This is a genomic window from Arthrobacter sp. Alg241-R88 (assembly GCF_900537115.1).
In the GTDB taxonomy this organism is placed as follows: domain Bacteria; phylum Actinomycetota; class Actinomycetes; order Actinomycetales; family Micrococcaceae; genus Arthrobacter.
Genome location: NZ_UNRG01000001.1, coordinates 114235 through 170492, shown reverse-complemented (window position 1 = coordinate 170492; position 56258 = coordinate 114235). Strand labels below are relative to the sequence as shown.

The following is a 56258-nucleotide window of genomic DNA, read 5'->3' as shown; positions in this document are numbered from 1 at the left end:
TCGATGCGCTATACGGAAGGCTTGGGGTCCGGGGGCGGGTTGCACTGGCCCAGTTGCCCCTCACCATCACCGTTTGCCTCGTGGTGGCGGCTGCGGCAGCGTTCAGCCCGGCGAGCCTGGCAAGCGATATGTTCCGCGTGGCGCTGCTCGCCCACGCGGCGATCTTCGCCGCCTGCCTCGCCGTTCCGTGGGAGAGGCTGCCGGCAGGTGCGTCTGCAGCCATTCCCGTCCTGGACTGCATCGCCGTTGGATTTACCAGGGAGGCCGGTGGGCCGGCCTTCAACGTCCTCAGCCTGTTGCTGGTGTTTCCCGTCATTTGGCTGTCGGTGCGCCGCCGCCGGTACATGCTTTTCCTTGCCATCCTTGGGGTGGTGCTCAGCACCGTGGTCCCCACTGCCGTCGCCGTCTCGGCTCAGGCTCCGGGGGCAATGATCAGGACAATATTCCTGCCCCTGGTGATGTCAGCAATCGCCGTTACAGCGTATGCGGTTGCCGGCATCGTTTTGCGGCAACGCGAGAGGCTTCTGCACAGCGAACATGAACTGGCACAGACGCTCGCGGAGAACGTGCGCCGCCAGCGCCTTCTGGACGCAGTGCTGGCAGCAGTAGGAATAGGAGTCTGGGTGGTGGATGCTGAGGGCAGGACCGTCCTGACGAATAAGGCGATGCAGGCCGATCCCGCGCTGGCCGCCCTTACTGAAGCGGCCGGCCATGGCGGGCTTTTCCTGGCAGACCGGTCCTCTCCGGTGCCCCCGGACCTGTCGCCGGTATCGCGTGCCATCAGCGGCTCCACCATTTCCGATGAGCTGTATTGGACCGGCGACCCCGACGACCAGGCCCGGCAACGTGCCTATTCCGTGGGCGCCCACGGCATCCCTGCGAGCCAAGGGAAGGACGGCGGTTCGGTCCTGACATTCGTGGACGTGACGCGCTTGATCAGCGCGCTGGCAGCCAAGGACAACTTTGTTGCCACCGTTTCCCACGAGCTGCGGACACCGCTGACATCGATCCTCGGCTACCTTGAGCTGGTACTGGACGAGCCAGGCCACGAGGAGATCCAGCCTGAGCTCCTGGTGGTGCACCGGAATGCCCAACACCTGCTGGGCCTAGTCAACGACCTCATCGCCGTCGCGTCGGAGCGCGTGGAGCTGTCCCTGGAGGACACGGACCTGGCCAAGCTGGTGACGGAAGTGGTTGATGCGACCATTCCCAAGGCAGCCATGAACGGCCTCGAACTGGTCCTCGACGTCGAGCAGCCCCTGCCCGTCCGTGTTGACCCGGGCCGGATCCGCCAGGTGCTCGGCAACCTCCTCTCCAACGCCATCAAGTATTCGAAGGCGGCCGGACGGATCACTGTGCTGGCGCGGAGGAACGGGCAAGAGCTTGTCTGTTCGATTACGGATACCGGCGTGGGCATGAGCGCGGAAGAGCAGGAGCAGGCGTTCACGAAGTTCTTCCGATCGGCGCGGTCCCGTGAAACCGCCATCCCGGGCGCCGGCCTGGGCTTGCCGGTCAGCAAAACGATCATTGAAGCCCACGGCGGGTCAATCAGCCTTGCCAGCACCCCGGGCACGGGTACCACCGCAACCTTCATGATCCCGTGTGCTGAGGACTAAGCCATCAACCGGCTAGGCCCAGCCTGCCGGGTTCCCGGTGGCCAGCATCCTCGCGGCCGGCCTGCGCGGCCGGCCAGCCGGACCGAACTCCAGCAACGGATTAGCCGTGCTGCGACAACGAATCGGGATCTTCCTTGTGGGAATTGAAAAGCCAGCCGGAAACGTCGCTGCGCAGCACCAGGAGCGGGCCGCCGGTGGCGCTGACGTTTCCTGTGGGCACGTAATAGCCACGGCCGGATCCGGGTCCGCCCGCCGCACGGTCCAGGGCGTCAACCAGGTGCCGCGGCAGGTGGCCCTGCGGGCCAAGAATGCGGAGCTCATCAAGTTCTTCCGGCGTAAGCCGTCCCAAAACCTCAGCGATGTTGGCCATGACCGGTCCCTTCGAGCAGAGTGCCTGAAGGAATAACCTAAAGCAGCGCCGTGAACTGCAGGTTAACGTTGGACGGCAACTACCGTTCGTTCTGAAATGTCAGCAGGTGGAGGACAGATGCCGGTTTTCAGTGCAGGACTACTGCTGTACAGGAGGGCAAACCCCGGCGGCCTGGAGGTCTGGATAGCCCACATGGGCGGCCCGTTTTGGGCACGCAAGGACACACATGCCTGGTCAGTGCCGAAGGGCGAATACACCGTGGACGAAGATCCGCTGGCGGCCGCCCTGCGGGAGTTCGCCGAAGAAATGGGCTCGCCTGCCCCGGCCGCGGACTACCAGCAGCTCGGGCAGTTCCGGCAACCGTCCGGCAAGATCATCACGGTATTTACTGCAGAGCAGGACTTCCAGCCGGACCGGATTGTCAGCAACACTTTCCCGCTGGAGTGGCCCAAGGGTTCGGGCCGGATCCAGCACTACCCGGAAATCGACGACGCCCGCTGGTTTCCCGAGGAGGAAGCACGGCTCAAGCTGGTCAAGGGCCAACTGCCAGTCCTTGATGCCCTGGCGGAACACGTCCGCGGGCAGTCATAGGACCGGCGTCAAGCAGCCGCCTGTCCGCGCGGCGGTCCGACCCGCGCTTGGACTTGTGAAGGTGCGTACATCCCTGCAGATGCCCCGTCCTGCGCTACCTTGATGACCGTAACGCCGTCAAGGGAACAGAGCATGGTCCTCCCGGCGCCGTCGTTCCTGATCATCCAGAAAACGCTGCGATCTGCGGCGATCATGTCGATGGTTCCGGAGATCACGGCCCCACCCGCCGTACGCACCTCAACGTGATCGTTCCTGCACAGTTTGGACCAGTCAGGGATGGGCGCAGCTGCAGGCACCGGGCTGCGGCGGGCGGGATTGTGTTTGTACATGGAGCTTCCCGTCATCTGCCTTAGAAGTGCCCGCCGTCGGCTTTGACGGCCAGGACCGGGCGGTCCGCCTGCATCAGGATCTGCTGGGCGTGGCTGCCCAGGATGAACTTCCCTACCTGGGTGCGGTGCCGCAGGCCAATCACGATGAGCGAGGCATCAACTTCCCTGGCAACATCGAGGAACTCATCGGCCAGATCGTGCTGGTAGGGCGGCTGGATGACAGTTGCCTTTACTCCGACGTCGGCAGCGCGCTTGGCGGCCTGCGCCAAAACGTCTTCCGGGGCCACAGATTTGTCCACCAGGGCTCCCTGGCGCGCCGAATTGACGATCACCAGGTCCTCGTTGCGGAGCTTTGCTTCGGCGATGCCTGCTGCAAGTGCGGCCTGTCCTGCGGGCGTTGGGACGAATCCGACGATGATGCTCATACCTTCTCCTTGATGTCCGGTGTGACGGCTTGTGTGGTGGCAGCTGAACTGCCCTTGCGCTTGGCGATGGCTTTGCGGATGGCAGGAAGCGCGGCCACCAGGACGAAGACCACCAGCAGCGTGGCAGAGATGGGACGGCCAAAGAAGCCGAGGGGCTCGCCGCCGAACATCAGCAGTGAGCGGCGCATCGAGCTTTCCAGCAGTTCACCGAGCACAAAGGCCAGCACCAGGGGGCCCGGTTCGAAGCCGAACTTCTTCATGAGGTAGCCGATGATGCCGAAGACCACCACCAGGGTCACATCGAACATGCTGTTGTTGATGGTGTAGGCACCCAACAGCGTGATGAGTGCCGTGACGGGGGCCAGGATGGCGGCGCGGACGCGGAGGATCCTCACGAAGATCCCCACCAGCGGCAGGCTCATGATCAGCAGAAGGATGTTGCCGATGTACATGGAGTTCACCACTCCCCAGAAGAGCTCCGGGTTTTGTTCAACAAGCTGCGGACCGGGGGTGACGCCCTGGATCAGCAGCGCACCGAACATCAGCGCCATGGTGGCGTTGGCGGGGATGCCAAGCGTCAGCAGCGGGATGAAGGACGATGTGGCGGCAGCGTTGTTAGCGGTTTCCGGCCCGGCGACGCCCTCGGGTGCACCCTTGCCGAAGCGTTCCGGCTGCTTTGCCCGCTTTTTCTCCATGGCGTAGGAGGCCATGGAGGCGATGGTGGCGCCACCACCGGGCAGGATGCCCAGGAAAAAGCCCAGCACAGAACCGCGGCCGATGGCACCGGACGCCTGCTTGAGGTCTTTGCGGGACGGCCAGACATTGGCGACTTTCGACGGCGCCTTGGCGGCCCGGTGCCGTTCCTCAAGGTTGTAGAGGATTTCGCCGAGGCCGAAAATGCCCATGGCGATGGGCACGAAGTCGATGCCGTCAGCCAGTTGCAGACTGCCAAACGTAAACCGGCTTTCGCCGGTAAAAATGTCCCGGCCAACCGTTGCGAGGAGAAGTCCGAGCGCCGCGGCGATGAGCGCCTTGGCTTTTGACCCGCTGCTGATGGTTGCTACAAGGAGGATGCCGAGCATCGCCAGGGCGGTGTACTCCGGTGCACCAAAGTCCAGGGCGAAGCTGGCAACCAGGGGGGCGAGGAACGTCAAGCCGATAATGGCCGCGGTGCCGCCCACAAAGGAGCCGATGGAGGCCAGGCCCAGCGCCGTGCCGGCCCTGCCCTGCTTCGCCATCTGGTAGCCGTCGAACACGGTAACCACCGAGGAAGCTTCACCCGGCAGGCGCAGGAGCACGGAAGTGATGGTGCCGCCGTACTGTGCGCCGTAGAAGATTCCGGCGAGCATGATGATGGCGGTGACCGGCTCCACGTTGTAGGTGAGCGGAAGCAGGATGGCGATGGTTGCCGCGGGCCCCAGGCCGGGCAGCACACCGATCAGCATGCCGATCACGACGCCGATCAGGCAGTAAAGGAGGTTGGTGGGCTCCAGGACTACCGCGAATCCGTTGATAACGGGATTGAGAAAATCCACGGGAGGTCTCCTAGAAGAGGTGGGGAACGGAGGTGTTCAACGCGAGGACGAAGATGGCATAAAAAGCGATGACGACGCTCGCACTGATCACCAGCGTGGAGCGCCAGGTTTCGCCGCCCAGGAAGCGCATCCAGATGATGCAGAGCACCAGGGCAGGCAGTTCAAAGCCAATCAGCGGCATGAGGGCCACCATGGCAGCGAGGGTCACCAGGCCGGTGAGCGGCGAGGTGGACATGCGCGTGAACTTTTCCGCGTCCCGGTTGTGCCGGCCGGCAACCAGCTGGAACAGGCCCAGGGCCACCATGACGCAGCTGATGATGAACGGCCACAGGCCGGGCTGCGGTGCGGACGGGGTGCCCAGCCCCATTGCCATCGCGAGGATGGCCGCAGCAACACCGACACCAAGAACCACTAATGATGATGCAGCGTTGGCGAGGGCTCCGGCTGCGGGAGGTTTTTCTTCCTCCCACTGTGCTGCGAGTTGCTCTGGGGTCAGGTCATCCAGGACTTCATCGGGGAAGGTATGGGGGGCGTCCCCGCCGGAGGCAGCAGTAGCACTGCTGCCTCCGGCGGGTCCTGCGGGGGTTCCTTTCACAGAAATCACTTATTTCCGCTCAGGCTAATGTCGTGCTTCTCCACCAGTTCCTTGTACTTCGCTGCGTAGGCCTTCCATTCCGTCACGACTTCCTCGCCGGAAATCTCCTTCGGGGTCAGCATGTTCTTCTTGTTGAACTCCTTGTAGGCGTCCGACTTGAACGACTCCTGGAACGCGGCGAGCAGCTTGTCCTTGACTTCCTGGGGGGTGCCCTTCGGAGCGGCCACTGCACGGTACTGGGCAACCGGAACGTCATAACCGGCTTCCTTTGCCGTGGGCGTGTCAGGAAGGAAGCTGTTCCGCTCTTCCGAGAAGACCAGGAGCGGGCTCACCTTTCCGGCCTCGATCTGCGGCATGGCTTCGCCCAGCTGGATAGTGGCGAGCTCCACCTGGTTGCCGAGGACTGCGGTCAGGGCCGGCTTGCCGCTGTCGAAGGGGATGTCCGTGCCTTTGACGTCAGCCTGCTTGAACAGCACGGTCTGGGCAAGTTGGCTGCCCGTGCCGACGCCGGTGGTGCCGAAGGTGACGTTGCGTCCTGCTGCGGTTACATCCTGGAAGGTCTTGAATCCGGACTCGGCGCTGGCCACCAGCACGTAGTCGTCCTGGGACAAGCCCGTAATGATGTCCAGGTCATCAATGTTCACTGCTTCATCGGCGCTGACGGCCAGCGGGGTGATGGTGATCAGGGATGCGTTGAGCAGGACCAATTCCTGGCCATCGGCGGGCTTGCCGGCCACCTCCTTGGTGGCCAGGGCGCCGTTGGCGCCAGGCTTGTTGACCACTGGCATCGGCTGGCCGAGGGTCTTGGCGGCACCTTCGGCGAGGGCTCGGGCAATCAGGTCGGTGCTGCCACCGGCAGCCTGGCCCACGGAGAGGTTGACGGGGCCGGACGGGTATTTGGCCGAGTCGGCCGCGCCGCCGCCGGCGACATTGCCGCACGCCGTCAGCGCCAGCAGCGTAACGGCTGATGCCGCTCCGAGAATCGTGCGGCGTGTGGGGAAGTGCTTCATTGGAACTCCTAGTTGGCACGGCGGGCGTTGGGGCCCGGAACATCTGTGAAGCGGGTCACCCCGTTCGCTTTGTCGAGTGTAGGGAGTGGTTATGATGCATGTCTAAGCCCAAATCTGCATCATTTGATACCTGGAAGGCATCATGTTTACTTTTGACCAGCTTGCCGGCTTTATCGCCGTAGCGGAGGAGCTCCACTTTGGACGGGCAGCGGAACGGCTCAACATGACGCAGCCCCCGCTAAGCCGCCAGATCCAGAAGCTGGAGAAGATCGTGGGCGCGGAACTGCTTGAGCGGGATAACCGCAAGGTGGAGTTGACGCATGCTGGGCAGACGTTCCTGGAGGAGGCGCGCCGCCTCATGGCCCTTGCCGAACGCGCACCGGTAACGGCGCGGCGCATCGCTTCGGGGCGGTCGGGCATGCTCCGCATCGGGTTTACCGCGGCCAGCGGCTTCAGCATCCTGGGGCCGCTGCTGGAGGAGCTTTCACAAATCATTCCCGATGTGGATGTGGACCTGCAGGAGCTGGTGACAGGCGAGCAGCTCAACGGGTTGCTGACGGGCGAACTGGATCTCGGGCTGGCGCGTCCTCCGTTCGACAAAGAAACCTTCGACTCCCACCTCCTTTACCGCGAGTCCATGGTCCTGGCCGTGCCGTCCGGCCATCCGCTGACGCTGTTGGCGCGGGATATCTCGCCGGAGGACTTCAAAGAGGAGCCGCTGATTATGCATTCCGCCACCCAGGCCCGCTATTTCTACGACCTTGTGGTCCGGACGCTCCCCTTCAGCCATGCCAACGTTGTCCACACCGTGAGCCAGATCCTGACCATGGTGTCGCTGGTTGCAGCAAAGCGCGGGGTGGCCTTTGTGCCCCACTCCGCCACCCTGCTGGGCATCAAGGGCGTGGAGTTCCTCCCGCTCGCAGGCGGCGACGGGGAGCAGGTGGAGCTGCACGCCATCTGGAACCGCAGGATTACGAACCCTGCCCTTGAGCGCCTGCTGCGGGACCTTGAGTTCGCCATGGAATAGATGGGGACCATTTCCCGTAATGCCTGGAAGGTATCAATACATACAAAATTGCACTTAGACAGGCATCAGCGTCACTCCTAGTCTGGGAAGGAATCATCAGCCCGCCGCCCGCGGCGCACACACCGGAGGACCACACCGTGGCAAAGTACTCACCCCAGGAACTGGCGGACACCCTCAAGGAAGGCCTGCTGTCCTTCCCTGTCACCTCATTCGACGCCGAGCTGCAGTTCGATGAGGAGAACTACCGCAAGCACCTGGCGTGGCAGGCGAGCTTCCCGGTAGCAGGCCTTTTCGCGGCCGGCGGTACCGGCGAAGGCTTCTCACTGACCCCGGCCGAATCAGAGCGCGTAGTGCGCACCGCCGTCGATGAAGTGGGCGGCCAGGTTCCTGTCCTTGCCTCTGCCGGCGGTTCCACCGCGCAAGCGATCGAGAACGCGAAAGCTGCCGAAGCGGCCGGCGCGGACGGTCTCCTGCTCCTCCCCCCGTACCTGACTGAAGCGGACCAGGCCGGGCTGACCGAACACGTGAGCGCAGTATGTGCGGCCACTTCCCTTGGTGTCATCATCTACAACCGGGCCAACGCCATCTACAAGGACACCACGGTGGCAACCCTGGCTGACCGCCACGAAAACCTCATCGGATTCAAGGACGGCGTAGGCGACCTGGAGCACGATGCCCGGGTCTACGCCAAGCTCGGCGACCGGCTCTTCTACCTTGGCGGCCTGCCTACCGCCGAAACCTTCGCGCTGCCGCTGCTGCAGCTCGGCATGAGCACCTACTCCAGCGCCATGTACAACTTCGTTCCGCAGTTCGCCCTGGACTTCTACCAGGACGTGCGCAACAACGACCGGGTTGCCGTTAACAAGAAGCTCAACGACTTTGTTATCCCCTACCTGGACATCCGCGACCGTGTGAAAGGATATTCCGTGTCCATCGTCAAGGGTGGCCTGGACGCCATCGGCCGCTCCGCCGGGCCGGTCCGTCCGCCGCTGCAGGACCTCGCCGAGCAGGACCTCGCGGACCTCAAGGCCCTCATCGCGGCCGTCTCCTGATCAACCGTCTCCTGATCCACCCTTTACTAGGAGGAACCACTGTGACCCTTACCGGACACTCCCTGATCGCCGGACAGCCCACTGCCGGCGAAGGCAAAACCACGTTCGGCTTCGACCCGGCAACGAACCAGGCGCTGGAGCCCACATACACGCTGCTCACCGAGGAGCAGCTCAAGGCAGCAACGGCTGCCGCCTCCGAGGCCTTCGCATCCTTCAGCACCCTTGACCCGGAAGCGCACGCCACCTTCCTGGAAGCGATCGCGGACAACATCGACGCCATCGGCGAGGAACTAATCGTCCGCGCCGGCCAGGAAACCGGCCTGCCCTCCGCCCGGCTCCAAGGCGAACGCGCCCGTACCACCGGCCAGCTGCGCCTCTTCGCGGCGGTGGTCCGGCAGGGCGACTTCCGCGGCGTCCGCATCGACCCCGCGCTGCCCGAGCGTACTCCCCTCCCCCGCGCAGACATCCGCCAGCGACAGATCCCGCTCGGCCCCGTCGCCGTGTTCGGCGCCAGCAACTTCCCGCTGGCCTTCTCGACGGCGGGTGGAGACACCGCCTCGGCCCTCGCCGCCGGCTGCCCGGTCGTCTTCAAAGCCCATAACGCCCACCCGGGAACCAGCGAACTCGTCGGCCAGGCCATCGCCAAGGCCGTCAAGGACAACGGGCTGCACCCCGGCGTCTTCTCCCTGGTCTACGGCCCGGGCGCGAGCATCGGACAGGCCCTCGTGGCCGACCCCGCCATCAAGGCCGTCGGCTTCACCGGCTCCCAGTCCGCCGGCATCGCACTGATGCGCACCGCCGCCGCCCGCCCCGAGCCGATCCCGGTCTACGCGGAGATGTCGTCGCTGAACCCGGTCTTCGTCTTCGATGGCGCCCTCAAAGGTGACGTCGACGCGCTGGCCCAGCAGTATGTCACCTCTGTCACGGGCAGCTCCGGCCAGCTCTGCACCTCCCCGGGACTGCTGTTCGCCCCTGAAGGCGAGGCAGGGGCCAAACTCGCCGCCGCCGTCGGCCGTGCCGTTTCCGCCTGTGCCGGCCAGACCATGCTCACCGCGGGGATCGCCGACTCCTGGAACGCCGGTACCAAAGCCCTCGGCAGCGCCGGCGGCGTCCAGGTGATCGGCCAGGGCACTCCCGGCCCCACCGAAAACGCCCCCGCCCCCACGATCTTCGGCACCGGCGTCACGGAATTCACCAGCAACCACGTCCTGCACGAGGAAATTTTCGGCGCCGCATCCCTGGTGATCCGCTACGCCTCGGTGGAGGACCTCCTCCAGGCCGCGAACCGCATCGAAGGCCAGCTCACCGCTTCGCTGCAGCTGACGGAAGAGGACTACCCGACGGCGGCACGCCTCCTGCCGGTCCTGGAGCAGAAGGTGGGCCGCATCATCGTCAACGGCTGGCCCACGGGGGTCGAAGTCGGCCACGCCATGGTTCACGGCGGCCCCTTCCCCGCCACCTCCGACTCCCGCACCACGTCAGTCGGAACACTCGCCATCAACCGCTTCCTGCGCCCCGTCGCCTACCAGAACCTCCCCCAGGAACTCCTCCCGGAGGCGCTGCAGGATGCCAACCCCTGGCACCTGAACCGACGGATCGACGGCGAAGTGGTCCCCGCTGCAGAGAAAGCTGAGGTCGGCGCATGAGCAACCAGCCCACCATCACCCGGATGGAAGTAGTGCCTGTAGCCGGCCATGACAGCATGCTGATGAACCTCAGCGGAGCACACGGCCCCTTCTTCACCCGCAACGTCGTCATCATCACCGATTCCGAGGGCCGTACCGGCCTCGGCGAGGTTCCCGGCGGCGAGAAGATCCGCACCACCATCGAGGAAGCCGGCGCCCTCATCAACGGCAAGCCGGTGGCACGCTACCGCTCCCTCCTGCGCGAAGTGGCGGCCGAGTTTGCCGACCGCGACGCCGGCGGCCGCGGCCTGCAGACCTTCGACCTTCGCACCACCGTCCATGCAGTCACCGCCGTCGAGTCGGCCCTGCTGGACCTGCACGGCCAGTTCCTCGGCGTCCCGGTGGCGGAACTGCTCGGCGACGGCCAGCAGCGCTCCTCCGTCCCGATGCTCGGCTACCTCTTCTTCATCGGTGACCATTCCCGCACCGACCTGCCCTACCTGGTGGAGGACGCACCGGCGGACCGCTGGGAGAAGCTTCGGCGCCAGGAGGCAATGACTCCGGACGCCGTCGTCGCCCTGGCTGAAGCCGCCCAGGAACGGTACGGGTTCAGCGACTTCAAGCTCAAGGGCGGCGTGCTGTCCGGCGACGACGAAGTGGACGTGGTCACGGCCCTGGCCAAGCGCTTCCCGGACGCACGGGTGACGCTGGATCCCAACGGCGGCTGGCTGCTGGATGAAGCCATCCGGCTGGGCAAGCGGATGCAGGGCGTCGTTGCCTACGCCGAGGACCCCTGCGGGGCTGAGGGCCGCTTCTCCGGCCGCGAGGTCATGGCCGAGTTCCGCCGGGCCACCGGCCTGAAGACGGCCACCAACATGATTGCCACCGACTGGCGGGAAATGTCGCACGCCATCCGCAGCAACGCGGTTGACATCCCGCTGGCGGATCCGCACTTCTGGACCATGCACGGCTCGGTACGGGTGGCGCAGATGTGCCACGAGTTCGGCCTTACCTGGGGATCACACTCGAACAACCACTTCGACATCTCGCTTGCCATGTTCACCCACACCGGCGCCGCGGCGCCCGGCGAAATTACCGCACTGGACACACATTGGATCTGGCAGGACGGCCAGGGCCTCACCAAGGAACCGCTGCAGATCAAGGGCGGTGCCATCGAGGTTCCGGACGCCCCCGGCCTCGGCATCGAACTGGACCGCGAAGCCCTGGACAAGGCGCACCAGCTGTATCTGGCGCACGGCCTCGACGCCCGTGATGACAGCATCGGCATGCAGTACTACATCGATGGCTGGTCCTTCGATCCGAAGCGGCCCTGCCTGGTCCGGTAATGCCGTCCGGCAGCACCGTCCGGCAGCAGTGACGGGCAGCACTCTTCGGTAAAGTAGTGGGGTCGCCGTGGCGCGCCCCACTACTTTCCTGTGCCCCGCATTTTTGGGCCCCGCAGCCGGCCTGCTTCATCTAACCCAAAGGAAATACATTCAATGAAGTCTGTGGACAATGCTGTCTCGGACGTGGCGACAGCCACGAAAAAGTTCTTCAAGCGCGTGCTGCCCATCATGCTTGTCATGCTGGTCTGTAACCAGCTGAACCGGTCAAACATCGGGTACGCCCAGGACCACCTCCAGGCAGACGTTGGCATCGGTGCCGCCGCCTACGGGTTCGGGGCCGGGCTGTTCTTTATCGCGTATGCGATTTTCGAGCTTCCCAGCAACGTCATGATGGAGAAGTACGGCGCCAAGGTCTGGCTCACCAGGATCATGATCAGCTGGGGCACGGTTTCCTTCCTCATGGCGTTCGTACAGAGCGAGACCATGTTCTACGTCCTGCGGTTCCTGCTGGGTGCCGCAGAGGCCGGGTTCTTCCCCGCCGTCATCTTCTACTTCGCCCGCTGGGTCCCCGCCGGCGAGCGCGGCAAAGCCACGGCAATCTTCATCGCCGGCTCTTCCATCGCCGCAGCGCTGTCCGGCCCCATCGCCGGGATGCTCCTCAGCCTCCACGGTGCCCTGGGCCTGCGCGGCTGGCAGTGGCTGTTCGGCTTCGAAGGCGCCCTGTCCGTCGTCGTCGGCATCACCGTGTTCTTCCTCCTGGACGCCAAAATCAGGGACGCCAAGTGGCTTACCGCTTCTGAAAAGGACGCCCTGTCCCGCGCCATCGCCGATGAGGACGCGCAGCACGCCACGGCCGACGGCGGAAAGATCAACCGCTGGAAAATGCTCCTGAACCCGCAGATCCTGCTGCTGTGCGGCATCTACTTCTCCGTGCAGCTGTCCATCTACGCCAACACGTTCTGGCTCCCCAGCATCATCAAGCAGATCCCCGGCACCACGGACCTGACCGTCGGCTTCCTGTCCTCCATCCCGTGGGTTTGCGCCGTCTTCGCCATGTACTTCGCGGCAAAGCTGCAGGACAAGGCCCGGTCCAAGAAGCCGCTGCTTGTGGTTGCACTCCTGGTGGCCGCGGTTGGCACCTTCGCGGCAGCCATCGCCTCGCCGGTTATGGCCCTGGTATTCCTGGCCGTTGCGGCCATGGGCTTCAAGAGCGCTTCCCCGCTGTTTTGGACCATTCCGCAGTCCGGGCTGCACCCGCTGGTCCTGGCTCCGGCCATCGCCATCATCAACTCGCTGGGCAACCTGGGCGGATTCGTTGCACCGTTCGGTTTCGGCATCATCAAGGAACAGACGGGAAGCGTCATCCCCGGCCTGTTTGCACTGGCGGCCGCCTCCACCATTGCCGCAGGCCTGGTGTACTTCCTGAAGGAACGCCGCAGCGGGAATGATGCAGCGCCTGAAGTTCGCGAACTGCCGGTCGAGGCTCCGGTCCCCAGCCGGGCCTAGTGATGAGGCGATTGTGCCGCAATCGTCACCGCACTGTTCCAGCGCCCGGGCCGGGAAAACCGTCCCGGGCGTCTGCGTTACTGGCCGGTGATTACCAGGGCAACGCTGTGCCCGCCGAAGCCGAAGGCGTTCACCAGGCCGGCGGAAGCATTCTCCGGCTGGAGCTGGCGCGCGTCTTCGGTGACGACGTCAAGGTCCACCTCCGGGTCCAGCTCTTCAACGTTGAGGGTCCCGGGCAGCATCCCGGTGCGCAGGGCTTCAAGAACCACCACGGCGGCGAGCGCACCGGCGCCGCCCAGCAGGTGGCCGGTGTGGCCCTTGGTGGAGGTGACCGGGACGTCGGGGCCGAAGATCGCGTTGATGGCCTGGCCCTCAAGCCGGTCCCCCACGGGGGTGGATGTGGCGTGGGCGTGCACAAACCCGATGTCCCGGGCCGTGAGGCCTGCGGATTCGAGCGCCTTCTGCATGACGCGCCGCTGCATCGCAGGATCAGCCGCCACGATATCGTTCGCGTCCGAGGTCACCGCTCCGCCTGCCACGGCCCCCAGCACCGCTGCGCCGCGGGCGCGCGCGTGCTCTTCGCTCTCCAGCACCACCACGCCGGCGCCCTCCGCGAGGACAAAACCGTCACGGCCGCCGTCGAACGGGCGGGATGCACGCTGCGGGTCCCCGACGCGGGTGGACAGCGCACGGATCTGGGAGAAGCCGGTGATCACCAGGTCGTTGATGGAGGCATCAACACCGCCGGCAATAACGACGTCGGCCGCCCCGGAACGGATCATCTCCGCTGCCTGGACAATCGCCTCTGCCCCGGAGGCACAGGCGCTCACCGGCGTCCGGGCGCCACCGCGGGCACCGAGGTCGATGGAAACCCACGCCGCCGGGCCGTTGACCATAAGGCGGGTAAGAGTGTGCGGCGAGACCTTGCGGGGGCCGGATTCGGCAAGGGTCCGGTCCTGCTCCAGGGTGGAGCCCAGCCCGCCGTACGCAGAGCCGATCACCACGGCAAAGCGCTCGGGATCCACCTCCGGGGCACCGGCCTGCTTCCAGGCTTCCCGGGCAGCGATGAGCGCCAACTGCCCGCAGCGGTCCATGCGCTTCATCTCACGGGTGCTGAGGTGCCCGGAAAGGTCAGCGTTGACCTGTCCGGCGATCTTCACGGGCAGCTGCTCCGCCCAGGCCTCCCCAAGCGGGGCGATGCCGGACTTTCCGGCCACCAGGCCTGACCAGGTTTCGGCCACAGACGAACCAAGCGGATTGATGGTGCCGGCGCCCGTGATCAGCGCACGGGGTTGAACTGCGTTCACGGTTCCTACTTTGCGGGGTTGTGTGTACCGATGGGGACAAGGGTGAGGTCCGGGTGGTTCTTCTCGATCCGGCGAAGGGCCCAAACATCATTGAACAAGGCCAGGTACTCGCCGTCGGACCGCAGGAGCACCTCGGCGCCCGGTACGTTGGCGAGCGCCGGCATGGCGTCCGCCGTCGAAATCCTGGCCAGGGAGTAGGGCAGGCGTTCCAGCCGCATGGGGGCGCTGAAGTCGTGGGCCATCCGGTCCTCCACCACCTCGAACTGCATGGGGCCGACGGCGGCAAGCACCGGCGCCTGGTCTCCGCGGACGTCGGAGCGGAGCACCTGGATCACGCCTTCGTGCTCGAGCTGCTCGATGCCCCGGCGGAACTGCTTGAACTTGCTGGGGTCCTTGGAACGGGCAACCTGGAAGTGCTCCGGGGCGAACAGCGGGATGGCCGGGTATTCAACCGGGTCCTCGAGGAAGAGGCTGTCCCCCACGCGCAGGGAGGACGCATTGACCAGGCCCACCACGTCCCCGGGGTACGCCTCGTCGATCACTTCGCGTTCACGGCCGAACACCTGCTGCGCATACTTGGTGGCGAAGGATTTCCCGGTGCGGGTCTGGGTGACCACCATGCCGCGCTCGAAGACGCCGGAGCAGACGCGGATGAAGGCCACGTGGTCGCGGTGGGCCTTGTTCATGCCGGCCTGGACCTTGAACACGAATCCGGAGAACGGCGATGCGACGGGACGCGGGGTGCCGTCCACGTCCGGACGCGGGGCTGCCGGCGGGGCGAAGTCAACCAGCGCGTCCAGCAGTTCCTTGACGCCGAAGTTCAGCGCGGCGGAGCTGAACAGGATGGGGGTGGCCTTGCCGGCGTGGAAGCTTTCGACGTCGAACTCCAGGTTGGATTCGATCACCAGGCCCGCTTCGTCCACGGCGTCGGACCAGTTGCTGCCCTGGCTTTCCGCTGCTTCCTCCGGGGTGAAGTACTCGGTGATGGCGATCTGCGCGCCGGCGTTGTTGCGCTGGAAGCGTGCGAAACGGTCGTTGCGGAGGTCCCAGACGCCGCGGAAGTCGCCGGAGATGCCCACGGCCCAGGTCAGGGGCATGGGCTGGAGCCCGGTGCGCTCGGTGATCTCGTCCATCAGGGCCAGCGCGTCCAGGCCGGGCCGGTCCCACTTGTTGATGACGGTGATGATGGGCAGGTTCCGCTGCTTGCAGACCTCGAACAGCTTCATGGTCTGGGTTTCGAGGCCCTTGGCCGCGTCCACGAGCATCACTGCACAGTCGACGGCGGCGAGGACGCGGTAGGTGTCCTCGGAGAAGTCCGCGTGGCCGGGGGTGTCCAGGAGGTTAATGACGGTGTCCCGGTAGGAGAACTGCAGCGCCGCGGAGCTGATGGAGATGCCGCGGTCCTTTTCCATCTGCATCCAGTCCGAGACTGTTTCCTTGCGGTTGGCCTTGCCGCTGGAGGCACCGGCGGTGCCGATCACCTTGGCGTGCAGGGCCAGCGCCTCAGTCAGCGTGGACTTGCCGGCGTCGGGGTGGGAAATGACAGCAAAGGTCCGACGCCGGCCCGCCTCTTTGTGAATCTCCGAGATCCGGGCGGGGGTGAGGACATCTTGGGACACGGTGCTACTTTCGCTGCGGTTTGGGCTGCCCCTGGCATTGGACAGGCTTCAGGGGAGACGGGCTGGCGGACAGCCAAGTTCCCAGTTTATCGCAGCTTGGAGCACCACCACGGGCTCTGCTTAACACCGGCGAAACCCGCGCTTCAAAACGGCGAAATGAGTGCGGGCTACCGTGACCGCATGATGACGCCCCGCACGTCCCCTGCGCCGCCGAAAATATCTGAAGCGGCAGGCTGCACTTCCTATCCAGGCAAACTGTTCTTTGATCCGTTGGCGGCCCCTGAAGCACCAGGAGAGCAGGGGCTTGGGTCCGCTTCGGGTGGAGACGGCTTCGCTGCAAAGGAGCCCCGGGTCCGGCCCCGGAAGAAGGTGGTTGTGGACGAACGGGCCCTTCGCGCAGCGTCACTCAGCAAAGTCAGCAGGGAGCTGGAACGGATGCTGCGCGAGCGGGCACGCTGAGTCCGGCTGCACTGTCTTTGACTGCTCCGGACCGGAAAGTGCCGCCCCGCCACCCGCCGTCGAACGCGTTCCTGCGCCTCTTCCTGCCCTCCCCTAATGGGGCACTTTAGGGCTTACCCGTGCGGAATCAGGTGTTTCTTACCCCTATCATTGAGCTTGCGGGAAATGAGTACTTTTTGATCCTGCCGGCCAAGCCTTAAAGCCGGCATTCCTGCGGACGAAGGTCCGCAACTGTGAAGGGAAACACCTGATGGCGCGGAGCCCCGAAGAATCTCTGAGGGCAACTCTGGGCAGAGTGGCACCCGGAACCCCGCTCCGGGACGGCCTGGAACGCATCCTCCGGGGCCGTACTGGCGCCCTCATTGTGCTGGGCTCGGACCGGACCATCGACTCCATCTGTTCCGGCGGGTTCGACATCGGCATCGATTTCTCCCCCACACGGCTGCGCGAGCTCGCGAAGATGGACGGGGCAATCATCTGCGACAAGGACGCCGGCAATATCCTCCGCGCCGCAGTGCAGCTGGTTCCTGACTCCAGCATCGAAACCCAGGAGTCCGGCACCCGCCACCGCACGGCCGAACGCGTGGCCATCCAGACCGGCGTGCCTGTCATCTCCGTCAGCCAGTCCATGCAGATCATTGCCCTCTACGTGAACGGCCTGCGGCACGTCCTGGAGGGTTCGGAGAAGGTCCTGGCGCGCGCCAACCAGGCACTGGCCACCCTGGAGCGCTACCGCTCCCGCCTGGACCAGGTCACAAGCTCACTGTCCGCTTTGGAGATCGAGGCGATGGTGACGGTTCGCGATGTGGCCGTCACCCTCCAGCGCCAGGAAATGGTCCGCCGCATCTCCGAGGAAATCTCCCAGTACGTCCTGGAACTGGGCGAAGACGGCCGCCTCCTCTCCCTCCAGCTTGATGAGCTCACCGTGGGCCGCGGCCCCGGAAGCGACGTCATCATCCGCGACTACGCCTCGCCCAACGCTTCGCCCGAAGACATCGAAAAGGCCGTCAGCGCCCTGGTGAACCTGGGACCCACCGAGCTGATCGACCTCGGAAAGATCTCCGGAATCGTCGGCTTCGCGGGCGGCGAGGCAAACCTGGACGCCGTGGTGCAGCCCCGGGGTTACAGGCTGCTCTCGGGATTGAAGGCAGTCCCGAAAGCCGTCGCGGACCGCCTGGTGGACCACTTCGGCGGGCTGCAGTTCCTGATGGCAGCCACCATCGACGACCTCATGACCGTTGACGGCATCGGCGACCAGCGGGCCCGGACAGTGCGGGAAGGCCTGAGCCGGATGGCGGAAGCAAGCCTGCTGGACCGGTTCCTCTAAGAGCCTGGCAGGACTGGTCAGGCCAGCTGGAAAACTGCCTTGGGGCTGGCTTTGGAGCCAAGCTTCGCCGTGAAGATGTAATACGCGCCGCCACCCCCGGGCTTAGCTTCCACCGGCTGGCAGCCTTCAACGCTGCGGTTGCGCGGCCACGGGAAGTTGGCGGTCTCGCTGGCGCCCGGGGCGATGAATTTCACCAGGTCTTCGCTCTTTGCCTGGCAGTCCCGGGACGAAAAGATGCGGTCCGCGCCGCTTGTCACCAGGAACTCCATCTGCGACGTTCCGATATTGACCTCGCACGGCATGGTGCCGCCGTTTGTCACCTTAAGGGTGAGCAGCGGGTTTTCCCCGGGCCCGTACGCGGCCTTGTCCGTGGAGGCAGAGACCGTCACGAGGTTCTGGTTGCAGGAAGGGGTGGCCGATGGCGTGGGCGTGGGTTCCGGCGCCGAGGCCGACGGCGATGCCTGGGTGGAGGGATCAGCGGACGCTGTTGCGCCGGCACCGTCCGTGGACGACGCCTGATCGGACTTGCCGCTGAAGGCCCCGGCCAGGGCAAAACTTGCGGCAATCAGTGCAATCACCATCAGCAGCGCCGCACCCAGGAACAGCCGGCGCCGGCGGTACACAGCGGGGCTGGGCTTGCGGACGGTGCTGGAACCGGATGTAGTCGCCCTGCCACGTGATGCTGAATCTCCTTGCCTGCCCATTCTTCTAGGCTAGAGAACGGGCGCGGATCTGCTCCGCCACCACGCCGCCGCCCGGACAACGCTCTGGTCACATCACGTTTCCGGCCCGCCAAGCGGATCAATTACAGTGTTGGGATCGATACTCAAGCCTCCACCACCGCTTCGCCTGCCCTCTTTCCCTCCGGGGCGGAACTGCAGATGCTGCACGGCCGGATCAACGGCTGGTTCGCGGAAATCGCCCGGGACCTGCCCTGGCGGAAGCCCGACTGTTCACCCTGGGGCGTGCTGGTCAGCGAAATCATGCTGCAGCAAACCCCTGTGGTCCGGGTGCTGCCCGTCTGGCTGGAGTGGCTGAAGCGCTGGCCCACACCGGCGGGCCTCGCGGGTGAACCTGCGGGAGAGGCAGTGCGTTTCTGGGGCCGGCTGGGTTACCCGCGCCGGGCGCTGCGGCTGCACGCAGCAGCAGCGGCCATCGTCCAGGACCACGGTGGCAAGGTTCCGGACAACTATGCCGAACTGCTGGCGCTTCCCGGCGTGGGCAGTTATACGGCGGCGGCGGTGGCCGCCTTCGCCTACGGACGCCGCGAAACAGTAGTGGACACCAACATCAGGCGGGTCCACGCAAGGCTTGTTACCGGGGCGGCACTTCCCGCCCCGGCGCTGACCGCCGCGGAAATGCGGCTCGCCGCCCGGCTACTGCCGGACGACGACGACACATCCGTCCGCTGGAACGCTGCGGTGATGGAGCTGGGGGCGCTGATCTGCACAGCCCGCGCACCCAAGTGCGGCGACTGCCCCGTCAGGGACTCCTGCGCGTGGCGGGCAGCCGGCGAGCCGCCGCCGTCGTACGTCCCCAAGGGCCAGGCGTGGCACGGCACCGACCGCCAGGTCCGCGGGGCCGTGATCGCCGTGCTGCGCGAGGCCGACGCGCCGGTGCCGCCGGAGATGTTCCAGCGGGAGCCGGCCGACCTGGGCTTCGCGCCGGCGGGGATCGGCGTACCGCTGGGCGCCCTGCATAGGTTGAATTCTGCTCCTGAACAGCTGGAACGGGCGCTTGCAGGGCTGCTCGCCGACGGTCTCGCGGAGCTGCACGGCGGCGGGTACCGGCTTCCCGCCTGAGCACCCGTCCGGCCAGCGGCGCCGGGACTGGTGGTTGGAATGGCATACTTCTTGGTGACCGGAACCGGGGGAAACCGTGAGAATCATTCTGTACATCATCTGGGCCCTGTTTGTTGTGGCCGCGCTCTTCGCCATCGTCCGGGCGGTCCGCAAAACCAGGCGCCGGGACCAGCTGACGGCAGCGTGGCCAAAGGTTCAGGCAACCGTCACCGGCAGCATCGCGGGGTGGACCAGCGGCGGCGGCGGATCCAGCCGCAGCCGGCGCTTCTTCCCCACTTACCAGTTCACCGATCCCCACGGCACCCTGTTCGCGGGTGAATCCGAAGTATCCTTCGCCGGCAAGCCGGTGCCTGGGTCCTTGATTGAGGTGGCTTACAACCCCACCAACCCCAACGAGTCACTCCAGGTCTCCTCCGCCCCCAAGACAGCAATGGGCTGCCTGATCCCGTTCTTCGCGGTGTTCGCGGTCGCGCTGTTCTGGTTTATCGGCGTCTTCCCGCTGCCCTGAGCGCGGCAGCATAACGATGTCTGCATCACTTCTCCGCTGACGGCGTGGAGGCAGCGACCCGGCCGTACCCTGAAGTATGGGCAAGCCCGGGCTGCTTTTTGCGTTAATGACGACGGCGGGACTCGTCGCTGCGTGCGGCCCCGGCCCTGGCGCGGCCCCGTGCCCGGCCATCGCCCAAGCCACCGCCGTTTCCGTCACGGTTTCAGCCAGCTACGCGCCCCAGATGGCGGCACTGCGCCTTTTGGCCTGCCAGGACGGCGAGTGCACCGAAGGTGACGTGGAACTCCACCCGGGCACCGCGTCGATCGACCAGGGCTGCACCCCGGAAGGCGTGTGCTCCGCCACCGCCTCCCCCGACGGTACGAAATTCGCCAACCTGTTCCTCCAAACCCTCACCGAATCGCCCATGTCGGTAACCGCATCGGCAACGGCCCCGGACGGATCACCCCTGCCTGTGCAGACCCTGGACTTCCGCCCCCGCGGCGACTATCCATTCGGCGAGCAGTGCGGCAGGTTTATCAGCGCATCGGTGCTGCTCGACGCTGCTGGCCTGCATGAACAGTCCTGAAGCTAGAACAGCGCCGGTTGGGTGAAACTCTCCTCCGTTGCAGCCTCGCCCGGGCCTCCCGCGGCCTCTGACTCAGCCCGCCACTCGAAACCCAGCTCTGCGAGGAGTTCCTCAACGGACAGCTGCCCATCCAGCACTTCAATATCCGGGGAGTTGTCTTCAAGGTGGAGCCGTTCCATGGCATCGAGCATATTCGCAGAAAGCCGCTGCGGCGTTGGGAACACACCGCCCGGTCTTCATTCGGATTGTTGAGGCAGCTACGGTTCGCCGAAGCCTGCCTGCACCAGCCCGCCCACGTAGTTCACCGCCCGCTCCGCGTCCGCTCCCCACGCTTCCACGTGCAGCACGGACCCCCTGCCGGCCGCCAGCGTCATGAGCGCCGTCATGGAGGCGCCGTCAACCCCGTTGACCTGCACCTCGGCATCCAGCGACGACAGGCCGCCGGCAATCTTTGCGGCGGGACGTGCATGCATACCGGCTTGGTTGACGAGCTCAAAGTCACCCGTGTAATCGGGACCGGAACCGGTGACAGAGCCTTCCCCGACCTCCTGCAGCGCAGGACTTTCAGCCTGCCGGGCAGGGCCGCCCACAGCTTCCGCCGCCCGTTTCACCGCCTGCACATCCCCGCCGCCCTGTGCAGCCACGGCGGCGGCGACGAGCCCCTCCACCAAGGGCGCGTCCGCCAGCACCAGCTCCGCGGCGTCCTCCGCAAATTCCAGTGCGGATTCTGCCGTCATCACGGCAGAACCAAGATCAGTCAGGATTACCGCTCCGTCACCGCCGGCCACCTTGTCCAGCGCCGCCAGAACCTTCTCCAAACTGGTTCCGATCCTGCCGTCCATGGTGCCGCCCGCCGCCAGCAGAACGACGTCCGGCGCCATCTGCGCGGCAAGCTCCACGGCGCCGTCGGCTATCTTTTCGCTGTGGGAGACCACCACGATGCTGACGGTCACGCAGCCGCCTTCACGGCCGCCCGGAGAATCAGTGCACTGGAAGCGGCGCCGGGATCACGGTGCCCGGCGCTTCGCTCGCCCAGGTAGCTTGCGCGTCCCTTCCGGGCTACCAGGGGATCGGTAGCCACGGCCCCGGCTTCGGCAGCCTCTGCCGCGGCGACCAGAACGCTCAACGCATCCTGACTGCCGTCTGCCGCAGCCATACTTGCTGCCTCTGCCGCCGGCGTCCAGGCATCCACCATGGTTTTGTCCCCTGGCTCCGCTTTTCCCCGGGCCACTATCCCGTCCCGTGCCGCAGCCAAGGCACCGGCCCACGCGGCAGGAGCAATCTCCGCAGAGTCCCCGAGCGAAGTTGCCGCGCGCAGGAACGCCGTCCCGTAGAGCGGACCGGCGGCGCCGCCCACCTTGGACATCAGCGTCATCGCCGTCAACTTCAGCGCGGCGCCCGGCGTTTCCGGCGGGGATTCGGACAGCTTGTCCAGGACAGCCTGGAAGCCACGGTCCATGTTTTCGCCGTGGTCAGAATCCCCGATGGCCCGGTCCAGCTCGATCAGCTCAACCCTGTGCTCAGCCATCGCCTGCGCGCACAGGGTCAGCCACTTTACCGTCCAGTTCACGTCCAAAACCACAACTACACGCCCCAGCGCAGTGCCGCCGTGTGGACCGGAGCGTCCCACAGCTCGGTCAGTTCGTCATCCAGCCGCAGCACTGAGATGGAGCAGCCCTGCATCTCGAGGGCTGTGATGTAGTTCCCCACCAGGGACCGCTCAACGGCGGCTCCCCTGTCCGCGAGCACCTGAGCGGCCCGCCGGTAGACAATGTACAACTCGCTCAAGGGGGTGCCGCCCATTCCGTTTACGAACAGCAGCACCCTGTCCCCGGAACTGATTCCCAGGTCTGCCAGCACCGGCGCCAGCAGGCGGTCCGTAATGCCGTCAGCGTTTTCCATCGGAATACGATGCCTGCCCGGCTCGCCATGGATCCCGATGCCGATCTCGATTTCATCCTCGGCCAGGTCGAAGCTGGGCGAGCCCGCATGGGGAACAGTGCACGCGCTCAGCGCCACGCCCATGGTGCGGACGTTGCTGTTGACGCGTTCGCCGATGGCGGCCACCACATCAAGGCCGTCCCCTCGCTCGGCGGCAGCTCCGGCGATCTTTTCCACCAGCACCGTCCCTCCGACGCCGCGCCGGCCCGCCGTGTACAGCGAATCCTCAACGGCAACATCATCGTTGACAAGGACCGTGCGGACATTAACGCCTTCCGCTTCGGCGAGTTCTGCCGCCGTTTCGAAGTTCAGGACATCACCGGTGTAGTTCTTGACGATATGCACCACGCCGGCGCCCGAGTTCACGGCGTGCGTTGCGGGAAGGATCTGGTCCGGCGTAGGTGAGGTGAACACCGCCCCCGGCACGGCGGCGTCGAGCATTCCCCGCCCCACAAAGCCGGCGTGCAACGGCTCGTGGCCGCTGCCGCCGCCCGAGACGAGGCCTACTTTCCCACTGACAGGCGCGTCCTTGCGCGTGATGAAGGTGGGATCTGCGCTGACGGTGACGAGGTCTGCGTGTGCCTGGCCGAAGCCCTGCACAGATTCGTCAACTACCGCCTTCGGATCGTTGATGAGCTTTTTCATGGGGTACTCCTGGTCTGCTTCCTGGAGGGTGACATTCCCGACCCTACTACCGGGCAGCGCGCCGGCGGTAGGGCTCCCGTCCTGCCGGATACAGAAAAGGGACAGCCCCCAATGACTGTCCCTTTCCCTGGGCCCCCCATCCCGGCCAGAACCAGTTTATCCATCAAATCGAGTAAAAGGAAGTGCTGGTCAGGCCTCTGCCAGCACTACCTGGGCTGTTGTTGTGGCCGCGTCACGCCTATCCCATCCCGCAGCCGGAAGCCAACCTGGCCGCAGCCATGACGTCACCAGGAAAATGCCGTGGGAAAAGAGGATGAGGAGACCCAAAAGTCATTTATGGCGCCGCCCACCAGGACGGGCGTCCCGCAGCCTCGATCGAAAAGGCTTGGGTCGGAGGAACTTGATCATGCGGGTGTTTCCGAGCGTGTTGGGTTTCACCCTCGCGAGGTCCAGGAACTCGGCTACACCTTCGTCATGGGAACGGAGCAGTTCCGAATACACCACGGGATCCACCGCTGACTGGTCTGCCATCACTTCGAAGCCGTGACGCTTGAAGAAGTCCACCTCGAAGGTAAGGCAGAACACGCGGGCAACACCCAGGGCACGCGCCTCCTCAAGCAGGCTCTCCACCAGCACGTGCCCTACGCCCTTCCCCCGCCAGTCCTCGGAAGCGGCCAGGGTCCGGACCTCTGCAAGGTCTTCCCACATCACGTGGAGCGCCCCGCAGCCAATAACTTCGCCATCCGAGGACTCGGCGATCCGGAACTCCTGCAAGCTCTCGTAGTAGGCCACCGTCTCCTTGGCCATCAGGATCCGTTGCTCTGCCAGCGGCGCCACCAGTTTCTTGATGGCGGAAACATCGCCGGTGCGCGCAGGACGGATATGGAAGGAGTCAGTCACAGGGCAATCCTAGTTCGACCGCACCTCTGGTCGCGTCCGCGTTGGCACCACCTTCTGGTTTCGTCCGCTTCGCCACCGGCGCTATTTGCCGCTTGCTGCTCCTCCATCCCCGCTGGCCCCCTAACCTCGCAAGCTCGGTCAGGGAACCCCGCCAGCGTGGGCCCTAAGCAAGCTACACAAATAGCCCCGGTGCCTTCGCTCGGCATACAGGCACAGCTCCCAGCGTGTTTGACCAGCAGTCGTGGTTCGTCATGTGCTCGTCGAGTTGAAGCTTTGCTTATGCTCGGGAGCTGGATTCGGGTGTGACTGCGCAGGGATGTGAGACGTACCGCGGTTGCGTTTGCGCAGGTGGATGCCGACCGAGCAGTGTTTCGGATGTTACCCCCGTCACGCCAATGGGCAACGGCGCCCAACCCCGGAGGAAAAATGGCCATAGGCTCCCCCACGCTCACCGAGAAATCCCTGGAGCAGAATGAGAAACGCGGCCTTCGAAGGTCGATGGAGGCCCGACACCTGGTGATGATCGCGATGGGAGGGGTCATCGGATCAGGCCTGTTCCTCAGCTCGGGTTACACCATTGCGCAGGCAGGGCCGCTGGGCGCAATCATCGCCTACCTCATCGGCGCTGCAGTGGTCTACATGGTGATGGCCTGCCTGGGTGAACTGGCTGTTGCCTATCCGGTTTCCGGCGCCTTTCACATCTACGCCGCGAGGTCGATTGGTCCTGCCACCGGTTTTGCAACAGCATGGCTTTACTGGCTCTGCTGGGCAGTTGCCCTGGGCTCGGAGTTTACGGCCGCGGGCCTTTTGATGCAGCGGTGGTTTCCCGAGGTAGACGTTTGGATCTGGTGCCTTGTTTTTGCGTCCATCCTGTTCGCACTAAATGCGATCTCCTCGCGGGTCTTTGGTGAATCGGAGTTTTGGTTTGCGCTGATAAAGGTCGCTGCCGTGATCGGGCTGATTGTCTTGGGCGGCGCAGCCCTGTTCGGCTTTCATCCTCTTGCTGAAAACGGCTACCCGTTCCTGGGCGAGAACCTCAATACGCCACAGGGCTTGTTTCCCAATGGAATTACCGGAGTGCTCATCACCACGCTTGCTGTTTTTTACGCTTTCTCCGGTTCCGAACTCATTGGGGTAGCTGCGGGTGAAACTGCCAACCCTGCGGTCAATATTCCGAAAGCGATGCGGACTACCGTTATTCGCCTGCTGATTTTCTTCGTTGGCGCCATTACGGTGATTGCCTGCACCGTTCCCTATGAGGAGACCTCGGTGGAGGCAAGCCCCTTTGTCACCGTCTTCTCGCAGCTCGGCATTCCCTATGCCGCCGACGTTATGAATTTCGTCATCATCACCGCCCTTTTGTCGGCCGGAAACTGCGGCCTGTTCTCCTGCGCCCGCATGCTTTTCTCGCTGGCGGACGAGGGACACGCCCCGAAGGCACTCGGGAAGCTGACCAAACGGGGAATTCCCCTCCTCGCCCTCTGCGTCAGCATGCTGGGCGGGCTGGCCTCCCTCATCAGCAGCGTGGTAGCCCCCACCACCGTCTACCTGGTCCTGGTGTCCATCGCCGGCTTTGCCACGGTGGGAGTGTGGATGTCCATCACGGCCTCCCACTTCTTCCACCGCCGTGCTTTCCTGCAGTCAGGAGGCCGCACCGCAAACCTGGCCTACAAAGCACCACTGTTCCCGCTGCTGCCCATCGCGGCATTCATCCTGTGCCTGATCTCCCTGATAGGCATCGGCTTCGACCCCACCCAGGCCACGGCCCTCTACTTCGGAATCCCCTTCGTAGGTGCCTGCTACGCCTACTTCCACTACAAGTACGGCCGCCACAAAAAAGGCCACCCGAAGGGCCAGGACAAGGAACAGGAAACAGTGGACGCGTCCTAGCCCAAATAAGAGTAGGGCTCAGACGCTCCGGCAAGGCTGGGGTTTGTAGAGCGCAGAGCGCGATTCCAGGGCCCAAGGCGGCAAGGGAGCGCGCGTGTCCGGCGTCCTGCGCCGAGCGGACCGCCGGCACGAGGTGAAGGAGGCTGGGAAATATACGTAGCGGGCGCCTTGGCCGGCAAGGTGCCGCACGAGGCGAAGGAGGCTGGGACATTTATGTAGCTTGCGTCAGAGCGACGAAGGAGCAGCAAGCGGTAAATGTCCCAGCCTCCGAGCCGGACTTAGCCAGACGTAGCCAGACCGAGCCCGAAGAGAACTAGAGTCCCAGATCAGCAGGCAAGGGCACATTCTGGTCCAGGACGTTCCGGGCCAGGAAGTGCTCCACGACGCCGTACCAGACCTTGGCGTGCTGCGGCTGGAGGACCCAGTGGTTCTCGTCCGGGAAGTACAGGAACCGGTGCGGTGTCCGGCCATCCTGGTCCGCCGCGAGCTGCGATTTGGACAGCAGTTCGTACCAGAGGCGCAGGCCTTCCCCGATCGGCACGCGGTAGTCCTTGTCGCCATGGATCACCAGCATGGGGGTGCTGATCTTTTCCACGTGAAGATGCGGCGAGTTCTCCAGCGCCATCTCTTCAGTCATTTCCTTCAGCCAGTACTGCGAGGCGTCCGTGGTGGGGCCGAATTGGTCCAGCGCCCAGAGGCTCGCATGGGTCACTATCGCCTTGAACCGGTCCGTCTGCCCCGCAACCCAGTTGGCCATGTAGCCGCCGAAGGAACCGCCCATTGCTGCCGTACGGTCCGCGTCAATATCCGGGCGGCCGACGGCGGCATCAGTTACCGCCATGAGGTCGGTGAACGGGCCTTTGCCCCATTCGCCCCAGCCGCGCTGGATGTAGTTCTGGCCATAACCGGTGGACAGGGCCGGATCGGGCAGGAGCACCGCGTATCCCTTCGCCGTCAGCAGCCAGGGGTTCCAGCGCCAGGTCCAGGCATTCCAGGACCCCAGCGGTCCACCATGGATCCAGAGCAGCATCGGCGCCGGGGAGCCCGCAGATGCGCCCTCAGGCAGCGCAAGGTAGGCCGGGACGCGCGAGCCGTCCGCCGCCGTCGCCGCAATCCGTTCCAGTCTGCCGGGGCGGCTGGGCCGTTCCGCCGGTGCCGGCAACCTGGTGGTCTCACCGGTTTGCAGGTCGATGCGGACTGCCTCCGGCGGGAATTCATAAGAACTGCGCAAGGCGTAAGCGCTGCGCCCCTCAGGCGCAACCACGACGTCGGTGTAGGCCGCCGCGTCCTGGGTCACCCGGGTGACGCTCACTTCAGCGGCAGACGCCGGGACGCTGATCCGGAAAACCGGCGATGCGCCGTCGTCGTCCGCAGTAACCAGGAGGGCGGAACCGTCGGGCAACCAGGCTGCCGGCTTGGCCCAGCGGTCCCAGTCGTGGGCCAGAGGAGTCAGCTGCCCAGCGCCGGATGTTGACGCTTCGGAGACGTCCAGGAGGTGCAGCTTCACCTGGGGTGCCTGGCGTGGAGTGGTGTCACTTTCGCTCACCACCACCAGGGTGTTGCCGTCCGGGCTGACCGGGCCGGGGAAGTAGCTCATGCCCTCGTGGTCCAGGATCACCCTGGTGTTTCCGGAGGCAACGTCGATGGCCATCAAGACGGAACGGCTGTCCGCCTTGGCCAGCGGTTTGGTGTAGCTCGCGTAAATGGTCCGGCCGTCGGGGCTGACGGCAATTTCCGCCTCCCGCACCCGCGGACCTGCATCCGGTGTGAGGTTCCGGAGGATCAACGGCACCGTGGCGTCAACAGTGGCGGGTTTGCCGGGGTCCTTCCCTTTTCCGGGCTCGACGGCGAAGATCCGCGGCTGGCCCGGCCCAAGGTCAGCATCCCAGTAACGCACCGGATACTCGCTGTGCAGGATGGCGGAGACTTTGTTGTCCTTGCGCGACTTCCGCCGCTCGGCGTCGTCATCCTCGTCCGCCGAGCCCGCCAAAACCTCCGCTACAACAAACGTTGCGTCCGCCGCTGCGGCTGTCCTCACAGCACCGACGCCGCCGGGACGGTTCAGCACCACGCGGGCTTCACCGCCGTCGGCGGGAAGGAGCCACAAGGCATTGACGGGGTCGCCTTCGGGGCCGTCGGGGTCGGGCCGGGCTGAGGTGAAGTAGACGTCGCCGTTGGCTGCGAACGCCGCCCCAGCCTCGCCCTTGGCGCTGCGCGTGATGCGGCGCGCCTGCTTCTGCCCTGCAGGATCGAGCTCCCACAGGGCCGTGCCAAATTCGGTTCCCTTGCCGTTGAGGGTGGCCACGGTGGTAACCAGCCGCCGGCCGTCAGGACTCATCGCCAGCCCGCTCACCCGAGGGATAGAGAGGTAATGGTCCAGATCATGGAAAGGGGTCAAAGGTTGCTCGTCCGGGATCGCCGGGTTCAGATTAGCCATGCCCCCGATTCAACCCGACTATGCCCCACATCACAAAGACCCGATGGTGACGCTTACCGTGCCCCTCTTCGACGCCAAGCGCAAATGCTGCGGCGGGGCACCGGGCGGCCGCGGCTGGGGCGCTCCGGCCCCGGCGCCATTTGCCGCTTGCTGCTCCTTCGTCGCTCTGACGCAAGCTACACAAATGACCCCGGCACCTGTGCTTGGTGCCCCGCGCACGAGGTGCCGGGCATCAGGGATTTATGTAGGCGCCGTCAGAGCGACGAAGGAGCAGGCGCCGGGAAATCTCTGATGGCCGGCAACGGACTCAGCCACGGAAAGGCACCAAGCCCCAGGCAGGCACACGGATTCAACCTTTGGGTGGTGCGGGTTAAATGCGGAAGGCCCCGCCTGCTCTGGGAGCTGACGGGGCCTTCGGGTGGTGCTTTAGACGCTCGGGGCGATTTCCGGGATGCGCGGCTTGGCGTTGCCGGCGAACGTGAACTTGGCGTCGTCGCCGTCGCCTTCCACGTCCACTACGACGATGTCGCCGGCGTGGATCTCGCCGAACAGGATCTTCTCGGAGAGCTGGTCCTCGATCTCGCGCTGGATGGTGCGGCGCAGCGGCCGGGCACCCATTGCGGGGTCGTAGCCGCGGGTTGCGAGGAGCACCTTGGCGGCGGGCGTGAGCTCGATGCCCATGTCCTTGTCCTTGAGGCGCTTCTCCAGCCGGGTGACGAAGAGGTCCACGATCTCGATGATCTCGTCCTGGGTGAGCTGCGGGAACACCACAACGTCATCCACACGGTTCAGGAACTCGGGACGGAAGTGCTGCTTGAGCTCTTCAGTGACACGGGCACGCATGCGGTTGTAGCCGGTTTGCGTGTCGGTGCCGGACTGGAAGCCGGTGGCAACGCTCTTGGAGATGTCCCGGGTACCGAGGTTGGTGGTCATGATGATCACGGTGTTCTTGAAGTCCACCACGCGGCCCTGGGAGTCGGTCAGGCGGCCGTCTTCCAGGATCTGCAGGAGCGAGTTGAAGAGGTCCGCGTGGGCCTTTTCCACTTCGTCGAACAGCACCACGGAGAACGGACGACGCCGGACCTTCTCGGTCAGCTGGCCGCCCTCCTCGTAGCCCACGTAGCCCGGAGGGGCACCGAAGAGCCGCGAGACGGTGTGCTTCTCGGAGTACTCGGACATGTCCAGGGTGATGAGGGCGTCCTCTTCACCGAACAGGAACTCCGCGAGTGCCTTGGCGAGCTCGGTCTTGCCGACGCCGGTGGGGCCGGCAAAGATGAACGAGCCGCCGGGACGCTTGGGGTCCTTGAGCCCTGCACGGGTACGGCGGATTGCCTGGGACAGCGCCTTGATGGCTTCGTTCTGGCCCACCACACGCTTGTGCAGTTCGTCTTCCATCTTCAGCAGTCGCGAGGACTCTTCCTCGGTCAGCTTGAACACGGGGATGCCGGTGGAGTTGGCCAGCACCTCGGCGATGAGATCCTCATCAACCTCGGAGATGTCATCCATGCCGCCGGACTTCCAGTGGCGTTCCTTCTCCGCGCGCTCGGTGATCATCTTCTGCTCCTTGTCACGGAGCGAAGCTGCACCTTCGAAGTCCTGCGCGTCAATCGCGGACTCCTTTTCCATCTTCAGCTTGGCGATGCGCTCGTCCATGGCCTTGAGCTCCGGCGGAGCGGTCATGCGGCGGATGCGCAGCCGTGCGCCGGCCTCGTCGATCAGGTCGATCGCCTTGTCCGGCAGGAAGCGGTCCGAGATGTAGCGCTCGGCGAGGCTGGCGGCGGACGCCAGGGCGCCATCGGTAATGGTGACGCGGTGGTGCGCCTCGTAGCGGTCACGCAGGCCCTTGAGGATCTCGATGGCATGCGCCACAGAGGGTTCCTTGACCTGGATCGGCTGGAAGCGGCGCTCGAGGGCGGCATCCTTCTCGATGTGCTTGCGGTACTCGTCCAGCGTGGTGGCACCGATGGTCTGCAGTTCACCGCGGGCCAGCATGGGCTTCAGGATGGACGCAGCATCGATGGCACCTTCGGCGGCACCGGCACCCACGAGGGTATGGATCTCGTCGATGAAGAGGATGATGTCGCCGCGGGTGCGGATTTCCTTGAGGACCTTCTTCAGTCGCTCTTCGAAGTCACCACGGTAACGGGAGCCTGCCACCAGGGAACCGAGGTCCAGGGTGTAGAGCTGCTTGTCCCGAATGGTCTCCGGGACGTCGCCGCGGACGATCGCCTGGGCCAGGCCCTCGACGACGGCCGTCTTACCGACGCCCGGCTCACCGATCAGCACAGGGTTGTTCTTGGTGCGGCGGGAGAGGACCTGCATGACGCGTTCCATCTCCTGCTCGCGACCGATGACCGGGTCCAGCTTGTTCTCGCGGGCAGCCTGGGTCAGGTTGCGGCCGAACTGGTCCAGGACAACAGAGCCGGCCGGGGCACCTTCAGGCTGGCCCGAGCCGACGCCGGCGCCGGTGGTTTCCTTGCCCTGGTAGCCCGAAAGGAGCTGGATGACCTGCTGGCGGACCCGGTTGAGGTCGGCGCCGAGCTTGACCAGCACCTGGGCGGCAACGCCCTCACCCTCGCGGATGAGGCCCAGCAGGATGTGCTCCGTGCCGATGTAGTTGTGGCCCAGCTGGAGGGCTTCGCGCAGCGAGAGCTCCAGCACCTTCTTGGCACGGGGGGTGAAGGGGATATGCCCGGACGGCGCCTGCTGGCCCTGTCCGATAATCTCCTGCACCTGCTCGCGAACGCCGTCGAGCGAAATGCTCAAGGACTCAAGAGCTTTGGCGGCAACGCCCTCACCCTCATGGATCAGACCCAAGAGGATGTGTTCGGTACCGATGTAATTGTGGTTCAGCATGCGTGCCTCTTCTTGGGCAAGCACAACTACGCGACGGGCACGGTCCGTAAATCGCTCAAACATTTCGCCACACTCCTAGCTACGACGTACTTTGATGCTACGTGGCTGACCCAGACTTGTGGAGCGTGTTCGCCACGGGGGAAACCGCGCCGGGAACGGGAATACCGATCAACGCCGCTTTGCAGCACTGCCGTCCCCTTCAGGGAGCAGGTAAAGAGCGCCTTCCAGCGGCCGGATCCGTGGCAGCCACAGGCTTACTCCGGCGTCCTCCACCATGGCCCCGGCCCCAAGCGTCCCTGTCCTGCGGGAGAAATTCGTGCAGAGCCCCGCATTTTAGGTCTGGAAACGGCAAAAGCCCTGCCTCCCGAACCGGGATGCAGGGCTTTTTGCGGACTGGCACCGTAACTAGGAATTGGCCTTTTGGTAGGCTTCCTGGATTTCGGCCTGAATTCGGCCGCGGCTGTTAACGGTATAGCCGTTTTCCCGCGCCCATTGGCGAATCTGTGCTGAATCGTGACTGCGGCCTCCACCGGAGGCTTTGGTCCGGGCAGCCCGGCCGCCGCTGCTGCCGGAAGCCTTACGTGCAGCGCCAATAAACCGTTCCAGTGAGGAGCGGAGTTCAGCGGCATTGGCCGCCGATAGATCAATCTCGTAGTTGACCCCGTCAAGGCCAAACTTAACATTCTCGTCTGCGGATCCCCCATCCAAATCATCAACGAGGATGATGTTTACTTTCTGTGCCATTTAAAGTCTTCCTCTTGGAAAGGGTTCGGTTTTCAGAAAAGCTGGATGTTTCCCTAAAAGTATGACTCTTTTTATGGCAACGCGTCAAAGCGGCAAATGGTTCCTGGGGATAAAAGGGGAAAGCTGAGGGTTTATCTATTCGTTTCCGGATCCTGCCGGTCTGCCGGTGATGCAGCGCGTGCTTCGGCTTCTGCCTGGGCCTGTGCCTCTGCCTGCCGTTCGGATTTGTCCGCATTAAAGATTGACTTCATGGCAAACCAGAAAAGCAGGCCCACCACCAGCGAAGGCAGGAGTACAGCCACGTATTCCATGATTAGTGTCCTTCGGGCTTCAGCAGCGGGAAGAGGATGGTTTCGCGGATGCCGGCACCGGTGAACAGCATCACCAGGCGGTCGATTCCCAGGCCGATACCGCCCATCGGCGGCGCCCCGTACTCCAGGGCGCGCAGGAAGTCTTCGTCCAGCTGCATGGCCTCATCGTCACCGGCGGCTGCATGGCGTGACTGCTCGGTGAGCCGCTCCCGCTGGATGACCGGGTCGATGAGCTCGGAGAAGGCGGTGCCGCGCTCCATGCCACCAATAATCAGGTCCCAGGCCTCGATCAGCCGGCCGTCCTCCCGGTGCGGGCGGGCCAGCGGCTGGGCCGAGGGCGGGTAGTCGTAGACGAAGGTGGGGTTCAGCAGGGTGGGCTCCACGATTTCGCCAAACAGCTCCACGGCCAGCTTCTCGGCGTCCCACTTGGGGTCAACCTTGACTTCGTGCTTTTCGGCGATTTCGCGCAGTACCTCCAGCGAAGTATCCGGCGTGACTTCCTGGCCAACGGCGTCGGACAGGCCCGGGTAGACGGAAACCCAAGCCCAGTCGCCGTCGAGGTTGATTTCCCCTGCTTCGGTCTGGAGGACACGGCCGGCACCCACGGCGTCGGCGGCGTCGAGGATGATCTCCTTGATGCGCTGCGCCATAACGAACTGGTCCGCCCACGCCTCGTAGCACTCAAGGGTGGTGAATTCCGGGCTGTGGGTTGAGTCCACGCCCTCGTTGCGGAACACGCGGCCCATGTCATAGACGCGGTCGATGCCACCCACCACGGCGCGCTTGAGGTACAGCTCGGTGGCGATGCGCAGCGTCATCTTCTGGTCGAAGGCGTTCATGTGCGTCTCGAACGGCCGTGCCAGGGCACCGCCGTGGACCAGGTTCAGGATGGGGGTTTCGACTTCCACGTAGTTGTGGCGGAAGAGTGTCTCGCGGATGGAGCGTGTAATGGCGGCGCGGGTGTACACCATTTCGCGGGCTTCGTCGCGGACCATCAGGTCCACGTAGCGCTGGCGGACGCGCGTTTCCTCGTTCAGCTCCGCGTGGAGTACAGGCAGCGGGCGGAGCGCCTTGGAGGCCATGGACCAGGACTCGGCCATAACAGAGAGCTCGCCGCGGCGGGAGGAGATGACCTCGCCCTTAATGAACACGTGGTCGCCGAGGTCAACCAGCGCCTTCCAGTCGGCGAGCGCTTCCTCGCCAACGTTGGCAAGGCTGAGCATTGCCTGCAGGCGCGTGCCCTTGCCGTCGGTACCGCCCTCCTGGAGGGTTGCGAAGCACAGCTTTCCGGTGTTGCGCACGAACACCACACGGCCGGTGACGCCGACCACGTCGCCGGTGGTGTCGTCCGCCTCGAGGTGGGCGTACTTTTCACGGATCTCGGAGAGCGAATGCGTCCGCTCCACACCCACCGGGTACGCCTCGGCGCCGCGCTCGATCAGTTTGGCGCGCTTCTCCATGCGGATCCGCATCTGCTCGCTGGCGTCGAGCGGCTCAGGGGAGTTCTTGGGCGAGGGGGTGTTTTGGGAAGTCACAATCATCAAGTTTACCGGGAGTTGGGCTGGCCCGGCTTCGCTGGCGGCAGCGGCCTCCCGCCTAGGATGGGGTGGTGAAAGAACAGGTCCTTCCAACGCACGACGGCGGCCGCCTGGCCTTATACAGTTACGGCACCGAGGATGCGCCGGGAGAACGCCGGGTGCTCCTGATCGGCGGCGCGTTCCTGACTGCCCTGATTTACCGGCCGTTTTCGGTCGCGCTGGCCAAGGGCCTGGGTGAGGGCTGGGCCGTGGACGTTTACGACCGCCGTGGGCGGGGAAGCTCCTCCGAGCAGCCGGACGGCTATTCCATGGCCACGGAGATCGCCGACGTCCGTACCGTCCTGGACGCCACCGGTGCACGGAATATCCTTGGCCACAGCCTGGGCGGCTCGGTGGCACTGAACGCCGTGCAGGAGTTCACCGGAACCTCCTACGTTCCGGACAAGCTGGCGGTGTACGACGCCGCCGTCAATATCGACGGCAGCATCGACACCTCCTGGTTGTCCGGCTTCGAAGACGCCGTGGACAGCGGCAAGGTTGGCCACGCCCTCGCGCACATGAAGAAGGCCACGAGCCCCGGGTCGGCGATGGCGAAGATCCCCGAGCCCGTGCTCGCCGGGCTGATGGCCCTGTTGTCCCGGACGAAGGTCAACAGGATGTTCCGCGAAGTGATGCCCAGTGGCGTTGGCGAGCTGCGGGCCGCCTACAAAGAGGCGGACCACGCCAGGGATTTCAGTGTGTTGCCTGCCAACACCCATTTCATGGCCGGCGGCAAGAGCCCCAGCTACTACAAGGCAACGGCTGAGCGGCTGCACGCGGCCGTCCCCGGCAGCACCTACGAGCTCTCCCCCAAGGGTTTCCACGGTTCCATTCCCGCTGCCGTGAACGAACTGGTCTCCGATATCTCCGAATACTTCAAGAGCTAGGCGCGGCCCCCGGCCCCGAGTTTTTGTCCAGATATGCAGGGCTAAAGTGCCTCGAAGTCTGCATATCTGGACAAAAACTCCAAGGAAAGGGCGGTCAGGTGCGCTCTCCCCTGCTAAATCCGGCAAGGGCCGCGTCCCCCAGGTTCTGCCACAGACTCCGCACCTCCTGCTGCTCCTCTCCGCCTGCCGGCCCGGTCCGGCCTGCGAGCCAATCGCCATAGCGGGTGATGTCTTTCCCGCCTGCAGCAGCGACAGCATCACAGGCGAATCCGACGGCCGTAGAACCGTCCGAAAGTTCCACTGACCCCAGCAGCATGGGTTCGGGGAGGGAAGCCAGGAAAGAGCCCATCCCCGCTTCGGACAACAGCCACCGCTCCCCCACCAGCTCCGCGCCGCCGTCGTCCGAGCGGTACACCCCCGGCTTCGGCGGCACGGTGTCCAGGGACACCATGCGGTAGCGGGCCGCCGTACGCACCGGGCCGTCCCACGCCGCTCCAAGTTCCTCCAGTTGCGGCGCCAGCGGCTGGCCCTTGCGGTGCGCGCCCACCACTACCAGGGGTACGGCGGCGGCCCCGGCGGTCACCGGCCAGGGGAACGACGGCGCATGGCCGGCAGGCTGCCCGGCTGCCGGCGCCGCCCCCTGGGCGAAGAGTGCAGGAACGTCCGGGGTTGCCTCCAGCAGGCGGGCGATGTCGGCGGCAACAGCGTCCTCGAAGGTCCTGCCCACCACGGTCACACCGAACTGGGCACCGTCCACTTCACCGGCGGGCACAGCCACCGCGCACAGGTCGAACAGGTTGCAGAAGTTCGTGTACGTGCCCATCAATGAGTTCACGCCCACAGGGTCAGCGGCTACCTCGGCGAGGGTGGGATGGAAGGGCGCGGTGGGGATCAGCAGGGCGTCGAACCCTTCAAGCTGCGCCATCGCCTTTCGCTTCAGTTCTTCCAGCTTCGCGGTGTCGTTGACGTAGCGGTGGGCGGGCACCGTGCCCGCTGCCCGGATGATGCGTTCCACCGTGGGATCAATGCCCGCCTGGGTGTCCGCATCGGCACCGGCTGTTTCAAGGAAACTGCCGACGGCGGCATAGCGCTCCGCCACCAGCGCGCCGTCGTACAGCAGCCGGGCGGCCTCGAGGAAGGCACCAAAGTCGATGGCTTCCGTGTCCAGTCCCATAGCCCGCAGCCGGTTGATGTTCCGTTGGAATTCCGCTGCCCAGGCCTCCGGCAGTCCCGGCAGGGTTGCCGGATACGCAATCCGCGGTTTTTCCGGCGCGGCCAGCCGGATGTCCGCCGGCCAGGCCCGGGCTCCTCCCGCCATGACTCCCATGGCAAGCTCGGCGGTGGACAGGTGGCGGGCGAAGATGGTGACGGCGTCCCAGGACCGGCAGGCCGGAACCACGCCGGCCGTGGACACGACATGCAGCGTTGGTTTGATGCCCACGATCCCCTGCAGCCCCGCGGGCACGCGGCCTGATCCTGCCGTGTCCGTTCCAATGGCAATATCCACCAGCCCCAAGGCCACGGCCACCGCGGAGCCGGAACTGGAGCCGCCGGAGATAAAGTCCGGGCGGCGGGAGTCGCGGACTGCACCATGCGGGCTTCGGGTGCCTACAAGGCCTGTCGCAAACTGGTCGAGGTTGGTGGCCCCCAGGACGAGGGCACCGGCTGCACGGAGGCGGGCCACTGCTTCGGCGTCCTTCTCCGGTTGGTAGGCAAACCCGGGGCAGGCTGCCGTCGTTGGGATCCCTGCTACGTCAACGTTGTTCTTGACGGCGAGAAGGAGCCCGGCAAGCGGCAGGTCCGCGCCACCGGCAGCGGCCGTGTCAATGGCGGCGGCGTCGGCCAGCAGTTGGTCCGGACTACGGAGGGCGATCCAGATCTCGGGGCGGTCCACTGCGTCCAATGCGGCCAAAGCGGCCTGGACCCGCCTGGTGGCAGCGCCGATGGTTGCCGGGCTCATACCGCTGCCTCTTCCAGTTCTGGTGCTTCCAGCTCCTGTGTTTCCCGGGCTGCGCCAGGCGTTACGGGTTCGGTTTCGGCATCCAGCCCACCCAGGATCACCACCGCCTCGCCTGCAACCACCTGCGAGCCCGCAGTTGGCAGGACCTGCAGCACCACGCCGTCGCACGGCGCTTCAAGCACGGTTTCCATCTTCATGGCCTCCAGGGAAACCAGCGGTTGGCCCTGCACCACCCGGGCTCCGGCCGCCACGTCGACTTTCCAGACACTGGCAGCAAACGGTGCGGAGACAAGGGATCCGCCCTCAGGAACGACTACCTCGTCTGCCACCGGTGAGACGACGGCGGCAAGGGCGTCCGCGCGGTCGAACTCGCCGGCGTCGGCCCAGGCCTGCCGCTCCACCGCGAACGCCGCGCCCTGCTTCTCCCGGAACGCCGCGATGGACTCCCGGTTTTCCTCGAGGAACACCTCGTGTTCAGCCAGCGAGAACGTGCCGTCCTCGATTTCCACTCCGCGGCCCCTGCCGGCGGCCATGTCCGCCCGCAGGTCCAGGAGTTCCTCGGGGCTGACCGGGTACCAGGAGATGCGGTCGAAGAAACGGAGCAGCCACGGCGAGCCCGGCTCAAAGGGGGCGGAGTCGGCGTAGCGCGACCAGACCTGCGTGGTGCGGCCCACGAACTGGTAGCCGCCGGGCCCTTCCATGCCGTAGATACACATGTATGCGCCGCCGATGCCCACCGCGTTCTCCGGTGTCCAGGTGCGGGCCGGGTTGTATTTGGTGGTGACCAGGCGGTGGCGTGGATCCAGCGGGGTTGCCACCGGGGCGCCAAGGTAGACGTCGCCGAGGCCCAGGACCAGGTATTCGGCGTCGAAGACGGTGTCGAACACCTCGTTGACGGAATCCAGGCCGTTGATCCGCCGGATGAATTCGATGTTCCAGGGGCACCAGGGGGCGTCGTCGCGGACACCTGCCATGTAGCGTTCGATCGCTTCACGGGTGGCGGGATCGTCCCAGGAGAGCGGCAGCCGGACGGTGCGGCTGGGAACCACCAGCTCCGAGCTCGCCGGCAGCGCGGCCTCAACGTCCTGGACGAGGTCCAGCAGGCGCTTCGCGGACAGGACGGATGGATCCACCTTGATCTGCAGGGAGCGGATCCCGGGGGTGAGGTCCACGACTCCCGGCACGCGGAGCTGCTCGAGGTGCTGGTGCAGCGCGTGCACCCTGGCCCGGAGCCCAAGGTCCAGGACCATCTCCCCGTACTCGACCAGCAGGTTGTCGTCCCCGGACCGGCGGTAGGTGACCGCGGGCCTGCCGGAACCTTCCGGCACGCGGCCCAGCACGCCGTCGTCGCCATCCCCCCGGGCAGTGCGGCTGGCAGGTGCCGACGCCTGGGTGCCTGCTGCCGTGAGCCGGGAGATATCCGCGGACCAGCCTGCGCCGCCCGGCAGCACCAGCTGCCGGCCCGGTCCCAGGTCCTTGGCCGACGGCGCCTGGCTCACTGGAATGGGTACGAAGCGGACTTTGTCGCCGGGCCGAAGCTGGCCGAGCTTCCAGCGGTCCGCGGTGACCACCGTGACCGGGCAGACGAACCCGCCCAGGCTGGGCCCGTCGGGACCGAGCAGGATGGGTGTGTCCCCGGTAAAGTCCAGGGCTCCCACGGAATACGCGGTGTCGTGGATGTTGGACGGGTGCAGGCCGGCCTCGCCGCCGTCGGTCCGGGCCCAGCGCGGTTTGGGGCCGATGAGCCGGACACCGGTGCGGGCAGAGTTGAAGTGGACCTCGTATTCGGAGGCGTAGAGCTCCTCGATGTCCTCGCGCTGGAAGAACTCCGGTGCGCCGTGCGGCCCTTCCGCCACGGTCAGTTCCCAGGTTGAGGTCAGGGCAGGCCGGCTGTCCAGCGGGACGGCCGCCACCGTCGCTTCTTCACCATTTGCGGGTCCGGAGACGGCCGGGGCAACTGCGCGGAGCACGTCGCCTGCGCGAAGGACCCGCCCGGCATGGCCGCCGAACTGCCCGAGGGTGAAGGTGGAGGCGCTGCCCAGGTACTGCGGGATGTCCAGGCCGCCCTGGAACAGGATGTAGCCGCGGAGCCCGTTGCCGCCGGCGGTCCCGACGTCGAGCGTTCCGCCCGCCGGGACCGTGACGGGTGCCCACGTGGGCACCTCCGTCCCGTTAACTGTCACTGTTACCTCAGCGCCGGTGACGCAGATGGTGGTGCGGTGTGTGAAGGTCAGGCTGGGGCCGGTCATGGTGAACTCCAGCCCGGGAGCACCCTCCGCGTTGCCGAGGGCGTTGTTGCCGAGCCGGAAGGACAGGTCGTCCATGGGTCCGCTGGGCGGTACGCCGATCTGCCACAGCCCTGCCCTGCCGGGCCAGTCCTGCACGGTTGTCTGCAGGCCGGGGCGGCCCACGGTGATGCGCGGTTCCGGGTCCCCCACGTTGTCCAAAGTGCTCGTCGAGTGCTGTACGGCACGGACCACGTCCAGCCCGGTTGCGGCGCGGAGCAGGCCGAGGTTGGTCTCGATTCCGTCGATGCGGGTGCCGGCGAGCGCGGCGGCGAGCCGGTCAAGGGCTTCGGCCCGGTCCGCTCCGGCGGTGATGATTTTGCCCAGGAGCGGATCGTAGTTGGTGGAAACCTCGGTGCCGGTCTCGGCCCAGGCGTCCACGCGGACATCCCCGGACGCGGGATAAACGGCGTTGGTGACGGTGCCGGCGCTGGGCTGGAAGCCGCGGGCTGGGTCCTCTGCGTAGACGCGTGCTTCCACGGCGTGGCCCGATACCGGCAGGCTGTCCGGTACTTCCGCGAGGACCGTTGCGGCCCCGGTGCCGCCCTGGGCCAGGCGGAGCATCCACTCCACCAGGTCCACACCGGTGACGGCCTCGGTGACGGGGTGCTCTACCTGGAGCCGGGCGTTGACTTCGAGGAAGGAGGCCTCGCGGCGGACGGAATCGTAGACGAATTCCACGGTTCCGGCGGAGCGGTAGTTGAGGGACGCGCAAAGGGCGCGGGAGCTGCGGTGAAGTTCCTCGCGCAGCTCCTCCGGGAGGTCCGGTGCGGGCGCCTCCTCGAGGACCTTCTGGTGGCGGCGCTGGAGGGAGCAGTCACGGTCACCAAGGCTGACTACCCGGCCTTCGCCGTCGCCGAAAATCTGGACCTCAACGTGCCGGGCGTTTTCGACGTACCGCTCGGCGAACACGCCGGCGGTGCCGAAGCTGGCGCCGGCCAGGCGGGCCACGCGCGGAAAGCTTTCTACGAGTTCGGCCTCCGTGCGGCAGACCGTCATGCCGATTCCGCCCCCACCGCCGGTGGCTTTGAGCATCAGCGGGAAGCCAATCGCGGGGGCTGCTGCGACGGCGTCGTCCACGTCTGCCAGCAGCCCGGACCCGGCGATCATGGGCACTCCTGCCGCCCGCGCGGCATCCCTGGCGGTGTGCTTGGTGCCGAAGATGCGGAGCTGTTCTGCGGTGGGTCCCACAAAGACCAGGCCCGCGGCCTCGACTGCTTCTGCGAAGGCGGCGTCCTCGGACAGGAAGCCGTAGCCGGGGTGGATTGCTCCTGCTCCGGTGGTCCTGGCCGCTTCCAGCAGCGCATCCACGCGGAGGTAGGACTCCTTCGCCGGTGCGGGCCCGAGGAGCACTGCTTGGTCTGCGAGCCGGACGTGCTTGGCACCGCGGTCCGCTTCCGAGAACACGGCAACCGTCCGAAGTCCCAGCTTGCGGGCGGACTCGATGATGCGGCAGGCGATTTCGCCGCGGTTGGCGATCAGGAGGGTGTCAAAGCGGTTCTGCGTCCCGACGGTGTTCATCGTTTCAGAAGTGCTCACAGGGCTGCCTCCGGACGGGTGACGATCATGCGGACAGGGGTGGGGTTGAAGCCGTTGCACGGGTTGTTGATCTGCGGGCAGTTGGACACCAGCACCAGGGTGTCCACTTCTGCCCGCAGTGCCACGCGCTTTCCGGGAGCGGAGAGTCCGTCCACAATGCCCAGGGCACCGTCCGGGTCCACGGGAACGTTCATGAACCAGTTGATGTTGGACACCAGGTCCCGCTTCCCGAGTCCCCAGCGTGAGCCCTCGATCAGGAAGTTCTCCACGCAGGCGTGCTGTTCGCGGGTGTGCTGCCCGTAGCGGAGGGTGTTTGATTCCTGGGAGCAGGCCCCGCCGATGGTGTCGTGGACGCCCACCTCGTCTGCCACGACGGTCATCAGGGGAACTCCCGTTTCCGCCCGCAGGACCGAACCGGTGGTCAGGACGATGGACTGCTGCCGGGCGATGGTGACGGCGGCGGAGTAACGGACGGTGGGGTCACCTGCGGCGTACAGCAGGCAGTCCACGGCCTGGTTGCCTTCCAGGTCCACGATGGTCAGGACGTCTCCGGCAGAGATCACGGCGGACCAGGGGCCGCGGGCATCGACGAATTTGTCAAGGACCACGGCGCCCGGTGTGAGGGCAAGGTGGCGGGCGTCCGTGATGGGATCGGTGTAAGTGGCGGTGTTCATCGGGCGTTCCTTGCGGTCAGGTCGTGTTCGGTGTTGTGCAGTGCCTGCAGGTGTTCGGGAGCCAGGGGGCCGTTGAGGGTGCCGGCCTCCAGTGCAGCGAGGTCCTGCGGCGAGTGCCAGGCAACGATGTCGACGGCGGTTCCGGTGAAGTCCGTGCGCGGGTCCAGCGGGTGCGCGGTGTTGGCCAGGACCAGCACCGCGTCCATCTGGAGCAGAAGTTCGACGGCGGCGCCCGGGCCGGCGCTTCCGGTGAAGGTGATGCTGCCGGAAGGGCCAACGCTGACGCCCTTGAACAGGGACAGCGACGGTGCCACGTCGCGGGGACCCAGGCCGCTCTTCAGGGCGCCAAGGGTGAGCAGTTCGCGGGCGGCCGGGGATGCGCTGTGGGCAGTTCCTGCACCGTACCTGGCCGTGTTGCCTTCAAGTGTGGTGGCGCCGGTGAGGGCGTCGTGGCGGGTCGAGCTGTCAGCGACGATCGTGGCCATCAACCGGCCGGCGTCGGAGAGGAGCGGGTGGCCTGCACCTGGGTAGGCCTGCCAGGGAACCTTCACGGTGTCAGCGATGTTGAGCCGTTCGTGCAGGGCTCCGGCGCGGTAGAGGAGGGCATGCACGCAGGCATCCCCCTGGGTATCCGTGAGCCTGATCCTGGTGCCGCGGGCCAGGTTCATGGTGGTGTAACGGCCGAAGGCCAGGGATTCCGCCCAGGAAAGCGCGGCGATGGCGCCTGCAGGAAGGCCCGCTGTCAGGTGTGCCGGGGCAGTAGCAGCCGGAACGAAGCGCATGGTGTCAGCTGTCCTGCCGTGCTGTTCCCTGGCGTGGGCACGGGCGCCGGCGGTGGTGGCCGTACCGGCTGCTGGGCTTTCGGTTACTTGTATCATGTCAGTCCTGTGTTGGTCCGCGTGGTGGTGTTTGTCGGAAAAAGCTGGTGAAGTTCGGGGTGGCTTAGGCGTTGGTGGCCAGGTTCTTGCGCCGGACCCAGAGTCCAAGGAGCAGGACCACCGTCACCATGAGCGGTGCTGAGTAGAGGAGGATGCCGTTTTCGCCGGTGGGGTCGTAGACCTCGGGCCGGGGCCAGGCGAGGTTGACCACCATCAGTGCTCCGTAGAGGACGGCGAGGATGTTGACGGGCAGCCCCCAGCGTCCGAGCGAGAAGAGTCCTGCCGGCAGCGTCTGCCCTACCCGGTTCCAGTCGCCCCGGAGCCTGTTGAGCAGCTGCGGCACGGTGACCAGGAGGTAGGCGATGTAGACCATCACGATGCAGACGCTGCAGAGGGTGGTGAACAGGGCCGCGTTGCCTACGTTGATGGCCAGCACGCCAACAGCCAGGGCGCCGATGACGATCGAGGGCCACATGGGCGTCCCGCGGGTGGGATGGACCGAGGACAGCAGCGCCGACGCCGGGAGTTTCCCGTCGCGTGCCATGGAGAACACCAACCGCGAACCGGCGGTCTGGATGGCAAGGGTGCAGACAAAGATGGCGATGGCCACGTCCACCAGCAGGACTTTGCCCCAGAAGGTGCCCAGGACTGCGGTGAGGACGTAGGGCAGGCCTTCGGTGGCGAGCCGGCCGTCGTCAAGGCTTGGTGCAGCCATCAGGGCGGTGATGATCATCAGTGCTCCGCCGATTCCGGAGATGAGCAGGGCCGAAAGGATGGTGCGCGGAGCGGTACGGCGGGGGTCCTTGGTCTCTTCGGAAAGCTCCCCGGCGGAGTTGAAGCCCACCATGACGTAGGCGGCCATCAGCCCTGATACCAGGAAGGCTCCGACGGCGCCGAGGTCCGAGCCCTGGAGCACGGTGGTGTCCGCAACAACATCGGGCCCGCGCTGCGCGGCGCTGATGAGTGCGAGGATGACGGCCACAACGCCGACGATTTCGCAGGTGACGCCGACGGAGTTGACGTGCGCCATGAGTTTGACGCCGAGGGAGTTGATAATGGTGGTGGCCACCAGCAGCACTGCTCCCAGGATGACAGCGTTGGCGGCGCCGGTCACGGTATTCAGCGCCGGATCACCGCCCACTATCTGGAACCCGTCCCAAAGCTGGGGCAGCACCACCTGCAGGGCGATCGCAGCGGCGGCCGCGGTGACCACTTGGGCGATGGCCATGAACCAGCCGGCGAACCAGCCCACGCCCTCGCCACCCACACGGCGTGCCCACTGGTACACGGCTCCCGACAGCGGGTAGCGGGCGGCGAGTTCGGCGAAGTTCAGGGCCACAAGAAGCTGGCCCACCAGCACCACCGGCCAGGTCCAGAAGAAGGCCGGCCCGGCGAACGAGTAGCCGAAGGCGAACAGCTGGAAGATGGTGGTCAGGATGGACACAAAGGAAAAACCGGCGGCGAAGGAAGCGTAGCGGCCGAGTTTCCGGTGAAGCGTGGGCTCGTAGCCAAGGGACGTCAGGTCCGCATCGTCCGCGTGGACGGTGGGAAGAACGGTTGAAGTCATCGGATTCTCCGGGGGCTGGAACGGCGTTGGGGTGGAGCCTGCCGATAATGCAGCACTCGGCCGATGGCTGCGGAATACCGGTCACTTGATAGTTTTCCAGCGTGATGTCCCCAACGAGTTTCGCCTCTGTAAAAGGCACATAGACATCTTGTTTCCGCTGTATTTCCGTCCCCTCACCTCCAGCCGGAGCGCCGCGAAGGCCCCGATGCGGGTGCAAGAATGATGCGGTGACTTCAGCCGGACCGGGGAGACCCCGCAGCCAACAGCCCTCCAGGCCCGGGGCCACCGCCCGTGACGAAATCCTGGATGCGGCGGCCGAGCTTTTCACCACCCAGGGGTTCGCCAACACGTCCACCCGCTCCATTGCGGATGCCGTGGGGATCAGGCAGTCATCCCTTTACCACCACTTCAAAACCAAGGACGACATCCTCGAAGACCTGCTGGAGGGCACCGTGCTGGGCGGGCTGAAGTTTGCGCGCGCGGTGGCGGCCCTGCCGCCAAGTGAGGCTCCGGCCGGAAGCCGGCTCCACGCCGTCGCGCTCTACGACGGAAGGCAACTGTGCAGCGCCCGCTGGAACCTCGGAGTCCTCTACCACCTGCCCGAGGCCCGCAGCGCGCGCTTCGCCCGTTTCCTCGCAAACCGGCAGGAGCTGCGCAACCTGTACCGGGAGCTGGGAGCGGCGCTGTCCCCCAGTGACCCTGCAGTCGCTTTAGGAGACGATCGGGGCGATCTCGCCTTCCGCCTTGTTGAATCCCTGATTAACCTTCGCGCTGACGGAATGGCGACATCCGGCTCGCCGCTGCAGGCGGCTGATGCCGGGCTTATCCTCTGCGGGCTTGGCCGGGAGCTGACCGCCATTCGCGAACAAAGCGCCGTGCTCATCAAAAGCCTCGGCTGACGGACGTTGTGCGCCCCAGGCGGCTGACGGTGTCCATGGTGCCTGTGTTCAGGTTGCTCGGCTAGGCTCGGAACATGACGCGTGAGAACATCAGGACCCCCGACGGCGGCACTCTGGAGCTCTTCTCCACAGGCGCGGAATTCGCTTCCGCCGGTTCGGGCGTTGTTATTGTCCCGCCCTCAATGGTGACCGCGGCGGACTACACCAGGTTCGCGCAGAAGCTCAGCGCAGCGCTGGGCCGGCCGGTCCACACGTTCAACAGACGGGGCCGGGGCTCCTCGTCGCCGCAGCCGGAGGACTACACCCTCGATGTGGACATCCGGGACCTGGCGACGGTCATGAAGCACACCTCCAGCACGGACGTTTTCGGCCACAGCTTCGGCGGCGCCGTCGCCCTTCACGCCGCCCGTACACTCCCGGTGGAACGGCTCGCTGTCTATGACCCCGCAGTCTCCGTGAACCACAGCGTCAAGGCGGACTGGACCGCCGAGTACGAGCGCGCCGCCGCTGCCGGGGATGACGACCGCGCCCTCGCCGTCCTGCAGCGCGGCCTTGAAGCTGGCGGCGCCTTCTCATCCCGCATGCCGCTTTCCATGCTGACCCTGGCCAACAAGCTGACGGCCGGAACGTCCGAGGGCAGGCAGCAGCGCGAGATGATGAGGACCGGCGTCCGGGAAATCAAGGCGATCATCGCCGCGGACATGCCCGCAGAGCCGTTCCTGGAACTGCCGCTGGAGACCCTGATCGTGGTGGGCGAAAAGAGCCCGGCCTACTTCGGGGTGGCCTGCGGCCAGATCCACGACGTCCTCTCAGGCTCCAGCTACACCATCCTGCCCGGCCACGGCCACGACGGCGTCATCAAAGCCCCGGACCGGCTGATCAAGGAACTCGCGGACTTCTACGCCGGCTGACCCAAGTAAGTAGCGCCAAGTGTCGTTCTGGGCGGTCAAAACGACACTTAGCGCTACTCAGTTGGGCCAGGGGTGGGTCAGTGGCCGGGAGCGTGCCCCGGGGCGGCACCTTCGGTCTTGCGCATCATCGCTGAAAGTACGACGGCGGCGAGGGCTATGACGGTCGCCGTCAGGAAGGCGGCGCTCATCCCGGCGACGAGTCCCGACGTCGCGGAAACGACCGCGAAGATGGACACCAGCAGGGCGGTGCCCGCGGCGCCGGCCACCTGCTGCGTGGTGCTCATGATTGCGGACCCGTGCGAGTAGAGGTGCGGCGGAAGCGGGTTCAGTCCCGTTGTGAACGCCGGAGTGAAGAGCAGTGCCAAACCGAAACTCAGCCCCACGTGAAGGGTGACGATCCACGCCACGGACGTGCCGGCGTCGAGCATTGAGAACTGCCAGAGGGCCAGCACCATGAGGATGGAGCCGGTGATGGTGAGCGGCAGCGGCCCTACCTTATCGAACAGCCGGCCGATGACCGGCCCCAACAGGCCCATCGCCAGGCCGCCGGGGAGGAGCGCCAGGCCGGTCTCCAGGGAGCCCAGGCCGCGAATCTCCTGCAGGTACAGGGGCAGCAGGATGACGCCGCCGAACAGCGCCATCATTGCCACCACCATCAGCAGGACCGAAACGGTGAACATGCGGAATTTGAAGGCGCGCAGGTCCAGCAGCGGGGCTTCGGCCTTCTGCAGGCGCACCTGGCGGAGGACAAATGCCGTGAGGCCGACGACGCCGATCACCAGAGCGGTGATCGCGACGGCGCCGGGGCCGGCCTGGCCGCCGTGGCCGCCGCCGATCTGGCTCAGTCCATAGACCAGTCCGCCGAATGCCGGGACGGTGAGGACAACGGAAAGTGCGTCCAGCTTTGTCTTCTCCACCTCGCCGATGTTGGTCAGGTACTTGGCACCAATGGCAAGGGCGGCGAGGGCCACGGGGAGGACGAACACAAACATAAAGCGCCAGGTGAAGTGCTCAAGGATAAGACCGGAAACCGTGGGGCCCATGGCCGGGGCCACGGAGATTGCGATGCTGACGTTGCCCATCACGGCGCCGCGCTTGGCCAGCGGAACCAGGGTCAGAATGGTGGTCATCAGCAGCGGCAGCATAATGGCCGTACCGCCGGCCTGGACGATCCGGGCCAGCAGGAGCAGCTCAAAGCCGGGAGCTACTGCCGCGAGCGCGGTACCGCCGGCGAACAGGCCCATGGCCAGCATAAACACAGCCCGGGTGGACAGGCTCTGCAGGATGAATCCAGTGGTGGGGATCACCACGGCCATGGTGAGCATAAAGCCGGTGGAGAGCCACTGGACGGTGGGCGCGTCCACCTGGAGTTCCACCATGAGCCGCTGCAGGGCGACGTTCATGATGGTCTCGTTGAGGATCACCACAAACGTTGCCACCAACAGCGTGCTGATGATGGTCACCGATTCGCGGGACATCTTCTCCGGTGAGGAGGGCTTGGTTCCTGCAGCCTTAACGGACTGGCCGCTGGCGTTCGGAGAAACTTCGGTAGACATGCGTGTTCCCTCAGGGAGTTGTGGAAGTGGTGCGCGATCAGCGTCGCTGCAAACTCCAACACTCTACCGCTTGGAGTAATTCCTCCCCGCGGAACTTTTCTTTAACCCTGAGGGAACACTGGGGATTCAGAAAGGGCCGCCGGCGGGCCGATCAGGCCCGCGGGCCGCCACCCGCCCCGGAGGTCAGGCGGTCAGGCGGTCTGGCCGGCGTGCTGGCCCTCCGAGATTTCCTCCACCAGTTTGCCGTTGAAGGCCGGGAGGTCATCCGGGTTGCGGCTGGTGACCAGGCCCTGGTCCACTACCACTTCCTCGTCCGTCCAGTTGGCGCCTGCGTTTGTCAGGTCCGTCTGGAGCGTGTGGTAGGACGTGAGGTTCCGCCCGCGCACCACTCCTGCCTCAATGAGCAGCCACGGTCCGTGGCAGATGGAAGCAACGGGCTTGTGCTGTTCGAAGAAGCTCCGGGTGAAGCTCTGGGCGTCCTTGTCCACGCGGAGATGGTCCGCGTTCACCACGCCGCCGGGAAGGACCAGGGCGTCAAAGTCGGAGGCATTCGCCTCTGCGACTGTTAGGTCGACGTCGAAGGTGTCACCTTTTTCGGTCCCTTTGTACCCCTGCAGCTTTCCGCTCTTGGGGGCCACCAGGAGGGGTTGCCCGCCGGCGTCCTTGACTGCCTGCCAGGGGCTGGTGAGCTCAACCTGTTCGACGCCGTCCGTCAACAGGAATGCGACCTTCTTGCCTGCGATGCTGTGTTCTGACATTCTTTCCTCCTCGCTTGGGGCGGACGCCGCCTGGGCGATGCGCGCGCGGCGGTGCCGCTTCGAGAGTTGTTTGCCTGACAGTTTCCAGCCTAGGAAGGCGGAAAGTAATAAGCAAGCTGAGTATTCCAGGGCATCCTGGTCGTGAGGCTGGGCCGGCACGGGAACATGCCAGTGCCCCGATACCTGATGGTTGGGCTAGCTCCGGTGGTGCTCGATCAGCCAGCCGGCCATCTGCTGCGCGCGCTTGGCCGCCTGCATGTCGCCCTCGGTGGCAGAGATAATCGAGCCCTTCATAAGGATGTGCCAGGACCGGGCAAACTCCTCCGGGCGGGCCAACCCTGCTTCTTCGGCCAGGACCTGCACATGTCCGCGGATCTTTGCGAGGTAATCGATGCTCGCCTGGCCCAGCGGATGGGCCGGGCCCATTTCCAGCAGGACGTTGATGAAGGAACAGGCTTCGAAATCCTCGCGCAGGAACCAGTCGCCAAAGACGTCGAAAATGGCCAACAACTGCTCGGCGGGCGTGCTTCCCCGGCGGCGTGCCTCCGAGACAATCGCATCCACGGTCCATTGCTTGTCCCGCTGTTCCAGGAAGGCAAGGACCAGCGAGTCCTTTGACGGGAAGTGCCGGTAGAAAGTTGCCTTAGCCACCCCCGACCGCTCAATCAACTCATTCACCCCAACGTCCCGCACACCCCGCCGCGAGAAAAGCTCATAGGCAACGGTCATGATCCTGGCAACGGATTTAGCGGTTATGGTCTCTTGAACGGGCGCTTCGGCAACCATGGGTGAAGGAGCCACCGTGGAAGGCGTGGCTGGCGGTATGTGATCCGCCGCCCCGGACGGGGAAAGCTCCGCTTCTGGGTTCATAACATCTCCAGTTTACCGCCCGCGGTAAAGACAGACCGGTCTCCCCAGCTGTAATGTTTCTTGTAGCGCAGTGCGTACGACACCGCAGAGGCCCCGGCCACTTCGGATTGGTGCAAGGAGGCCCCTCATGTCAGCAGAGCGGATGTTCCAGAGCGTGCCATCGGACCCGGACCCCTGGATGGCCAGCGATACGCCGGCCGAGATCCGCCAGTTCGCCGTCGAGTCACTCCGGTGGCAGGCCCAGGAAATCATCGACGAAGTGCTGCACAGGGAAGAACCCGGCGAAGAGCTGGCAAGGGCAAGGCTCCGGCGCTGCGTCGCCAGAAATCCGGGCAGGCCGGAGCGGGCGCTCCTTGAACAGTTGTTGGTCAACCGCGAATTGCCTGGCATCTAACTTCCAGGCCGGCCGGCCAGGGCCGCCGGGCCAACCCGCGGGGCGTAAGGAGCCCAGCTACGAGCTCAACGGCACGTTGTCGATCAACCGCACCGGTCCCACTTTGGCCGCAATGAGCGCGAGGGCCTCGCCCCGGAACGGCGTCTCGCGGCAGTTCTCCGCGAGCGGTTCCAAGGTGGCCGGGTCAACAACATCGAAGTAGTCCAAACCCACCAGCGGCTGGGACTCCACCATCGCCTGCGCCGACTCGAGATCCAGCGGCTCCCGGGCCTTCGCCCGCTCCTCAAGCAGCCGCAGTGCGCGGAACAGCACTAGCGCCGCCTCGCGCTCTTCCCCGGACAGGAAGCGGTTGCGGCTGGACAGCGCCAGCCCGTCGACGGCACGCACGGTGGGCACAGCCACGATTTCCACCGGGAAGTTCAGGTCAGCCACCATCCGCCGGACCAGCGCCAGCTGCTGGGCGTCCTTCTGCCCGAAGTAGGCCCGGTAGGCGGGCAGGCCCGCCTCCGCCACGCCGGAAGCGGGCAGCCCTGCCCCCGGGATTCCGTAGTGCAGCAGCTTGGCCACTACCGTAAGGGCGCCGTCGAAGTGGCCCGGCCGTGAAGCACCCTCCCACTTCTCCCCCAGCACTCCTGAGGTGATCCGCACCAGCGGCGTGCCGCCCGGGTACACCTCGTCCACGGACGGGGCAAAGGCCAGGTCCACTCCCTGCCCTTCAAGCAGGGCGAGGTCGGCGTCGAGCGTCCGCGGGTAGCGGTCCAGGTCCGTGGCGTCGCCGAACTGCAGCGGGTTGACGAAGATGGTGGCCACCACAACATCGTTCTGTTCGACGGCGGTCCGGGCCAAGGCGGCATGCCCCTGGTGCAGCGCACCCATGGTGGGCACCAGCCCCTGGGACGTCCCGCGCCTGGACGCCAGGAGCCGGGCGCTCTCCGTGTGCAGGTCGGCAACAGTAGTGACTAGTTTGATGGGCATTCTCAGTCTTCCTCCGGTTCCAAGGCTTTGCGCAACTCCCGCAACTGGTCAGGTTTCAGCAGCCCGCGCCCCTCGGCGCGCAGGGCTGTGGCCCGCGCCATCGCCAGGTAAGCCGCGAGCACGTCCCCCTGCCCGCCGCCGTCGAACTCCCGCAACGCCTCGGCATGCGCCTTCACCGTTCCCGTGTCGCCGCGGGCTACCGGGCCGGTGAGGGCGGACTCCCCGGAGGCCAGCGCGTTCTCCAGGGTTGCCCGCAACAGCGGACCCAGCATCCGCTCAGGCGCCTCCACTCCCACCTCAGCCAACAGCTCGGAAGCCTGCGCCACAAGGGTGACGAGATGGTTGGAACCGTGCGCCAGCGCCGCGTGGTACAGCGTCCTGTCCGCCTCGGCAATGGCCACCGGCTCTGCGCCCATTTCTACCACCAGCGCCTGCGCGATGGGCAGCATGGCCGCATCCGCGGTGACGCCGAAGGTGCAGTCCAGCAGGCGGGTCAGGTCAAGGGTCATCCCGGTGAAGGTCATGGCCGGATGCAGGGCCAGCGGGACGGCCCCCGCAGCCCGCACCGGATGCAGGACCCCCACCCCGAACCGGCCCGACGTGTGGGCGACCAGTTGGCCGGGCTGCCACGCACCCAGTTTCGCGAGGCCGTCCACGAGGTCCGGCAGGGCGTCGTCGGGCACTGCCAGCAGCACCAGCTCGGCACGCTCCACGATGTCCTGGACTTCCAGGATGGGAACGCCGGGAAGCAGCGTTTCCGCGCGCTCACGGCTTGCTTCGGAAACCGCTGAGACACCGACGACGGCGTGTTCGGCCCCGCGCAGGGCGGCGCCCAGCACCGCGCCCACCTTTCCTGCGCCGACGATTCCGACGCCGAGGCGTCCGGGTTTAGCCATGCTGCGGGCCTTCCTGGGTTGGGACTGGGGTCTCGGCGGGCTTGGTCTCGGCAGGCTGGGTTGCAGTCTCAACCCCCGGAGCCACCTGCCGAAGCCACTGCTCAGTGGTCTGCCGCTTGCGCGCCAGCCGGGCCCGGGCGGATTGTTCGTCAAAGAGCGCCATCGCCTCCCCCACGTCTGCCTGCCGAAGGCGCGGCGTGACCGGGCCCACGGTGGTGTGCAGCAGCAGGTCGGCTACCCCGAACCGGCGCGCCAGCGGGCCCTGGTGCAATGCCATGGACTGGGTCCGCTGGTGCGGCACCACCACGAGCTCCCGCCACCACCGGCCTGAACGGATCAGCAGCGCTGTGTCCGTGGCCGTGAATCCGTTGCGGCGCCAACCCAGCGGTGCCAGCAGGCGGGCGCAGCGCGGAGTGGTGACGAAGCCACCGTCGGAATCCAGCCCGTGGAGCCCGGCACCGAACACCACGGCGGGCTGCGGCGTGCCGGGGTCCGGAAGCACCAGGGCGAGGATCGACATCACGTCATCGAGCCTGCCCACCGGCAGGAGGGTGGTCCGGCCCGAGCCCTCGCCGGCGCTTTCAATGATGCCGTAGCCCGCCACGTTGACCTGGATCCGGTACCAGCCAAGCGCCCGCCAGAGCGGCGGCTGGCTAACTTTCAAAGCCTGGATCCGGCCCGGCGGAAGTGTCTGGGCCTGGGTGTCCAGCAGTCCGTAGCGCAGCCGAATGCCATCGGGCGAGATGGCCGCGGTGAAGTTGTAGCCCTTGTTGAACAGTCCCCAGTAGCTGGCTGCCAGGCCGAGGGCAGCCGGGATCAGGTAGAAGTAGAACGCGGCATTGCCCGTGACGGCAGTCAGAAAGACGGACGCCGCGGCGCCCAGCACCACAATGACGCTCTGCTCGCTGAGCAGCAGGGAACCGACAAGGCGCGACGGCGGCACGGACAGTACCGGAAACTCCGGCGCCTCGGGTGCCGGCTCTTCCGGGCGGGAAGGATCAAGGGTCACCCCGGCGGCCCTGGCCAGAATGGTGGCCCGGAGCTGGCGGGCGTCGTCCATCTTCAGGTAGGCCAGCCGGACCGCGGACTCCCCGGCGTCGGCCACCTCGAACTTGAGCTCGGCCAGGCCGAAGATCCGGGCCAGCAGGGGCTGCACGATGTCGATGGCCTGGACGCGGTCCAGCCGCGCCTGGCGCTGCTGCCGGAAAATGAAGCCGGTGTTGACCCGGACGTAGCCGCCAGACACCTGGTACTTGGTGAAGTACCAGGTGAGGATAAAGCCCAGCACCGCGATGAGCAGCATCACGGCGCCCCCGGCCAGGAGGAACGGTGCCCGGCCGGCAAATTCATCTTCGAGGATGGGCCTGCCCTGCAGCGCCCGCTCAAAGACATCCCGGCCGACGAAAAAGCCGATGGCGGCAAGGGCCACCCAGCCACGCACGAAGGGGGACGCCGGATGCACCCGCAGCCATTCGCCGTCGGCCGCGGTGCCGGGCGCTGTGCCGGGCGAAGGGTGCGGCACGGGGCTTCCGGCGGCAGGGACGGTGGCAGGGCCCCCCGGCTCCGGGCGCGGCCCCTCTGCCGTCACAGTCCTGCCAGCCGGGCTTCGCCCCGGGCAGCGAGCTGCTCGCGCAGCCGCGCGCCCTCTTCCGCAGGCAGCCCGGGGATCTGGGCGTTGGTTCCGGGCGAGGCGGTATGCAGCTTTAGCGTGCACAGGCCAAGTCCGCGTTCCACGGGCCCTACTCCGATGTCCACGTATTGCATCCGCCCGTACGGTACGGCCATGGTGCGCTGGAAGAAGATGCCGGTCCTGACCAGCAGGTCGTCGTCCCGTTCGGCATACCCGATGGCCCGCACCTGGCGCGGGATCAGCACCAGCCGCCAGATGGCGAGGACGAATGCCACGGACGGGACGGTGATGGCCAGCCACAGCGGCGGCCAGGCCCAGACGTCCAAAAGAACCAACACCAGGGGCAGGGACAGGAGGAGGACGGTGATCAGGTTCCCCAGTGCCCACTGCACCAGCCGGACAGTGACGTATTTGGGTGACACCCGCTGCCAGATGATTCCCGGCGGGTCAATCGCCTCGGTATGCATATTCGCCTTCCCCCGCGGCTTCCCCGCGCACCGCGCGGCCCGGTTTGCCGTCTGTCCCGTTGGTGTCGCCGTCCTCAGGCGGGATCTTGCAGAACCGTTCAACCAGCAGTCCCACCACGATCATCACCAGTCCGCCGCCGGCCATCGCCAGCGCCAGCCAGGTGATGCCCTGGTTGCTGCGCAGGCTCCAGATCCGCAGCTGGTCCAGGAAGATCCCCACATGCCAGCCGAGCAGGACCGTCCCTGCATACGCGCAGGCCTGGGCCAGCACCAGCGTCCGGGCTGCGAGGAGCGGATCGAGCACCTTTTTCTTTTGTGTGCTGTTGGGCTTGTTGCTGTTGCGCCACCGCAGGACCCGGATGCCCAGGATCAGGGTGATGGCAACAATAACGCCCATGGTGGCCAGCGCTGTGAGCGGCAGGACGGGCGTGGCCATGCTGTAGCGGCTGGTCACCACGGTAGCGGACCAGCCGGCCACGGCCAGGATGAAGCCGATGAGCAGGAGGCGCAGAGGATTGATGGGTTTCATCGGTCCTCCACCGCCCCCGCGGTGGGCAGGCCGTCAAAGTCGCCGAAGCCGTCGAACGGGGCGAGGTCGCCAAAATCCTCCGCCCGCGCAGCCAAAGTGCTGATACGTTCGCCGTCCAGCGTGGCCGCCGGCTCAATGAGCGACCACGGGTAGAGAACGAAGGCACGGGTGGCGGCGCGTGGGTGCGGCAGGGTGAGAACCGGATCATCGCTGCGGAGGTCGCCGTAGGTGATGATATCGACGTCGAGCGTGCGCGGCCCCCAGCGCACCTCCCGCACGCGGTGGTGCTTGTTTTCCACGGACTGGCAATGTGCCAGCAGCTCGTGCGGGGTCAGGTTGGTTTCCACCGTGATGACCATGTTCAGGAAGTCTGGCTGGCCGGGCGGTCCGCCGACGGCCTTGGTCTGGACAATGGGCGACACAGCGAGGAGGCGGATCTCCGGCGGGTCAACGAGGTCCGCAACCGCCTCGGTCAGTGTCTCGTTGCGTTCCCCCAGGTTGCTGCCCAGGGCCAACACCACCTTGGAATATCCGGAGTTCATGGTCTTTCCCCCTGGACTGGACTCTCCCCGTTGTTCCGGGCACGGTGGACGCTGACGGCCACATCCCCGAAGGGCACCTCGATGGGCGCCTGTGGCTTATGCACCGTGACGTCTACGGCCTGCAGCCGGAATTCATTCAGCAGGCTGTCCGCGATCCGGACGGCCAGCGCCTCTATCAGGTTCAGCGGCTCCCCCGATATCCATTCAGTAATACGCTGAGCCACCTCGCCGTAGTGCGCGGTGTCCCGGACGTCATCGGATTCCGCCGCCTTGGCGAAGTCCAGATAAAGCACCGCGTCCACAACAAAAGGCTGGCCCTCGCGGCGTTCAAAATCAAAGACGCCGTGATGGCCGACGGCGGTGACGCCGGTCAGCGTAATCCTGTCCATGGCTGGGCCTACTGGCTGGTTCTTGGGGCGGCCATGCGCGCGGCAACCTTGACGGCGTCCAGGCTTGGGCCGACGTCGTGCACGCGTACGGCCCAGGCACCGCGGTAGGCGCTGATGGCAGTGATCGCCGCGGTGGCGGCATCCCGCTCCTGCGGGGCAGCGGATTTACCCGCCACCGTCAGCAGGGTGCCGAGGAACCGCTTGCGGGAGGCGCCCACGAGGATCCTGTGGCCCAGGCTTTCCAGCTGGTCCAGGTTCTGCAGGAGCTCCCAGTTCTGGGCGTCGTTCTTGGCGAACCCCAGGCCTGGATCGATGATGATCTGTTCCTGGCTGACCCCGGCGGCGTAGAGCTTGTCCCGCACCCCGACCAGTTCAGCCACCACTTCGCCGGCAACGTCCTTGTACTCCGCCAGGGAATTCATGGTGCGGGCGTCACCACGGCGGTGGGTGAGGATGTACGGGGCCTTGGAGGACGCCACGAGTTCGGCCATCTCCGGTTCGATCGTGAGGCCGGAGACGTCATTGATGATGGCAGCGCCGGCCTTGAGGGCGGCGGCGGCGGTGGACGCGCGGACAGTGTCGATGCTGACGAGGGCACCGGCTTTCACGAGCGCCTCGATCACGGGGATCACGCGCTGTTGTTCTACTTCCGGGCTGACGTCCTCGGCGCCGGGTCGGGTGGATTCCCCGCCGACGTCGATGATGTCCGCGCCGGCGTAGAACATCCGGAGGCCGGCCGCGATGGCGGTGTCCGCCGTCGCATGCTTGCCGCCGTCGCTGAAGGAGTCCGGGGTGACGTTGACGATGCCCATCACGAGGGTGCGGTCAGTGGGCAGGTCTTCAAAACGGGCCACCGGCCGCGGTTTGCGCAGGATGGGCAGCGGAGAGGTTGCGGGGCCGGTTCCCGGCGCTGCAGCTAGTGAATCCATGGTCTGATGATTACCTTCCGAGGATGAGGCTCATGGCTTCGGCACGGGTGGCCGGGTCATGAAGCTGCCCGCGGACCGCACTGGTGACGGTCTTTGCTCCGGGCTTGCGGATACCGCGCATGGACATGCACATGTGTTCGCATTCGACCACGACGATCGCGCCGCGGGGCTTGAGGTGGCTGACCATCGCTTCGACGATTTCCGTGGTGAGGCGCTCCTGCACCTGGGGCCGGCGGGCGTACATGTCCACCAGCCGGGCCAGCTTGCTCAGCCCGGTCACCTTGCCGTCGTGCGAGGGGATGTAGCCTACGTGGGCCACTCCGTGGAACGGCACCAAATGGTGCTCACAGGTGGAATAGAACGGGATGTCCTTGACCAGGACGAGCTCCTCGTGGTCAAGGTCAAAGGTGGTGGCGAGGATCTCGGCCGGATCATGGTGCAGCCCGGCAAACATCTCGGCATAGGCCTTGCCCACCCGCTTGGGGGTGTCCACGAGGCCGGCGCGGTCCGGGTCCTCTCCGATGGCCAGGAGAATCTCACGGACCGCTGCCTCGATCCGGGGCCGGTCCACTTTCTGGTGTTTGGAGTGGTGGGCGCCGCCTTCCGCCAGGTGTACGGCGGAGGCGGGAACGTCGTCGTCGTCGAAGTGGGTCACGGTAGAAAGCTTAGCCGCGAAGGGCGTCAGGCCCCGAGTCGGGGATGCCTCCCTGGAACGGGGCATCCTCCGGGACTCCCTGCGGATGCGGCGGCTGGGCGTCCAGCGGCTCGTCCAGGCGCGCCTGCTTGGCTTCCTCCTGGGCCTCGC

54 protein-coding genes (2 of these 54 only partly in view) are annotated in these 56258 nt (G+C 65.8%); 17 read left to right on the top strand and 37 right to left on the bottom strand.

Annotation, left to right across the window (positions count from 1 at the left end; all coding sequences use genetic code 11):
* Positions 1-1616, top strand: the 3' portion of a protein-coding gene (locus G6R19_RS00765; RefSeq protein ID WP_240341711.1) for a HAMP domain-containing sensor histidine kinase. The gene continues 82 nt to the left of window position 1, outside the view; the window shows 1616 of its 1698 coding nt (coding positions 83-1698); the start codon falls outside the window, past its left edge; it ends in the stop codon at positions 1614-1616.
* A 100-nt stretch (positions 1617-1716) separates the two neighbouring features.
* Here the strand turns inward: G6R19_RS00765 and G6R19_RS00760 are convergent, their stop codons facing one another.
* Positions 1717-1986 carry a hypothetical protein gene (locus G6R19_RS00760; RefSeq protein WP_163161369.1) on the bottom strand — a complete coding sequence of 90 codons (270 nt, stop codon included), beginning with the start codon at positions 1984-1986 and terminating at the stop codon, positions 1717-1719.
* A gap of 117 nt (positions 1987-2103) precedes the next feature.
* Between G6R19_RS00760 and G6R19_RS00755 the strand changes: the two genes are divergently transcribed.
* Positions 2104-2577 (top strand): NUDIX domain-containing protein, encoded by a 474-nt coding sequence (locus G6R19_RS00755; RefSeq protein WP_163161367.1) that lies wholly within the window; start codon positions 2104-2106, stop codon positions 2575-2577.
* An 8-nt stretch (positions 2578-2585) separates the two neighbouring features.
* Here the strand turns inward: G6R19_RS00755 and G6R19_RS00750 are convergent, their stop codons facing one another.
* Genes G6R19_RS00750 through G6R19_RS00730 form a run of 5 tightly spaced genes read right to left on the bottom strand, consistent with a single transcriptional unit; the run spans position 2586 to position 6471 of the window.
* Positions 2586-2906 (bottom strand): hypothetical protein, encoded by a 321-nt coding sequence (locus G6R19_RS00750; RefSeq protein ID WP_205484181.1) that lies wholly within the window; start codon positions 2904-2906, stop codon positions 2586-2588.
* 20 nt (positions 2907-2926) lie between these two features.
* Positions 2927-3331, bottom strand: a complete 405-nt coding sequence (locus tag G6R19_RS00745; protein ID WP_163161365.1) for a universal stress protein — start codon at positions 3329-3331, stop codon at positions 2927-2929.
* Positions 3328-4866 (bottom strand): tripartite tricarboxylate transporter permease, encoded by a 1539-nt coding sequence (locus G6R19_RS00740; protein WP_163161363.1) that lies wholly within the window; start codon positions 4864-4866, stop codon positions 3328-3330. Before G6R19_RS00740 ends, G6R19_RS00745 begins: the two co-directional genes overlap by 4 nt.
* A 10-nt stretch (positions 4867-4876) precedes the next feature.
* Complete coding sequence (locus tag G6R19_RS00735; RefSeq protein ID WP_163162807.1) at positions 4877-5461, bottom strand: tripartite tricarboxylate transporter TctB family protein; 585 nt, start codon at positions 5459-5461, stop codon at positions 4877-4879.
* Between the two features lie 5 nt (positions 5462-5466).
* Positions 5467-6471: a tripartite tricarboxylate transporter substrate binding protein gene (locus G6R19_RS00730; protein WP_163161361.1), complete on the bottom strand. Its 1005-nt coding sequence runs from the start codon at positions 6469-6471 to the stop codon at positions 5467-5469.
* A 142-nt stretch (positions 6472-6613) separates the two neighbouring features.
* On the opposite strand from G6R19_RS00730, the gene G6R19_RS00725 reads away from it, so the two are divergent.
* The 5 genes from G6R19_RS00725 to G6R19_RS00705 all read left to right on the top strand — a co-directional run bounded on the left by G6R19_RS00725 (position 6614) and on the right by G6R19_RS00705 (position 13027).
* On the top strand, positions 6614-7498 hold the full coding sequence (locus tag G6R19_RS00725; protein ID WP_163161359.1) for a LysR substrate-binding domain-containing protein: 885 nt from the start codon (positions 6614-6616) through the stop codon (positions 7496-7498).
* A 137-nt stretch (positions 7499-7635) separates the two neighbouring features.
* Positions 7636-8550 carry a 5-dehydro-4-deoxyglucarate dehydratase gene (kdgD, locus tag G6R19_RS00720; RefSeq protein ID WP_163161357.1) on the top strand — a complete coding sequence of 305 codons (915 nt, stop codon included), beginning with the start codon at positions 7636-7638 and terminating at the stop codon, positions 8548-8550.
* A 41-nt stretch (positions 8551-8591) separates the two neighbouring features.
* On the top strand, positions 8592-10196 hold the full coding sequence (locus G6R19_RS00715) for an aldehyde dehydrogenase (NADP(+)) (protein ID WP_163161355.1): 1605 nt from the start codon (positions 8592-8594) through the stop codon (positions 10194-10196).
* A complete protein-coding gene (locus G6R19_RS00710; RefSeq protein ID WP_163161353.1) occupies positions 10193-11521 on the top strand; it encodes an enolase C-terminal domain-like protein in 1329 nt (442 codons plus the stop codon). The genes G6R19_RS00715 and G6R19_RS00710 overlap by 4 nt, the downstream gene beginning before the upstream one ends.
* A gap of 153 nt (positions 11522-11674) precedes the next feature.
* On the top strand, positions 11675-13027 hold the full coding sequence (locus G6R19_RS00705; protein ID WP_163161351.1) for an MFS transporter: 1353 nt from the start codon (positions 11675-11677) through the stop codon (positions 13025-13027).
* Positions 13028-13104: 77 nt separating this feature from the next.
* Here G6R19_RS00705 and G6R19_RS00700 read toward each other — a convergent pair whose 3' ends face one another.
* Positions 13105-14334, bottom strand: coding sequence for a beta-ketoacyl-[acyl-carrier-protein] synthase family protein (locus tag G6R19_RS00700; RefSeq protein ID WP_163161349.1), 1230 nt, complete (start codon positions 14332-14334; stop codon positions 13105-13107).
* 5 nt (positions 14335-14339) lie between these two features.
* Entirely contained in the window at positions 14340-15953 is a 1614-nt protein-coding gene (locus tag G6R19_RS00695; RefSeq protein WP_163161347.1) for a peptide chain release factor 3, read from the bottom strand.
* A 156-nt stretch (positions 15954-16109) separates the two neighbouring features.
* On the opposite strand from G6R19_RS00695, the gene G6R19_RS00690 reads away from it, so the two are divergent.
* Both G6R19_RS00690 and disA read left to right on the top strand, forming a co-directional pair.
* Positions 16110-16412 carry a hypothetical protein gene (locus G6R19_RS00690; protein ID WP_240341710.1) on the top strand — a complete coding sequence of 101 codons (303 nt, stop codon included), beginning with the start codon at positions 16110-16112 and terminating at the stop codon, positions 16410-16412.
* Positions 16413-16662: 250 nt separating this feature from the next.
* Complete coding sequence (gene disA / locus G6R19_RS00685; RefSeq protein WP_163161345.1) at positions 16663-17739, top strand: DNA integrity scanning diadenylate cyclase DisA; 1077 nt, start codon at positions 16663-16665, stop codon at positions 17737-17739.
* 17 nt (positions 17740-17756) lie between these two features.
* Here disA and G6R19_RS00680 read toward each other — a convergent pair whose 3' ends face one another.
* Complete coding sequence (locus tag G6R19_RS00680; protein WP_163161343.1) at positions 17757-18443, bottom strand: hypothetical protein; 687 nt, start codon at positions 18441-18443, stop codon at positions 17757-17759.
* A 177-nt stretch (positions 18444-18620) separates the two neighbouring features.
* Between G6R19_RS00680 and G6R19_RS00675 the strand changes: the two genes are divergently transcribed.
* The 3 genes from G6R19_RS00675 (at position 18621) to G6R19_RS00665 (ending at position 20617) form a co-directional block, all read left to right on the top strand.
* Positions 18621-19541, top strand: a complete 921-nt coding sequence (locus G6R19_RS00675) for an A/G-specific adenine glycosylase (RefSeq protein ID WP_163161341.1) — start codon at positions 18621-18623, stop codon at positions 19539-19541.
* A gap of 76 nt (positions 19542-19617) precedes the next feature.
* Positions 19618-20049: a DUF3592 domain-containing protein gene (locus G6R19_RS00670; protein WP_163161339.1), complete on the top strand. Its 432-nt coding sequence runs from the start codon at positions 19618-19620 to the stop codon at positions 20047-20049.
* A gap of 76 nt (positions 20050-20125) precedes the next feature.
* Positions 20126-20617: a hypothetical protein gene (locus tag G6R19_RS00665; protein WP_163161337.1), complete on the top strand. Its 492-nt coding sequence runs from the start codon at positions 20126-20128 to the stop codon at positions 20615-20617.
* Between the two features lie 2 nt (positions 20618-20619).
* Here G6R19_RS00665 and G6R19_RS20180 read toward each other — a convergent pair whose 3' ends face one another.
* The 5 genes from G6R19_RS20180 to G6R19_RS00645 all read right to left on the bottom strand — a co-directional run bounded on the left by G6R19_RS20180 (position 20620) and on the right by G6R19_RS00645 (position 24103).
* Positions 20620-20796, bottom strand: coding sequence for a hypothetical protein (locus tag G6R19_RS20180; RefSeq protein WP_205484179.1), 177 nt, complete (start codon positions 20794-20796; stop codon positions 20620-20622).
* 78 nt (positions 20797-20874) lie between these two features.
* A complete protein-coding gene (gene dhaM / locus G6R19_RS00660) occupies positions 20875-21570 on the bottom strand; it encodes a dihydroxyacetone kinase phosphoryl donor subunit DhaM (RefSeq protein ID WP_163161335.1) in 696 nt (231 codons plus the stop codon).
* Positions 21567-22199: a dihydroxyacetone kinase subunit DhaL gene (dhaL, locus tag G6R19_RS00655; protein WP_163161333.1), complete on the bottom strand. Its 633-nt coding sequence runs from the start codon at positions 22197-22199 to the stop codon at positions 21567-21569. Before dhaL ends, dhaM begins: the two co-directional genes overlap by 4 nt.
* A gap of 2 nt (positions 22200-22201) precedes the next feature.
* Positions 22202-23203, bottom strand: coding sequence for a dihydroxyacetone kinase subunit DhaK (dhaK, locus tag G6R19_RS00650; RefSeq protein ID WP_163161332.1), 1002 nt, complete (start codon positions 23201-23203; stop codon positions 22202-22204).
* Positions 23204-23533: 330 nt separating this feature from the next.
* Positions 23534-24103: an amino-acid N-acetyltransferase gene (locus G6R19_RS00645; protein ID WP_240341709.1), complete on the bottom strand. Its 570-nt coding sequence runs from the start codon at positions 24101-24103 to the stop codon at positions 23534-23536.
* Between the two features lie 426 nt (positions 24104-24529).
* On the opposite strand from G6R19_RS00645, the gene G6R19_RS00640 reads away from it, so the two are divergent.
* Complete coding sequence (locus G6R19_RS00640) at positions 24530-25993, top strand: amino acid permease (protein ID WP_205484177.1); 1464 nt, start codon at positions 24530-24532, stop codon at positions 25991-25993.
* Between the two features lie 313 nt (positions 25994-26306).
* Here G6R19_RS00640 and G6R19_RS00635 read toward each other — a convergent pair whose 3' ends face one another.
* The 5 genes from G6R19_RS00635 to lysS all read right to left on the bottom strand — a co-directional run bounded on the left by G6R19_RS00635 (position 26307) and on the right by lysS (position 33882).
* Positions 26307-28430 (bottom strand): prolyl oligopeptidase family serine peptidase, encoded by a 2124-nt coding sequence (locus tag G6R19_RS00635; protein WP_163161330.1) that lies wholly within the window; start codon positions 28428-28430, stop codon positions 26307-26309.
* 426 nt (positions 28431-28856) lie between these two features.
* The gene (locus tag G6R19_RS00630; protein ID WP_163161328.1) at positions 28857-31349 is read right to left on the bottom strand and encodes an ATP-dependent Clp protease ATP-binding subunit; all 2493 of its coding nucleotides are present in this window, start codon (positions 31347-31349) and stop codon (positions 28857-28859) included.
* A gap of 342 nt (positions 31350-31691) precedes the next feature.
* Complete coding sequence (locus G6R19_RS00625) at positions 31692-32030, bottom strand: Lsr2 family protein (protein WP_163161326.1); 339 nt, start codon at positions 32028-32030, stop codon at positions 31692-31694.
* Positions 32031-32161: 131 nt separating this feature from the next.
* Positions 32162-32341 carry a hypothetical protein gene (locus G6R19_RS00620; RefSeq protein WP_163161324.1) on the bottom strand — a complete coding sequence of 60 codons (180 nt, stop codon included), beginning with the start codon at positions 32339-32341 and terminating at the stop codon, positions 32162-32164.
* Between the two features lie 2 nt (positions 32342-32343).
* Positions 32344-33882 (bottom strand): lysine--tRNA ligase, encoded by a 1539-nt coding sequence (lysS, locus tag G6R19_RS00615; RefSeq protein ID WP_163161322.1) that lies wholly within the window; start codon positions 33880-33882, stop codon positions 32344-32346.
* Between the two features lie 68 nt (positions 33883-33950).
* Here lysS and G6R19_RS00610 point away from each other — a divergent pair, with 68 nt between their 5' ends.
* The gene (locus G6R19_RS00610; protein WP_163161320.1) at positions 33951-34805 is read left to right on the top strand and encodes an alpha/beta hydrolase; all 855 of its coding nucleotides are present in this window, start codon (positions 33951-33953) and stop codon (positions 34803-34805) included.
* Positions 34806-34899: 94 nt separating this feature from the next.
* Here G6R19_RS00610 and atzF read toward each other — a convergent pair whose 3' ends face one another.
* The 5 genes from atzF to G6R19_RS00585 form a co-directional block, all read right to left on the bottom strand.
* Positions 34900-36765, bottom strand: a complete 1866-nt coding sequence (gene atzF, locus G6R19_RS00605) for an allophanate hydrolase (RefSeq protein ID WP_163161318.1) — start codon at positions 36763-36765, stop codon at positions 34900-34902.
* Complete coding sequence (gene uca / locus G6R19_RS00600; protein WP_163162802.1) at positions 36762-40571, bottom strand: urea carboxylase; 3810 nt, start codon at positions 40569-40571, stop codon at positions 36762-36764. Before uca ends, atzF begins: the two co-directional genes overlap by 4 nt.
* 14 nt (positions 40572-40585) lie before the next feature.
* Complete coding sequence (locus G6R19_RS00595) at positions 40586-41263, bottom strand: urea amidolyase associated protein UAAP2 (RefSeq protein WP_163161316.1); 678 nt, start codon at positions 41261-41263, stop codon at positions 40586-40588.
* Positions 41260-42141 carry an urea amidolyase associated protein UAAP1 gene (locus G6R19_RS00590; RefSeq protein WP_163161314.1) on the bottom strand — a complete coding sequence of 294 codons (882 nt, stop codon included), beginning with the start codon at positions 42139-42141 and terminating at the stop codon, positions 41260-41262. Before G6R19_RS00590 ends, G6R19_RS00595 begins: the two co-directional genes overlap by 4 nt.
* A 64-nt stretch (positions 42142-42205) precedes the next feature.
* Positions 42206-43708 (bottom strand): amino acid permease, encoded by a 1503-nt coding sequence (locus G6R19_RS00585; RefSeq protein WP_163161312.1) that lies wholly within the window; start codon positions 43706-43708, stop codon positions 42206-42208.
* Positions 43709-43935: 227 nt separating this feature from the next.
* Between G6R19_RS00585 and G6R19_RS00580 the strand changes: the two genes are divergently transcribed.
* A complete protein-coding gene (locus G6R19_RS00580; protein ID WP_163161310.1) occupies positions 43936-44607 on the top strand; it encodes a TetR/AcrR family transcriptional regulator in 672 nt (223 codons plus the stop codon).
* Positions 44608-44681: 74 nt separating this feature from the next.
* Entirely contained in the window at positions 44682-45518 is an 837-nt protein-coding gene (locus G6R19_RS00575; RefSeq protein ID WP_163161308.1) for an alpha/beta hydrolase, read from the top strand.
* Between the two features lie 77 nt (positions 45519-45595).
* Here the strand turns inward: G6R19_RS00575 and G6R19_RS00570 are convergent, their stop codons facing one another.
* The 3 genes from G6R19_RS00570 to G6R19_RS00560 all read right to left on the bottom strand — a co-directional run bounded on the left by G6R19_RS00570 (position 45596) and on the right by G6R19_RS00560 (position 48618).
* Positions 45596-47074 (bottom strand): DHA2 family efflux MFS transporter permease subunit, encoded by a 1479-nt coding sequence (locus tag G6R19_RS00570; protein ID WP_163161306.1) that lies wholly within the window; start codon positions 47072-47074, stop codon positions 45596-45598.
* 191 nt (positions 47075-47265) lie between these two features.
* Positions 47266-47832: a type 1 glutamine amidotransferase domain-containing protein gene (locus tag G6R19_RS00565; protein WP_163161304.1), complete on the bottom strand. Its 567-nt coding sequence runs from the start codon at positions 47830-47832 to the stop codon at positions 47266-47268.
* 195 nt (positions 47833-48027) lie between these two features.
* Positions 48028-48618, bottom strand: a complete 591-nt coding sequence (locus G6R19_RS00560) for a TetR/AcrR family transcriptional regulator (RefSeq protein ID WP_163162800.1) — start codon at positions 48616-48618, stop codon at positions 48028-48030.
* A gap of 211 nt (positions 48619-48829) precedes the next feature.
* Between G6R19_RS00560 and G6R19_RS00555 the strand changes: the two genes are divergently transcribed.
* Entirely contained in the window at positions 48830-49096 is a 267-nt protein-coding gene (locus G6R19_RS00555) for a hypothetical protein (RefSeq protein WP_163161302.1), read from the top strand.
* A gap of 57 nt (positions 49097-49153) precedes the next feature.
* Here the strand turns inward: G6R19_RS00555 and panC are convergent, their stop codons facing one another.
* The 10 genes from panC to ftsH form a co-directional block, all read right to left on the bottom strand.
* A complete protein-coding gene (gene panC, locus G6R19_RS00550) occupies positions 49154-50071 on the bottom strand; it encodes a pantoate--beta-alanine ligase (protein ID WP_163161300.1) in 918 nt (305 codons plus the stop codon).
* Positions 50072-50073: 2 nt separating this feature from the next.
* Positions 50074-50967, bottom strand: coding sequence for a DUF2520 domain-containing protein (locus tag G6R19_RS00545; RefSeq protein ID WP_163161298.1), 894 nt, complete (start codon positions 50965-50967; stop codon positions 50074-50076).
* Complete coding sequence (locus G6R19_RS00540) at positions 50960-52489, bottom strand: PH domain-containing protein (protein WP_240341708.1); 1530 nt, start codon at positions 52487-52489, stop codon at positions 50960-50962. Before G6R19_RS00540 ends, G6R19_RS00545 begins: the two co-directional genes overlap by 8 nt.
* A 62-nt stretch (positions 52490-52551) precedes the next feature.
* Entirely contained in the window at positions 52552-53064 is a 513-nt protein-coding gene (locus G6R19_RS00535; protein WP_163161294.1) for a PH domain-containing protein, read from the bottom strand.
* A complete protein-coding gene (locus G6R19_RS00530) occupies positions 53045-53593 on the bottom strand; it encodes a DUF3180 domain-containing protein (protein ID WP_163161292.1) in 549 nt (182 codons plus the stop codon). The genes G6R19_RS00535 and G6R19_RS00530 overlap by 20 nt, the downstream gene beginning before the upstream one ends.
* The gene (folK, locus tag G6R19_RS00525; protein WP_163161290.1) at positions 53590-54135 is read right to left on the bottom strand and encodes a 2-amino-4-hydroxy-6-hydroxymethyldihydropteridine diphosphokinase; all 546 of its coding nucleotides are present in this window, start codon (positions 54133-54135) and stop codon (positions 53590-53592) included. Before folK ends, G6R19_RS00530 begins: the two co-directional genes overlap by 4 nt.
* On the bottom strand, positions 54132-54524 hold the full coding sequence (gene folB / locus G6R19_RS00520) for a dihydroneopterin aldolase (protein WP_163161288.1): 393 nt from the start codon (positions 54522-54524) through the stop codon (positions 54132-54134). Before folB ends, folK begins: the two co-directional genes overlap by 4 nt.
* Before the next feature lie 8 nt (positions 54525-54532).
* A complete protein-coding gene (gene folP, locus G6R19_RS00515) occupies positions 54533-55453 on the bottom strand; it encodes a dihydropteroate synthase (RefSeq protein WP_163161286.1) in 921 nt (306 codons plus the stop codon).
* Positions 55454-55463: 10 nt separating this feature from the next.
* Complete coding sequence (gene folE, locus G6R19_RS00510) at positions 55464-56108, bottom strand: GTP cyclohydrolase I FolE (protein ID WP_163161284.1); 645 nt, start codon at positions 56106-56108, stop codon at positions 55464-55466.
* 10 nt (positions 56109-56118) lie between these two features.
* A protein-coding gene (ftsH, locus tag G6R19_RS00505; protein ID WP_163161282.1) for an ATP-dependent zinc metalloprotease FtsH crosses the window boundary here: on the bottom strand, positions 56119-56258 show its final stretch. Its footprint extends 1924 nt past the window's final position; only the last 140 of its 2064 coding nucleotides appear in the window; its start codon lies beyond the right edge, outside the window; its stop codon occupies positions 56119-56121.

What these genes read in the sequence shown, in the direction of transcription:
- G6R19_RS00760 (WP_163161369.1), bottom strand. Translation starts at nt 1,986, where the DNA reads ATGGCCAACATCGCTGAGGTTTTGGGACGGCTTACGCCGGAAGAACTT.
- G6R19_RS00755 (WP_163161367.1), top strand. Translation starts at nt 2,104, where the DNA reads ATGCCGGTTTTCAGTGCAGGACTACTGCTGTACAGGAGGGCAAACCCC.
- G6R19_RS00750 (WP_205484181.1), bottom strand. Translation starts at nt 2,906, where the DNA reads ATGTACAAACACAATCCCGCCCGCCGCAGCCCGGTGCCTGCAGCTGCG.
- G6R19_RS00745 (WP_163161365.1), bottom strand. Translation starts at nt 3,331, where the DNA reads ATGAGCATCATCGTCGGATTCGTCCCAACGCCCGCAGGACAGGCCGCA.
- G6R19_RS00730 (WP_163161361.1), bottom strand. Translation starts at nt 6,471, where the DNA reads ATGAAGCACTTCCCCACACGCCGCACGATTCTCGGAGCGGCATCAGCC.
- G6R19_RS00725 (WP_163161359.1), top strand. Translation starts at nt 6,614, where the DNA reads ATGTTTACTTTTGACCAGCTTGCCGGCTTTATCGCCGTAGCGGAGGAG.
- G6R19_RS00710 (WP_163161353.1), top strand. Translation starts at nt 10,193, where the DNA reads ATGAGCAACCAGCCCACCATCACCCGGATGGAAGTAGTGCCTGTAGCC.
- G6R19_RS00705 (WP_163161351.1), top strand. Translation starts at nt 11,675, where the DNA reads ATGAAGTCTGTGGACAATGCTGTCTCGGACGTGGCGACAGCCACGAAA.
- G6R19_RS00690 (WP_240341710.1), top strand. Translation starts at nt 16,110, where the DNA reads ATGAGTGCGGGCTACCGTGACCGCATGATGACGCCCCGCACGTCCCCT.
- disA (WP_163161345.1), top strand. Translation starts at nt 16,663, where the DNA reads ATGGCGCGGAGCCCCGAAGAATCTCTGAGGGCAACTCTGGGCAGAGTG.
- G6R19_RS00680 (WP_163161343.1), bottom strand. Translation starts at nt 18,443, where the DNA reads ATGGGCAGGCAAGGAGATTCAGCATCACGTGGCAGGGCGACTACATCC.
- G6R19_RS00675 (WP_163161341.1), top strand. Translation starts at nt 18,621, where the DNA reads ATGCTGCACGGCCGGATCAACGGCTGGTTCGCGGAAATCGCCCGGGAC.
- G6R19_RS00665 (WP_163161337.1), top strand. Translation starts at nt 20,126, where the DNA reads ATGGGCAAGCCCGGGCTGCTTTTTGCGTTAATGACGACGGCGGGACTC.
- G6R19_RS20180 (WP_205484179.1), bottom strand. Translation starts at nt 20,796, where the DNA reads ATGGAACGGCTCCACCTTGAAGACAACTCCCCGGATATTGAAGTGCTG.
- dhaK (WP_163161332.1), bottom strand. Translation starts at nt 23,203, where the DNA reads ATGAAAAAGCTCATCAACGATCCGAAGGCGGTAGTTGACGAATCTGTG.
- G6R19_RS00640 (WP_205484177.1), top strand. Translation starts at nt 24,530, where the DNA reads ATGGCCATAGGCTCCCCCACGCTCACCGAGAAATCCCTGGAGCAGAAT.
- G6R19_RS00635 (WP_163161330.1), bottom strand. Translation starts at nt 28,430, where the DNA reads ATGGCTAATCTGAACCCGGCGATCCCGGACGAGCAACCTTTGACCCCT.
- G6R19_RS00630 (WP_163161328.1), bottom strand. Translation starts at nt 31,349, where the DNA reads ATGTTTGAGCGATTTACGGACCGTGCCCGTCGCGTAGTTGTGCTTGCC.
- G6R19_RS00625 (WP_163161326.1), bottom strand. Translation starts at nt 32,030, where the DNA reads ATGGCACAGAAAGTAAACATCATCCTCGTTGATGATTTGGATGGGGGA.
- G6R19_RS00620 (WP_163161324.1), bottom strand. Translation starts at nt 32,341, where the DNA reads ATGGAATACGTGGCTGTACTCCTGCCTTCGCTGGTGGTGGGCCTGCTT.
- lysS (WP_163161322.1), bottom strand. Translation starts at nt 33,882, where the DNA reads ATGATTGTGACTTCCCAAAACACCCCCTCGCCCAAGAACTCCCCTGAG.
- atzF (WP_163161318.1), bottom strand. Translation starts at nt 36,765, where the DNA reads ATGAGCCCGGCAACCATCGGCGCTGCCACCAGGCGGGTCCAGGCCGCT.
- uca (WP_163162802.1), bottom strand. Translation starts at nt 40,571, where the DNA reads ATGAACACCGTCGGGACGCAGAACCGCTTTGACACCCTCCTGATCGCC.
- G6R19_RS00595 (WP_163161316.1), bottom strand. Translation starts at nt 41,263, where the DNA reads ATGAACACCGCCACTTACACCGATCCCATCACGGACGCCCGCCACCTT.
- G6R19_RS00590 (WP_163161314.1), bottom strand. Translation starts at nt 42,141, where the DNA reads ATGATACAAGTAACCGAAAGCCCAGCAGCCGGTACGGCCACCACCGCC.
- G6R19_RS00585 (WP_163161312.1), bottom strand. Translation starts at nt 43,708, where the DNA reads ATGACTTCAACCGTTCTTCCCACCGTCCACGCGGACGATGCGGACCTG.
- G6R19_RS00575 (WP_163161308.1), top strand. Translation starts at nt 44,682, where the DNA reads ATGACGCGTGAGAACATCAGGACCCCCGACGGCGGCACTCTGGAGCTC.
- G6R19_RS00570 (WP_163161306.1), bottom strand. Translation starts at nt 47,074, where the DNA reads ATGTCTACCGAAGTTTCTCCGAACGCCAGCGGCCAGTCCGTTAAGGCT.
- G6R19_RS00565 (WP_163161304.1), bottom strand. Translation starts at nt 47,832, where the DNA reads ATGTCAGAACACAGCATCGCAGGCAAGAAGGTCGCATTCCTGTTGACG.
- G6R19_RS00560 (WP_163162800.1), bottom strand. Translation starts at nt 48,618, where the DNA reads ATGGTTGCCGAAGCGCCCGTTCAAGAGACCATAACCGCTAAATCCGTT.
- G6R19_RS00555 (WP_163161302.1), top strand. Translation starts at nt 48,830, where the DNA reads ATGTCAGCAGAGCGGATGTTCCAGAGCGTGCCATCGGACCCGGACCCC.
- panC (WP_163161300.1), bottom strand. Translation starts at nt 50,071, where the DNA reads ATGCCCATCAAACTAGTCACTACTGTTGCCGACCTGCACACGGAGAGC.
- G6R19_RS00545 (WP_163161298.1), bottom strand. Translation starts at nt 50,967, where the DNA reads ATGGCTAAACCCGGACGCCTCGGCGTCGGAATCGTCGGCGCAGGAAAG.
- G6R19_RS00535 (WP_163161294.1), bottom strand. Translation starts at nt 53,064, where the DNA reads ATGCATACCGAGGCGATTGACCCGCCGGGAATCATCTGGCAGCGGGTG.
- G6R19_RS00530 (WP_163161292.1), bottom strand. Translation starts at nt 53,593, where the DNA reads ATGAAACCCATCAATCCTCTGCGCCTCCTGCTCATCGGCTTCATCCTG.
- folK (WP_163161290.1), bottom strand. Translation starts at nt 54,135, where the DNA reads ATGAACTCCGGATATTCCAAGGTGGTGTTGGCCCTGGGCAGCAACCTG.
- folB (WP_163161288.1), bottom strand. Translation starts at nt 54,524, where the DNA reads ATGGACAGGATTACGCTGACCGGCGTCACCGCCGTCGGCCATCACGGC.
- folP (WP_163161286.1), bottom strand. Translation starts at nt 55,453, where the DNA reads ATGGATTCACTAGCTGCAGCGCCGGGAACCGGCCCCGCAACCTCTCCG.